Below are 54,010 nucleotides of genomic sequence, written 5' to 3' on the forward strand. Positions count from 1 at the left end.
CGGGCATCGTCCGCCCGAACGCCTCGTAGGCGTAGGCCATCGCCCGCACGACGAGGTGCGAGGCGTCGGTCGGGACGTCGGCGGCGCCCTCACCCGTGACGGTGATCTCCAGGCCCGGCCCCGGCAGTTCCGTGACGATGAGCTCGTCGTAGACGCTGAGCGCGAGACCCAGAGTGTCGAAGCCGGGGCCGAGGTTGGCGCTGGTCGCGGGAACCCGCACCTGAACTGACCGGGTCATGGCGTCGCCTCCGGTACGAGATCGAGCACGGACGCCACCTCGGAGGTGGTCGCGTCGACGACGACCGGCTCGGCCTGACTGCCGTCCGCGTTGCGGAGAGCCCACTGCGGGTCCTTCAGGCCGTGACCGGTGACGGTCAGCACGACCGTCGAGCCGGCCGGGATGACGCCCGCTTCGGCCCGGTCGAGCAGGCCGGCGACGGTGATCGCGGACGCGGGTTCGACGAACACGCCGGCCGTGCTCGCGAGAAGCTTCTGCGCCGCGAGGATGCGCTGGTCGTCGATGGCGCCGAACCAGCCCTGGGTCGCATCGCGTGCCTCGAGGGCGAGATGCCACGACGCGGGGTTGCCGATGCGGATCGCCGTCGCGATGGTGTCGGGGTCCTTCACGACCTCGCCACGGACGAGCGGCGCCGATCCGGCGGCCTGGAAGCCGAACATCCGCGGGACGCGCGTCGCTGCCCCGCGGGCGGCCTCCTCGCGATACCCGCGGGCGTGGGCCGTGTAGTTGCCGGCGTTGCCGACGGGCACGAAGTGGAAGTCCGGCGCGTCACCCAGCTGCGACACGATCTCGTACGCCGCGGTCTTCTGCCCGTCGATGCGATCGGGATTGACCGAGTTGACGAGATGCACGGGGTAGTGGTCGGCCAGTTCACGGGCGATCTCGAGACAGTCGTCGAAGTTGCCGCGGATCTGGATGAGCCTGCCACCGTGGGCGACCGCCTGACTCAGCTTGCCCATCGCGATCTTGCCCTCGGGGACGAGGACGGCAGCCGTGATGCCGGCGTGGGCGGCGTAGGCCGCCGCAGACGCCGACGTGTTGCCGGTCGAGGCGCAGATGACAGCCTTCGCGCCGTGCTCGACGGCACGCGAGAGCGCGACCGTCATGCCGCGGTCCTTGAACGAACCCGTCGGGTTCATCCCCTCGAACTTCACCCAGACGTCGGCGCCGGTGCGGTGCGAGAGCTCGCGAGCGGGGACGAGCGGCGTGCCGCCCTCCCCCAGGGTGACGACTGTCGAGGCGTCGGTGACGTCGAGACGGTCGGCGAACTCGCGCAGGACTCCCTGCCACACGTGCGCCATGTCAGTCCCCCTCCACGCGCAGCACCGAGACGACGCGCTTGACGACGCCGCTCTCGCCGAGCGAGGCGACGGCGTCGCTGAGGTCCTGCTCGCGGGCGGTGTGGGTGCCGATGACCAGGCGGGCGGTCTGGACGTCGCCGTCGGCGACGATCGTCTGCTCGAGCGTCGCCACCGAGACGTTGCCGTCGCTGAGCAGCCCGGCCACCGCGGCGAGGACGCCGGAGCGGTCGTCGACCTCGAGCGTGATCTGGTAGCGCGTCGTGACGTGTCCGATCGGGACGACCGGCAGGTTCGCCCGCGTGGACTCCCCCACGCCCACGCCGCCGGCGATGTGGCGGCGGGCGGCCGAGACGACGTCGCCCAGCACGGCCGACGCGGTCTGCACGCCGCCCGCGCCGGCGCCGTAGAACATGAGGTCGCCGGCGGCCTCCGCCTGTACGAAGACGGCATTGTTGGCTCCGTGGACACTCGCGAGCGGATGCTCGCGCGGGACGAGCGCGGGGTACACACGCACCGAGATCGTCTCGCCGGACGGCGACACCTCGGCGTCGGCGAGACGCTCGCACACGGCGAGGAGCTTGATGACGTAGCCGGCCTTGCGTGCGGCATCCATCATGTCGGCGTCGATCTGGGTGATGCCCTCGCGGTGCACGGCGTTCAGCGGCACGGCGGTGTGGAAAGCGAGCGAGGCCAGGATCGCGGCCTTCTGGGCAGCGTCGTACCCCTCGACGTCGGCCGTCGGGTCGGCCTCGGCGTACCCGAGCGCCTGCGCGTCGGCCAAGACGTCGGCGAAATCCGACCCCTCGCGGTCCATGCGGTCGAGGATGTAGTTCGTCGTGCCGTTGACGATCCCCATGATGCGCTGCACCCGGTCGCCGGCGAGCGAGTCGCGCAGCGGACGGATGATCGGGATGGCGCCGGCCGCGGCCGCTTCGTAGTAGATCGACGCGCCGACCTGGTCGGCCGCTTCGAAGAGCTCGGGACCATGGGTGGCCAGCAGCGCCTTGTTCGCCGTCACGATGTCGGCTCCGGCGCCGATCGCCTGGAGGATGCTCGTGCGCGCGGGCTCGATGCCGCCCATGAGCTCGATGACGATGTCGGAGCCGACCAGGAGCGGCTCCGGGTCGGTCGTCAGCAGCTCGCGGGGCAGGTCGACGTCTCGCGGCGCGTCGATGTCGCGCACCGAGATGCCCACGAGGTCGAGGGCGGCTCCGGCGCGATCGGCCAGTTCGTCTCCGTGCTTGAGCAACAGGGCGGCGACCTGCGAGCCGACGGCGCCGGCTCCGAGCAGGGCCACGCGCAGGCGGCGATAGTCCGTCATTCGGCTCCTTCTGTGGGGATGCCCGCGTCGCGGGCGAGCAGGTCATCGATCGTCTCGCCGCGGACGATCACCCGGGCGACGCCGTCCGAGACGGCGACGACGGGCGGGCGGGGGACGTAGTTGTAATTGCTGGCGAGCGAGTAGCAGTAGGCACCCGTCGCCGGGACGGCCAGCAGATCGCCCGGGGTGACGTCGGCGGGCAGGTATTCGGCATCGACGACGATGTCTCCCGACTCGCAGTGCCGCCCCACGACACGCGAGAGCGCGGCGGGCGCGTCGCTGCGGCGGTTCGCGACCCGCGCCGAGTACGCCGCGCCATAGAGCGCGGGCCGCGCGTTGTCGCTCATGCCGCCGTCGACGCTGACGTAGAGGCGCTCGAGCTCGTCGCTGACGCGGACGGGCTTGGTGGTGCCGACCTCGTACAGGGTCACCCCGGCGCGGCCGACGATGGCGCGACCGGGCTCGAAGGCGAGCGTCGGCAGCGGGATGCCGTGGACCTCGCATTCCCGCGCGACGGCCGCGACGATGCCGTCGGCCAGCTCTTCGATCGGAGTGGGGTCGTCGGCGCTCGTATACGCGATGCCGAAACCGCCGCCGAGGTTCAGCACCGGCACGTCGCCGCCACCGAGAAGGCGGGCATGAACGGCCACGAGCCGCGACGCCGACTCGGCGAAGCCCGCGGTGCCGAAGATCTGCGATCCGATGTGGCAGTGCAGCCCGAGGAACCGGAGCGAGGGGAGCTCGCGGACGCGAGCGACCACGGCCTCGGCATCCGCCAGAGCGAAGCCGAACTTCTGGTCTTCGTGGGCCGTCGCGAGGAAGTCGTGGGTCTCGGCGTGCACGCCGCTGTTGACCCGGACGAGCACCGGCTGCACCGCCCCGCGGGCGGCCGCGATCTCGGCTAGCCGATCGATCTCGATGAGGCTGTCGACGATGACGGAGCCGACCCCCAGCTCGACGGCACGCGCCAGCTCGAGCCGCGACTTGTTGTTGCCGTGCAGCCCGATGCGCGACGGATCCGCTCCGGCCGCCAGCGCGACGGCGAGCTCACCGCCGGTGGCGACGTCGACCGCGAGCCCCTCCGCCGTCACCCAGCGGACGATCTCGGTGCTCAGGAACGCCTTTCCGGCGTAGTACACGCGCGCAGTCGTGCCGTGACGTGCGGCGGCGTCGTCGAACGCCTGACGCACGCGGCGCGCCTGCGCGACGACGGCATCCTGATCGACCACGTAGAGAGGCGTGCCGAATCGCTCGGCCAAGTCGGTCGCCGCGATACCGCCGATCGACAGCGCGCCGCTGTCGTCGCGCCCGGCGCGGGGCGGCCAGACGGCCTCGACCAGTGCGTTGACGTCGGCGGGAGGAAGCAGCCATTCCGGCACGGCAGGGCGGACGTCGGACGCGGACACGGGAACACCAATCGGGAGAGACGCTGACCGTCCGGCAGACGAGGCCGCGACGGTGCCGCCAGTCTAGGACACCGGCCGCGCGGGGCTCGTCCGTGTGACCGCCGACGGCGACGGCTCCCGGACGGCGAGCCCCGTCACGACGACGGAAGGTCGTTCTCCCCCGCGAGCCGCGAGACCGCCCGGCGGATACGCGCCGCCCGCGCAGCATCCGACGGCGCGCTCAGGACAGGATGCAGGACGGAGTACCGCTCGGCGGCGCGGAGCGCTGCGAACCGGCGGGATGCCGCGGGCGAGGCCGCCAGCGCCGCCTCGAGGTCGGCCGGCACCGCGGCCCGGGCCTGGCCGGCGTAAGCGCGTTCCCAGCGCCCGTCGGCCTGCGCACGCTCGACCTCCATCCGGCCGCGGGGACGCATGCGACCCTCCGCGACCAGCCGCTCGATGATCCCCACATTGCGGAGCGACTAGATCGAACGGGCGCGGCGCGGCGTGAAGAGCTGCAGGAAAGTGGCCTCATCGCGGGAGTTGCGCCGCCCGTCGATCCAGCCGCTGCAGAGCGCCTCGTCGAGCGCCTCGGCGTACGTCAGCGACGTCGGGTCCGTCACGTTCTTCTTGGCGAGAACCAGCCGCACGCCGTCGGAGTCGGACTCGTGGACATCGAGCCAGGCACGCCACGCGGCCGCATCCGAGACGACGAGAAGAGGCGGACCGGCGGCATCCGCTGTCATGAGCACTCCACGCTTGTAGCCTGGCGCAGGAGGCGACCATGGGCAATGACACCGATGATGCAGCGGGACTCGATGAGCGCATCGGTGCGCTGAAGGAACGCATCTACGCCACCGTGACCGGACTGGCGATCCTCGCGGGGCTCTTCACCGCCGAGCACGTCACGGTCACCGAGTCGATCTTCGCCCTCGCGGTCGGCATCTTCGCGATCGCCGCCGCCGGCTTCGTCGCCGAGGTCATCGCCCATCAGATCGGGCATCGCCAGTTTCCGAGCGGACCAGAGCTGGCGGTCATGGCGCGGACGGCCGTGGTCGCCCTCGGAACCGCGTCGCTCCCCCTGCTCGCACTGGTGTTCGCTCTGCTCGACCTCATCGACCTCGACACGGCGCTGATCATCGGGATCATCGCCGACGCGGCGGTGCTGGTCGGTGTCGTGCTGCTCGCCAGCGCGCGCACGGGTCTGAGCGCGCTGCAGCGTCTTGTCGCATCCGCGCTGCTGCTCGGGCTGGTCGCCGTGGTCGCCGTCGCGCTGCTCCTCGCCCACGGCCACTGAGCGCGATGAGGCGGCCGGCTCAGGCGCAGGTGCCGTCGGCCTGAAGCGCCGGGTCGCGGATGATCGCTCCGTCCACGTCGACCTCGGCGACCAGAGCGCCGCGTTCGACGCGCACCTCGCGCAGCGTCAGCCCGGCGGGAAGACGATCGCGGATGCAGATCGGGTAGTCGCGCAGCACGCCGTCGGCGGCCGAGCCGAACCGCTGGCGGAGATCGTCGCCGGTCAGCTCAGCGCCGCCGAGCCGCACGGCGGCGGGCGTGAGAACGATGTCACCGTCCACGGCGCTCGGCGTCAGGTCGAGACCGAGCGGAACCGAGAGCGCGAACAGCGGCATCTCGACCTCCACCGTCACGTTCGGCGGATCGAGCTCGCCCCCCGCGCCCGAGACTCCGGAGACCTGCGAGAGCAGCGTTTCGAGCTGGTCCTCCGCGAACACCACGGTCGCCTCCGCCGACCCGATGTCGCCCCCGTCGGCTCGGATCGGAACATCGGTCGCGCGCACCGACACGTCGGCCAGGACGTCACCGAGCGGGATGCCGTCGCTCGAAACGTCGAGGCGATCGAGCCGACCTCCGATGACCTGGGGCAGCACCGGCTCATCGAAACCGACATCGATCTGCTGGTCTTCGGGCAGTGCGAGGCGGGTGATGATCTGCTCGCGCACGGTGTTCGTGAGGATGCTGCGCGTGATGCTCTCGGCGACGAACCACGCGGCGATCGCGAGGCCGACGACCACGACGAGAGCGATGATCCACGGCAGCGCCCGCCGCCGTCGCTTCGGCGGCACGGCGACAGCCTCGGGCAGCGGGAGAGTGGGCTGCGTGGCACCGCTCACGTCGGTCACATCCGTTCGGGGGCGCTGACGCCCAGCAGGTCGAGCCCATTGCGCAGCACCTGTCCGGTGGCGTCGTTGAGCCAGAGGCGGGTGCGGTGGAGGTCGGTGACCTCCTCGTCGCCGAGCGGCGTGACCCGGCAGGTGTCGTACCAGCGGTGGTAGAGGCTCGCGAGCTCCTCGAGGTACCGGGCGACGCGGTGCGGCTCGCGCAATTCGGCGGCGAAGGCCACGATGCGCGGGAACTCCTGGAGCGCGCCGAGGAGGGCCGACTCGGTCTCGTGGTCGAGCAGCTCCGGGGCGAACGCGTCGCGGGTGACGCCGGAGTCGGCGGCGTTGCGCGCGACGTTGTGCGTGCGGGCGTGCGCGTACTGCACGTAGAACACGGGGTTGTCGTTCGTGCGCTTCTGCAGGATCTCGGGATCGAGGGTCAGCGGCGAGTCGGCGGGGTAACGCGCGAGCGAGTAGCGCAGCGCGTCGGTGCCGAGCCAGTCGCGCAGGTCGTCGAGCTCGATGATATTGCCCGCACGCTTGGACAGGCGCGCACCGTTGACCGAGACGAGTTGGCCGATCAGCACCTCGATGTCCTTCTCGGGGTCGTCGCCGGCCGCGCCCGCGAGGGCCTTCAGACGGTGGACGTAGCCGTGGTGATCGGCGCCCAGCAGGTAGATCTTGTGCGCGAAACCGCGGTCGCCCTTGTTGAGGTAGTAGGCGGCGTCGGCGGCGAAGTAGGTGTACTCGCCGTTGGAACGGCGGATGACGCGGTCTTTGTCGTCACCGAAGTCGGTCGTCCGCACCCACACGGCGTCGTCCTGATCGAAGACGTGCCCCTGCGCCCGCAGGCGGTCGACGGCCTGGTCGACGAGACTCGGTCCGCCGTCGGCGGGGGTCGCGTGCAGCAGCCGCTCGCTGAAGAACACGTCGAAGTGCACGTTGAACTTCTCGAGCGAGTCCTTGAGGTCGGCCATCTGGAGCTCGTAGCCGAGGTCGAGCGCGACCTGCTCCTGCTCCTCGGGCGCGAGGGTCAGCAGATCGGGGCGCGCCGACAGCACGCGCTGCGCGAGGTCGTCGATGTAGGCGCCCGGGTAGCCGTCTTCGGGCGTGGGCTCTCCCTTGGCGCTCGCGAGCACCGAACGGCCGAACCGCTGCATCTGCGCGCCCGCGTCGTTGATGTAGAACTCGCGGACGAGCTCGGCCCCACTGGCGAGCAGGAGACGGGCGATCGCGTCGCCGAGCGCTGCCCACCGCGTGTGTCCGATGTGCATGGGCCCCGTCGGGTTCGCGCTGACGAACTCCAGGTTGATCGAGTTGCCGGCCTGGCTGTCATTGCGGCCGAACGCGGCCCCGGCCTCGACGATCTCTCGTGCGAGCGCGCCGGCGGCGGCGGCATCCAGGCGGATGTTGATGAACCCGGGACCGGCGACCTCGACGGATGCCACACCCGGCGTCTCGGCGAGCGCCGCCGCGATCTCGGCAGCGAACTCACGCGGGTTCGTGCCGACGCGCTTGGCCAGCTTCATCGCCGCGTTGGACGCCCAATCGCCGTGGTCGCGGTTCTTGGGACGCTCGAAGACGAAGTCGGCGGCGGTGAGGCCATCGCTCGAGCCGGGGCGTCGCGCCTCGGCGAGCGGGGCGACGACGGACAGGAGGGCTTCGGCGAGAGCATCGGGATTCATAGCCCTCCGATTCTAGGCGGGCGGCCGCGGGCCCGATGCTGAACGTCTCGGCGACGGCATCACGCGAGGGTGATGAACGCCGCGTGATCGTCTCGGGCGGGATCGTCGACGGTCGCGTCTCCCCCGGCGACCTCGGCATCGACGCGCAGATGCGTGAGCGCGACGTTGCCGCCGTAGTAGCTGAGGAACGCGCAGTCGGCGGCATCCCGGCCGGTCGCGATCCGGACGAGACCGCGGCGGTTCGACAGCCGGGTCGCGTCGATGACGTGCCAGGCCCCGTCGACATACGCCTCGGCGACCGCGTGGAAATCCATCGGGCGCAGCCCCGGTGCGTAGCAGGCGGCATAGCGCGCGGGAACGTCCATCGCGCGCAGCAGCGCGATGACGAGGTGGGCGTAGTCGCGGCACACCCCCTGTCCGGTCGCGAGGGTCGTGACCGCGGAGTCGGTGCCGAGGCTGAGGCCGGGGGCGTAGGCCGTGTTCGTGGCCACGAAGTCGCTGATCGCCGAGACCAGTTCGCGCCCCTGCAGGCCGCGGAACTGCCGGCGCGCGTGCGCGAACACCTCGTCGGACTGCGCATAGCGGCTCGGTCGCAGGTACGCGATGGTCTCGAGCTCGCTGGTCGGCGCTGGGGCGGCGGTGCCGTCGACGACCGCCCGGTAGCGGATCGCGATCGTCCCCGCCTCGCCCGCGACCCGGTGGATGCGGGTGCCCGCGGGAGACGCCGGCGGGTCGACGATCTCGGAGACGGAGAGCGAGCGGCCGGCGAGCGTGATGCCCAGTTCTTCGTTGCGGAAAGACGCCGTGCGCGACGCGGCGATCTGCAGGATGACGTCGACGGGACCGGTCAGCTGGAGGTCGAGTTCGGCCGTCAGGATGCGCTGCACCGGGTAATCCTCGCACGCAGCGAAGCGCCGTCGGGCCGCTCCCGGCGGTGATCGGATCGGCCGCGATGAGAGGCTCGGGGTCGGCCATGAAACGAGGAGCCCTCATGTCGAAGACCGTCACCCTCATCCGCGCGTCATCCCTGTCGGATGCCGCTGAGTACGCGTACGCCGCCACCGCCCCCGCGGACGCGCGCCTCATCTTCCTCGCCGGTTCCTGCCCGCTCGCCACCGACGGGTCGACGGTCGGCGTCGGCGACTACGCCGCCCAGGCGGCATCCTGCATCGAGAACATGAGAGGGGCGCTCGCCGCTGCCGGCGCGGGGATCGAGAACGTCATCAGCACCCGCGTGCTCGTCGCCTCGAGCTCGCAGGCCGACCTCGTCACGGCTTGGGAGGTCGTGCGCGACGCCTTCGGCGACCACGACGTGCCCAGTACCTTGATGGGTGTGACGGTGCTCGGCTACGACGACCAGCTGGTCGAGATCGAGGCGGTCGCCGCCGTCCGCGACTGAGGGGTCAGGCCTCGGGCCGCGCGGTCCGCAGGACCATGCTCATCCCCGTGCGCGCCGGGGCGACGTCGGTGAACCCGCGCGACTCGTACAGACGGCGCCCGGGCGGATCAGCGGTGAGCGTGATGTAAGCGCCCTCGTCCGCACGGTCACGGATCTCGGCGAGCAGCTCGTCGAGGATGAGCGACCCGAAGCCGTTGCCCTGGTGCGCCGGAAGGGTGGCCATGTCTGCCACGAGGAAGTACCACCCGCCGTCGCCGACGATGCGCCCCATCGCGACGCTCCGGCCGTCGGCGTCCGCGACGCGTCGGAACGCCCACGTGCCCGCGATCGCAGCCGCAGCCTGCGCCGGCGTCTTGGGCGACAGCCCGCTCTCGGCGCGCAGAGCGACGTAATCCGCCACGCTCGGAGGCGTGGTGTGCAGCGTGTAACCGGGGGGAAGCGGGCGATCGGGAGTCACCCGTCCTTCCTACCCGATCGGATGACGTACCCTCAGCGTGTGCGAACCCGAAACGCCCGTCCCCGCCGCAGAAGCGTGTGGGCCGTCTCGGCGATCTCGGCCGCCGTGGTCGCGCTGGCGCTGACGGCGTTCCTGCGCCCCTGGGCGGCGCCCACGGCGGCGCCGGTGGCAGCCGCCCCCGGCACGGTCGCCAGGATCGAGGCGGCGCCGCTCGCGCTTCCCACGGATGCGCGCGTTCTGATCTTCGGCGACTCGTGGACGTACGGCTCCGCGGCATCCGATCCGACGCTCGGGTACGCGTATGTCGTCGCTCAGCGAACGGGGTGGACGACGATCGTCGACGGCGTTCGCGGCAGCGGCTACCTCAAGCCGGGCATCGACGGGCCCTCGTTCGGTGACCGAATCGCCGCGCTCGACCCCGCGCTCGATCCCGACCTCGTGATCGTTCAGGGGTCGATCAACGACCGCAGGCAAGGTGCGGCCGGGTACCGCGACGCTGTGAACGCGGCGTGGGACGACCTCGCGGCGACCTACCCCGAAGCGCGCATCGTCGTACTCGGTCCGGCGCCGCAGGTGCTTCCCGTGGAGAGCGAGACGGCCCGCATCGACCGGGATCTCGCCGAGCTCGCCGGCGCCCGGGGCTGGTGGTACCTGTCCCCCATCGCCGAGGACTGGATCACCGAGGCCAACTACAGCGACGTCATCGACACGAGCGCCACGGGCCGCGACCACCCCTCGACGGCGGGGCACGCCTATCTCGCCGATCGCCTCGCGGCCGACGTCGCGGCGATCACCGAAGCACCGGTGGTCGCCGCCGAGCCCGCCCCCGAGCCGCTCGTCCCCTGAGCCGCTGGCCTACGAAGGCCCAGCGCTGAGGTGCTCGTGCACCAGGCGCCAGCCCGAGCCGGTGCGGTGGAAGACGTTGGTCGCCCGACCGCGACCGCTTCGGGCTTGTCCGTCGATGTGTCCGCTCCACCGGTACGTGTAGACGGCCACCGCTGCGTCGGCGGCATCCACGACCCACTCGACGTCCTCCGCCCCGTAGACCTCATCGGGAATGAGCGCCCATGTCCGCTCGAAGTAGGTGCGGACCGCCGCGAGGCCGACGCAGGTGGCATCGCCGAAGTAGTACACCGCGCTCGGGTCGAGCACCTGTTCGACCTCGTCGAAGTCGTGGGTGTTGGTTGCGGCGATATAGCGCGCCAGTGTCTCGGATGCGGTCATGGGCGGGTCCTTTCGTTCATCGCAGCGGCAGGGCCGACGACGGCGCTCATGCTCCACACCGGTGGCGCGTCCGACGGTTCGACCCGCGAGACGACCGAGAAGCCGTGTCGTTCGTAGAGCCGGACGTTGCGCTCGTCCGACGTGTCGAGCGCGAATCGGCTGGCGCCCCGTCGTGCGCCCTCCGCGAGCGCGAACCGGATGAGGTCGGATGCGAGACCGCGCCCCTGACGGGCGGGCACGACGCCGACCGTCTCGATCCGCCACGAGTCCGGCTCGCCCGGCTCAGAAGTGGCGTCATCGAGCCGCCCGAGCCGGTCGCCGTGCAACTGCACGATGCGGTCGACGACGCCCGGCGCCGGCTCGGGCGCATCCGGCGGGAGCACGGCGATCACTCCGTCAGCGGGGCCCGTGATCCCGACGAAGCCGTGGGCGTGCGCGTGCCGCAGGTAGACGAGCTGCAGCTCACGGAGCCGCCACGCGTAGTCATCGTCGGGGATGACATGGCGTGTCCACGGGTAGTGCTCGAACGCTGCCGCGAGCGCATCGGCCGCGGCATCCAGTTCGTTCTCGGCGGCGAGACGAGTGCGAGGTGTCATGCGGGTGCGTCCTTGGGGTGCTTGTGGTCGGATGCCGGCGCAGTCGGCGTCTCCGACCCGGATTCCACGATCGCCTGCAGCGTCGCCAGGTGACGGGCGAACGCTTCGCGACCGGCATCCGTGATGCCGACCCACGTCCGCGTCCGCCTGCCCACGGCTTCTTTCCGCACCTCGATGAGCCCCGCGTCGGCCAGCACGGTGAGCGTCTGCGACAGGGTCGAGTCGCTCACCTCGAGCAGGTCGGCGAGGAAGCGGAAGTCGACGTCCTCGAGATTGCGGAGAGCAGCAAGAAGCGAGAACCGGACGGGCGAGTGGATGAGGGCGTCGATGTCCTTGCGCGGATGACTCATCGGCGTGAGCTCGGGAAGAGGCAGGCGAGGATCGGAGAGATCGACACGACTCCCGCGAGAACCCACCACCACGGCGACGAGAGCTGCAGCAGTTGGAGCGCCGGGTCGAGCATCAGCGTGTACAGCGCGAACCACGTCGCGACCGCGATGCCCATGTTCCGCAGTCCGTTACGGGGCACCGACCGCTGATAGCGGAATGCGATGGTCCAGATGCAGAGCGTGGCGAGGAGGAAGGGCGCGAAGGCCTTCCAGTAGCCGACGCCGGCGACGTCGATCGACAGGGTGAACGCGAGCGCGTACGCGGCCTGCGCCACGACGAAGACCCGGAACCAGCGCGTCGCGCGACGCGCATCCTTCTCAGCCTTCGTCCCGACGGCGACCATGCGGGCTGCGTCATCGTATGCGAAGTTGTTTTGCGTCATGCAAAGACTTTAACACTTGTAAAGTGAGCGTCGCCACCTCTCCCACGGTCGTTCCGGTCGCCGCCACGGTGATAGTCTCGATCGGCACGCCTCCGTAGCTCAGGGGATAGAGCGTTGGTTTCCGGTACCAAAGGTCGCAGGTTCGATTCCTGTCGGGGGCACCAGTAAACAGAAGGGCAGTCGAAGACTCGGCTGCCCTTCTGCGTACCCAGAGGTGCGCCCGACGCGTCTTTCGCACGGGCGTTACGCTCGGGGTGTGGGCGGAGGGGTACCGTGCGACTGAAGTTGATTGTCCGTGATCAGCAGGGGGACCGTGACGTCGTCGTCACGTGCGACGCGACGGCGACGGTGGGAGATGTCGCCGCCGCCCTCGCGGGCCAGACGGACGGCCAGCGTCGGTCTCAGCCGCTGACGCTTTGGGCCCATGCACCCGGCGCCCCGGACGCTCAGACGCTGAACCCGCTGTTGTCGCTGCACGATTCGGGGCTGCGTTCGGGAACGAGCGTCGCGCTCGTCGAGCCGCGCACCGCGCCGCCGTCCGAAGCCGACGCGCGGGCCACGCTCGCCGTCACCGACGGGCCAGACGCCGGCCTGACGGTTCGCCTCGGCTCGGGCGTGAGCTTCGTCGGACGTGATCGCGCCGCTCACGTGCGACTGCGCGATCCACTCGTGTCGCGACGGCATGCGAGCGTGACCGTGTCGGGGAGATCCGTCGTCGTCTCGGATCTCAACTCCGCCAACGGTGTGGAAGTCGACGGCGAACGCGTCGACCGTGCCGTCCTGCTGCACCGGTCACAGGTGCGCATCGGTTCGACGAGGTTCCGCGTCGATCCGGTGTCCACGGCGAGCGGAGCCGAAGCGACGCGAGAGTTCTCGCGATCCCCCCGCGTGGTGGAGCCCTGGCGACCACCCGAATTCGAAGCTCCCACGCTGCCCTCGGTCGGCGAGCGTCCCCCGTTGCCGTGGATCGGCATCGCGGCACCGATCATCGCGGGCGCCGCCTTGTTCGCCATCACCCAGAATCCGCTGATGCTGCTGTTCATCGCCCTGTCTCCGATCCTCATGCTCGGCATGTGGGTGGATCAGGTGTTCCGACGCCGGAAGCAGAAGAAGGAACAGCGTGCCCGATTCCGCACCGGCCTCGCGTCGCTCGAAACCGACCTCAGCGGGCAGGCGGCAGCGGAGCATGCCGCACGATTGGCCGAGTCTCCGTCGGTGAGCGACATCGCCGAGGCGGTCTCGACCCGGTCGCCTCTCGTCTGGACGCGCGTCCCCGAGCACGGCGCCTTCCTCTCCGTGCGCTTCGGGCGCGGAACCCTGCCGTCGCGGGTATCGGTCACGATGCCCTCGCGCGATCTCGGCGCGACCGACGAGTGGCACGAGCTCAAGCTGGTCGTCGACCGCTTCGCGAATCTCGAGGGTGTGCCGGTGGCCGAGCGATTCCGGGATGCGGGAGCCATCGGCGTGGCCGGCCCCGACCAGTTCGCCGGCGATGCCGCGCGGGCGCTCCTGCTGCAGATCGCCGGCCTTCACTCCCCCGCGGATGTCGCGGTGTGCGCATTCGCCGCGGGAGACGCCGCCGCGGAATGGTCGTGGGTGAAGTGGCTCCCCCATACCGATGGCCCGCACAATCCGCTTCCCACTCCGCTCGCCGCCGACCTCCCCGCCAGCACGCGACTGCTCTCCGACCTCGAGGAGCTGATCCAGCAGCGCACACTTGCCCGAGGCGGAACCTCGCAGGTGCGCTCGCACATCTCGGCGGAGACCCCGGGCGCACCGGGGTTGTGGGAGCCGGTGGAGCGCGAACCGCTGACACCCGCGGTGGTGGTCTTCATCGCCGGCGACCCGGCGGTCGACCGGGGGCGGCTCGTGCAGGTCGCGCACGACGGACCGGATGTCGGCGTCTATACGGTGTGGCTGGCCGGCGACGTGAGCCATCTGCCGGTGGTGTGCCGCACCTACATCGCTGCGCGCGCCGCTCAGGCCACCGTGTCGTTCGTGCGTCACGGCGCGGAGGTCGCCCTGACGCATATCGAGCTGGTCGATCCCCCACAGGCGGAACGGGTGGCTCGCGCTCTCGCACCGCTCGAGGATGACGGCGCGCCGGTGCTGGACGAATCCGATCTCCCCTCCGCCGTGTCGCTCGTGGAGCTCTTCGACGACGACATCGCGGGCGATCCCCATGCCGTCGCAGGGCGGTGGGACAAGAACGACTCGCTCATGGCTCGCTGGGTTCCTGGCCTCCCGCGCGAGGCCGGCGGGTTGGGAGCGCTCGTCGGCCAGGGCGCGACCGCGCCGCTGCGTATCGACCTGCGTCGCGATGGCCCCCATGCTCTCGTGGGTGGCACGACCGGCTCGGGAAAGTCCGAGTTCTTGCAGACGTGGATCCTGGGGATGGCCGTCGAGCACTCGCCGGATCGCCTGACCTTCCTCCTCGTCGATTACAAGGGGGGTTCGGCATTCGGCGACTGCGTCTCCCTTCCGCATACGGTCGGACTGGTCACCGACCTGACGCCTCACCTGGTCAAACGCGCCTTGATCAGCCTGCGCTCCGAGCTGAAGCGCCGCGAGGAGATCCTCGCGGCCAAGGGCGCGAAAGACCTCGTCACGCTGGAGGAGCGCGGCGACCACGACGCACCTCCATCCCTCGTGATCGTCATCGACGAATTCGCCGCACTGGTGACGGAGGTGCCGGAATTCGTCGACGGGGTGATCGACATCGCACAGCGAGGACGCTCGCTCGGTCTTCACCTCGTGATGGCGACCCAACGGCCGGCCGGCGTCATCAAAGAGTCACTGCGCGCCAACACGAATCTCCGTGTCGCCCTGCGCGTGGCGGACGAAGCCGATTCGCAGGACGTGCTCGGCATCGACCGCGCCGCGCACTTCGACCCCGGCACCCCCGGACGCGCCGCGGCGAAGCTCGGCGCCGGACGGGTCATCGACTTCCAGACCGCGTACGTCGGGGGACGCGCCGACCACCGGGATGCCGCAGAGGTGGAGATCCGTGATCTTCCCTTCGCCCCCGCCGCCGCCTGGCCACGACCGGCGGCAGCCGCGGCACCGACATCCGGGGAACGCGACATCGAGCGGCTCGCGGCATCGATCGGCGCCGCATCCGCCCAGCTCGCGATCGCGGCTCCACGCCGTCCCTGGCTGGACGCGCTTCCCGACGCCGTCGACCTCGCCGACCTCCGCGCGTCGGGCGACGGGCTCGCCATCGGGATGCAGGACGAGCCCGAGCATCAGACCCAGACGCCGTTCGTCGTCGACCTGGATGCCGTCGGCAACCTCGTGGTGTTCGGCACCGGCGGCGTCGGCAAGACGACGTTGCTGCGCACCCTCACCATCGCCGCGAGCGTGGGACGCGCCCCCGCGTGGGTCTACGCGATCGACTCCGTCGGAGACGCACTGTCGAGCCTGTCGGCGCTGCCCAATGTGGGCGCGGTGATCGCACTCTCCGACGCCGAACGCGTCACTCGACTGTTGACCCAGCTCCAGGAGTGGGTGAACGAGCGGTCGCGCCTGTTCGCCGCGGCGAATGCGGCCACCCTCTCGGCGTACAACAGCACCGCGGCGAATCCGCTCCCCCGCATCATCGTGCTCATCGACGGAATGGCCGCATTCCGTTCGGAGTACGAGTTCCGCGACGCCGGGCGGCTGTTCGACGGCTTCACCGGCCTCCTCACGAACGGACGGCAGGTCGGCATCCATTTCGTCCTCACCGCAGACCGCCAAGCGGCCATCCCGCAGTCGATCCTCACCTCGCTGCAGGAGCGCATCGTGCTCCGTCTGGCCGCCGATGTCGAATACGACCTGATGGGGGTGCCCCGCGACGCTCTCACCGACGCCCCGGCGGGGCGCGGATACGCGCGCGGGCGGGAGGTTCAGATCGCCACACCCGGCGGAACGGCCGACCTCGCCGCGCACACGCAGGCGCTGACCGACCTGGCGCGAGAGATCACCACGACAGCCACGCCGGTCCGCCGACTCGATGAGACCATCCCCTGGGCGAGCCTTCCGGCAACGGTGGACGGGAGCCCCACTCTCGGAGTCGCGGATGACACCCTCGAGCCGGTCGGCATCACCGACGGCCTGTTCGTCGTCTCGGGTCCGTTCCAGTCGGGTCGCACCACGGCGATGCGAACCATCATCCATGCCGTCACCGCGACGAGCCCGCCACTGCCCGCCTACCTCCTCAGTGCACGCCCGGGCGACCTCGCACACGCGACCGCATGGACCGCAGCGGGGACGGATGTCGACGACGCCGACGACCTCGCGAACCGACTCGCGATGGATCTGCAATCCGGCGCCCTGCCCGAAGCGCTGATCGTCATCGAGAGCAGCCCCGAGTTCGAGGCGACCGCGGCGGAAGGCTCGATCGCTCGTCTGCTGAAAACGGCGCGCCGCGCGCCCGGCATCCGCGTCGTCGTCGAAACGGATACCGTGACCGCGGGGGCGGCATGGCAGATCTTCACCGAGCTGAAGACCGCTCGAGGCGGCATCGTGCTGCAGCCGGAGGAGACCGACGGCGCGGGTATCTTCCGAGTGCCATTCCCCCGATCCACGCGCGCCGAGTTCCCCGTCGGCCGCGGGTTCCTCGTCACTTCCGGGAGAGTCCGCCGCTTTCACGTCGCGCTTCCTCCTCGGTGACACCAAAAGCGCCAGCATTGACCGTTCTGTCCCCCAAAAGGTGGACACGGGGGTTATTGGCGAACAATGTATGGTGGAAAAGCCTACGTAGAAGGGGATCTCACTATGGCGAACATGAACGTCACATATGGCGAAATGACCTCCCGCGCTGACCAGCTCATCGCCGGTCGCGACGAGATCAACACCACCCTGCAGCGCCTGCAGTCACAGATCAACGCGCTCGTCGCCCAGGGCTTCGTCACCGACCGGTCTTCGGGCGCATACCAAGAGGCCTACAACCGGTTCAACGCCGGAGCGACCAACACCATCGGCGGCCTGAACGACCTCGCCGCGTTCCTCCGCACCACCGCACAGACCCTGCAGGACGTCGACACCCAGATCGCCTCCCGCATCGGCCGCTGAGCAAGACGAACATCGGCATGACCTCGGCTCTGTTCGCTGATTACGGTCGGATCCGAACCGCCGGAGAGCGCCTGGCGAGCGGCCCGAATGGGCTGCGAACATTCTCCGTAGAGGGCGACTCGTCGTGGCTCGGTTCCTCGGCCGTCGGTTCGGCCCTCATGGAATCGACTCGGCTCCGAATGGCTCGGGCGCAAGCGCTGGCCGATCAGCTCTCCGTCACTGCGGCGGGCGTTCAGGACGCCGTCGCGCAGCTGACGTCGGCAGACTCGTCTGCCGCTCAGGCGGTGGGTGGCTGATGGCGCAATGGACGACATCGGATCCGGGGGCGGGAAGCCCGGCCGACATCCGTGCGAGCGCGGGCCGTCGGCAGAGCGAAGCCGCTCGCACCCGTGACGCCCAACATGACGTGTCACTTGCCGGCGCTGTCGCGGGCGACGGGTGGCAGGGCGCCGCGGCCGGGGCGCTGAGCGCGCGGACCGCGGCCCTCGCGGCAAAGATGAACGCGCTCGCGGGCCAAGCCGAATCGGATGCTGGAGCGCTGCGTCGTTACGCGGATGAGGTGGAGACCATCAGGCATCAGCAGAACACCCTCGCAGCTCGGCGCGGACGACTCGAGAGCGAGCTGCGCGCCGCGCAGCACCAGGATCCTGTGCAGCCCGTCCTGCCCGATGATCCCGCCCGCCGGATTCTCGAGCGGCAGATGACCGGGCTGCGCGATCAGATCGCATCGCTCGACGCCCAGTTCGCAGCGCTCGCGCAACAACGTTCGGCCGCCGACGGCGCAGCGATCATGGCACTGACGAGCTCGTCATCACGGGGAGGCTTGACTGCGCACCCCGCAGTGACATCCGGCTCCGCCAGAGGCATCGGGCTATCGGACCTCGCGGGCATGAGCGAACTCGACCTGGCAACGCTGTTTCATCTTCACCCCGAACTCGCGACTCAGGTGCAGCAGAACGCCGGAAGCGCTCACGACGTCGCAGCGTGGTGGGCCGCGCTGTCAGCCGTTCAGAGACAGAACCTTGTTCTGGGTGCACCCGCTCTCATCGGCAACCTCGAAGGCGTGACGTACCGTGCCCGAGACTTCGCAAACCGTATCGTCCTCGACCGACGCATCGCCGAGGAGGAAGCCAGGCAGAAGCAACTCATCGCACCGCCGGGAGGATTCACCCCGACCGCGCCGGACGTGGTGGTCGTATCCGGAGACCTCATAGCGCTCCGCAACATCCGAGACTCGCTGGAGTCGCCTGCCGGGGGCGGGCCACGCTTTCTCGTCTCTCTCACGGCCGATAGCCCGCCGCTCGCGGCGGTATCGATCGGCGACCTGGACTCTGCTGACAATGTCACTTACGCGGTGCCCGGGATGGGGACCTCCACCGCCGGAATGTATGACTGGGCGGAATCCGCACAGAACATCTCTGACGCGCAGACTCGCGCGGATGCGACCCGGGCTCATGCGGTGGTGGCGTGGGTCGGATACAAGGCCCCTGAAACCCCGCCAGCCAGCCTCGACGTTTTCGGGGTGGAGCTCGCACATGCCGGGGCGACGAAATTGGTCACCGCGCTCGAGGGGTTCGCGGCGCTGCGGCCCGATGCGCAACTGAATGTCGTCGCGCACTCCTACGGAAGCACCACCGCGGCCGCGGCGCTGTCCCGACCCGGGGTTCATGTGGATAGGCTTGCCATAGTCGGGTCCGCGGGTCTGCCCGCCACCATCGACTCCGCCTCCGATCTGCATGCCGATCAGGTGTTCGCCGGACAAGCCCAAGATGTCATGAGCATCGACCCTGCCGGCGGCGACCAATGGGCTTGGGTGGGCAGGCTGTCGGAAGAGCACCCCGTGAACCCCATCGACCCCAGTTTCGGAGCGAAGGGATTCAGCGTGGCAGGAACCAACGGCATGAACCCCGTCACCGACCATGCCGTCAGCACGCCCGAGGGCAACGGATACCTCGACCAAGACACGGAATCACTGCTCAACGTGGCATACGCAACGACAGGTCAAAATGAGAAGATCAGCGCTTATGTTGCGCCAGACCGAACACCGTTCGAGCAAGCGCTCATCTCCGGGATCGCGCATCAACACTAAACGACGATCGATGCGAGTGACCGTCGCGGCGGGTCTCGCAGCGGTAGCGCTCGTATCTTCGAGCTGCACCTCGAGCAAGGAAGCCTCAATGACCCCGCACGAAGCACGCGACACCCTCATCTCCACGATCGAGGAGAGCGCTGCCCTGCTGGACGTGTCCGGGTGGAACCGCGACCACGCCGCCAACGTACAGAGTTGCGGTCCCGACGGCACGAGTGCGAAGTACGGCTACGGGTACGGCGCACCCCAACCAGACCCTCCTCGAGACCGCCACGCCGACGCTAAAACGATCGCCGACTACTGGACCTCATTAGGCATGACCGTCCGCACCGTCCTCAACCCCGAAGGCGACCCCGTCGTCTTCTCGACCGGCGGGCCGGTTCAGGGGATGAAATTCGTCACTGCGCCACCCGGCGACTATTACATCGCCGGAACATCACTCTGTGTTCCCGGCAACGTGAGCGAGCTACGTAAAGAGCAAACCCGCGGTTGACGACGACCACTCGCACCACATCGCTTGACGCCCCCACGACCGACGGCAGTGATGCGATGGCAGTTCCGGGAGAGTCCGCCGCGTTCACGTCGCGCTTCCTCGTCGGTGACACCAAAAGCGCCAGCATTGACCGTTCTGTCCCCCAAAAGGTGGACACGGGGGTTATCGGCGAACAATGTATGGTGGAAAAGCCTACGTAGAAGGGGATCTCACAATGGCGAACATGAATGTCACATATGGCGAAATGACCTCCCGCGCCGACCAGCTCATCGCCGGTCGCGACGAGATCAACACCACCCTGCAGCGCCTGCAGTCGCAGATCAACGCGCTCGTCGCCCAGGGCTTCGTCACCGACCGGTCGTCGGGCGCATACCAAGAGGCATACAACCGGTTCAACGCCGGAGCGACCAACACCATCGGCGGCCTGAACGACCTCGCCGCGTTCCTCCGCACCACCGCACAGACCCTGCAGGACGTCGACACCCAGATCGCCTCCCGTATCGGCCGCTGAGCAAGATGCCCGGAACACGACCGAATACTCGCGGTCGCTGCACCAACAAGCGACGGGGACTCCATGTCCGCTGATTTGAGGGTCGACAGCGCAACGGTTGACGCAGCGGCCGCGGGCTTGCGTGCAGCTGGACGAGCGGCTGCCTCAACCCAGTCAGTGACGGAGCCCGACTTCGGGAGCGTGCAGGTCGCTGAGGCGTGGCGCGTTACCGCGGAGATCCGCGCGGCCCGGGTAGCAGCGCTCGAAGCGGCGGCGGCCAGCACGAGCGACGATATTAGAGTCGGCGTGCTGGAGTTGCTGGCGGCGGACTACAACATCGCTCGGGGGCTGTGAATGGCCGGATGGTCGTGGTCGGAATCGAATCCGGGAAGCGGGGTTGTCGCAGAGATCCGCGCCGGGTCCAGCATGCGATCTTCTCATGCCCAGACTGTGCGCGACGGTGTCCATGCGATTGCGGTGGGCGAAACCGGTTGGAGTGGTGAAGCCGGAATTGCCTTCGACACGCGGTCCGCGCTGTATCGCACCGAGATGTTGGCGATCGCGTCGCAGCATGACAGCGACGCGGCCGCGTTGGGAGTGTATGCGAATGCGCTCGAGCAGATCCAAGCGGAGCAGCGCAGTATCGAAGCGGAGCGCGGTGCGGCAGAGGAAGCACTTCGAGCACTGTCGTCGAGGTCGGAATCGTTGGGTGATCGGCTGGAGCGCGCTGTCGCGCAAGGCGACGCAGAGCTCGAACGTGCCACTCGTGGTGAGTTGCAGCGGAATAGCTGGAATCAGAGAACCGAAGCCGGGCACGTGTCGATGGCAACCGCACGCCTCCGACTGCTCGCGGAGCGTCGACGACACGAAGATGCTGCGTGCGTCGCCGCTCTGTCGGGATCGAACTCGCGCGGCGGTCTCACCTCACCCCGATCGGGCTCGCGTGTCATCCGAGCGGCGGGCGACCTCCGCAATCTCAGCGTCGGCGACATTCTCACACTCCTCCACACCGACCCCGCGGCGTTCGACGCACTGCTCGATGAAGACCCCGCCGACGTCGCGCGGTGGTGGAGCGCGTTGAGCCTCGAGCAGCAGTCGACCCTCGTAGTGATGGCGCCTACTCTCATCGGGCAGCTCAACGGAGTTCCCGTGATGGTTCGCGTGGCGGCGAACCGCCTGAACGCGCGCGATCAGATCGCGAAAGACCGGGCGTACCTCGCACAGTGGGAACTGAACCGTGAGAAGGAGCTTGAGCAGCAGGCGCGCACAGGAGCCGGCTATGACGAGCGATTCTGGGTAGGGCAGGACGAGCGGATGCGGGAAGTCCGCAATCGAATCGCGTATCTGAACGGCGCTTTGACGCCTGACGCAAACGGTAGGTACGTCCAGCTAGTGCTTTTGGACGTGGAGAATCACCGGATCGCGGAGATGTTCGGCACCCCGGGTGCAGACACCCGAGCCACTCTCGTGCACGTCCCCGGCACGTTCACTAACCTGAACAGTTTCTACGACGGTGGCGCTCAAGATCTGCCACGTCGAATCGCGGAACGGCAACCCGGGACCGTCACCTTCGCATGGAAGGGGGCACCGTTCCCGGGTGAGTTCCATTCTCCGTCCGATGGAGCAGGGATGGCGCTCGGTCTATCGGAGGCGAACGACCCGACGTACGCCGCAGGAGCGGCCACGCCGCTGGCAGGGTTCTTCGCCGGAATACAGCAATCGCACGACCTCGACCACGCCGCGTCCGACATCAGCGGCCACTCATGGGGCATGGCCGGAATCTCCGCCGGCGAGACCGAAGGCATGCGACCACGCAACGTGTTCTCACTGTCCGGCGCGTACGTCGTCGAGGACTGGCCACGAAACGCGGAGAACTATTACCACGTGTCCTACGAACGCGACATCCTCACAGTCGGGCAGGGCGTGGTCTTCAGCCCGTCACTCGGCGTCTCAGTCGATGAAGACTCGATTCTCGGTGGCCTCGTGGGCGGAGGCCGCGCACCCCAGTACCAGCACGATTTCCAACCGCTCGTCGGCGACGACTTCGTGCTCGAGCACGACACCGGGCTGGGCCCTGGCGAGACTCACGAGCTAGTCGGTTCAGGTAAGCCGGAAAACGACAGGGTGATAGATGAGATGCGTGGAAAGCTGATGCAGTGACCAGGTGGAGGGCCTGCGGGGTCGGGCTGATGATGCTCGTTGGGGTGATCGTCGTGGTGAGTGGGTGTCAGTCCGGGGAGGAGCGGCCGGTGGATGAGTCGTTGACGGTGGAGGATGTGAAGGCGAGGACGCAGGCGATGGAGCTGCGGATCGCCGACGGTGTCCCAAAGGATCTGGTGGACCGGGTCGAGCAGAACGAGTTCGGTGTGCTGGCCGTCTGCGACACGAGTCAGCGCCTCTACGCCTGGACCGGGGTGACCCGTGTACATCTTGTCGGCGAGTTCGATGCCGCAGCCGGCGACGCACTCACCAAGAGAATCGTTAGGGACCTCGGCGCGATAGCTGAGGACGGTTACGTCGTCGGCACTTCCGCAGCAACTTCCCGGCTCGCGATCGAGATACTGAACCAAAACGGTGAGTTCTACAGAGCCAGCACGACCCCGACAGGTTTCGAGATCAGCGGGCAACCCAACTTCCTCATCGCCTCCCGCTCGGAGTGCTTCCGCCTGCCAGAGGGCATCTACCCGGGACAGAGCTTCTGACCTTGCCGTCACCGGACGTTGCAGCGACCAAGTGGAGGGTCCGTTGGGTCGGGCTGACGGTCCTCGTTGTCATGGCCGTCGCGGTGAGTGGGTGTCAGTCCAGCAAGGAGCAGCCGGTGGATGAGTCGTTGACGGTGGAGGATGTGAAGGCGAGGACGCAGGCGATGGAGCTGCGGATCGCCGACGGTGTCCCGACAGAGCTGGTGGACCGGGTCGAGCAGAACGAGTTCGGTGTGCTGGCCGTCTGCGACACGAGTCAGCGCCTTTACGCCTGGACCGGGGTGACCCGTGTACATCTTGTCGGCGAGTTCGATGCCGCCGCCGGCGACGCACTCACCAAGCGGATCGCTGGGGACCTCGGCGCGATAGCTGAGGACGGTTACGTCGTCGGCACTTCCGCAGCAACATCGCGGCTCGCGATCGAGATACTGAATCAAAACGGTGAGTTCTACAGAGCCAGCGTGACCCCGACGGGCGTGAGAGCCAGCGGGCAGGCGGAGTTCTTCATCATGTCCCGCTCGGAGTGCTTCCGCCTGCCAGAGGGCATCTACCCGGGACAGAGCTTCTGATGTTGCCATCGCCAGCAGCGTTGGCGCGGTTCACTGAAGCCACCAGAGCTGAGGGGAAAAAGCCGGATCGCCCGGCGACAGTTTCGGCGGATCCGAGGGCACGTGGGTAAGGAGTCGGCAGGCGAACGCGTGAGACAGATCGTTCAGTCAACATGTCACACGCAACGACGGGTCAAGGAGAGAGCGGCGCCCATGTTCCGCGAGACCGAACACCGTTCGAGCAAGCGCTCATCTCCGGGATCGCGCATCAACGCTAAACGACGATCGATGCGAGTGGCCGTCGCGGCGGGTCTCGCAGCGGTAGCGCTCGTATCTTCGAGCTGCACCTCGAGCAAGGAAGCGTCAATGACCCCGCACGAAGCACGCGACACCCTCATCTCCACGATCGAGGAGAGCGCTGCCCTGCTGGACGTGTCCGGGTGGAACCGCGACCACGCCGCAGGCGTCCAAAGTTGCGGTCCCGACGGCACGAGTGCGAAGTACGGCTACGGGTACGGCGCACCCCAACCAGACCCTCCTCGAGACCGCCACGCCGACGTCAAGAAGATCGCCGACTACTGGACCTCATTAGGCATGACCGTCCGCACCGTGGAGACCAACGGCACGCCAGCCGTCTTCGCAAACGGTGGCGCGATCGCCGCACTGAGCTTCTCCCCCGCCCCCGGCGACTACTACATCTCCGGAACATCACTCTGTGTTCCCGGCAACGTCAGCGAACTACGCAAAGAACAAACCCGCGGCTGACGACGACCACTCGCAGCACACCTTCAAGCTGACCATGTGTTCGCCGGGCAGGCTCAAGACGTCATGAGTGTCGATCCCGCCGACGGCGATCAGTGGGCGTGGGCGGGAAGGCTGTCATGGGAACACCCGGTCAACCCCATCTCTCCCAGCTTCGGAGCACACGGTTTCAGTGTCGCCGGGACGAACGGAATGGCCCCCGTCACCGATCACAGCGTCAGCACACCCCTCGGCACCGGCTATCTTGACCCGCAAACCGAATCACTCATGAACGTGGCTCACGCGACAACAGATCAAGAAGGAAAGATCACCAGCTATGCTCCCCCGGAACAGACGCCACTCCAGCAGGCCCTCATATCCGCGAGCAATTTTGCGCCGTAGCCGACGGTACACGCGAGCGCTTCTCGCTGGAACCGTAATGATGACCAGCGTGGGAGTGACCGGTTGCGGAACGAACCAGAAGGAAATGATGACTCCCCACGAAGCACGGGACACATTGATCTCTACGATTGAGGATAGTGCGGCCTTACTCGGCGTGTCCGGGTGGAATCGCGACCACGCCGCGGGCGTCCAAAGCTGCGGCGCCGACGGCACGAGCGCGAAGTACAGCTACGGGTACGGCGCGCCTCAACCAGAGCCCGAGCGTGATCGACACGCTGACGCGACAAGGATCGCAGACTACTGGACCTCGTTGGGCATGACGGTCAGGACTGTGATTAACCCCGAAGGCGACCCGGCCGTGTTCGCGACAGGCGGACCAGTCGCAGGATTGAGGTTTGCCACGGCAGCCCCCGGCGACTATTACATCGCCGGCTCGTCGTTGTGCGTCCCCGGGAATGTCGACGAACTCTGGAAGGAACAAACCCAAGACTGAGCACGGCAGCTCGCAAGCGCCGACGCCGACGCATACTGCCCTACGCGACGATCTACACCGGCATCACCGCGTCCTTCGCGACCGCGAATCTCATCTCCGACAGCGTGACCCACCATAATTACGTTTTCAGCGCGAATGTGTCCCTAAACGGGCCTGTCCTCGATCATGTCCGCCAGCAGCTGGCCGGCATCGGGGGCGGACAGTGAAGCGAGCGACGAAGACCGTAGCGGCCATCGGGGCCGTTGCATTAGTCGCGCTGTTAGGAGGGTGCGCTGTGAACGACAGTCCAAGCTACGATGAGGTGCGCGTACAGACCGAGCAAGCCATTCGTCAAACAGTCGACCTGCTCCCTGATGGCGCTCAGTACGCGCCTGGTGACGAACAACAGCCGTACAGTTGCGGCGGCGATATCCTCCCACTTCAGGACGGGCCAAAGGGAACCGCCTTCTACACCGGCCGCGGCGAGGCGACGATGCCCGAAGGGTCGGACGCGGACTCTTTCGTCACCGGATTGCCGGCCGCCCTCGGGGAGGACTGGCGCGAGAAAGATCCCGTCGGTAGCGTTCCCTTCACCACGGTGTCCCTGACGCACATCGCTACAGGGGTGAATGTGAGTGTGGATGCAATTGCCGGAAGGCATGTCCGGAGTCGACGAATACTGACGTCGTACGCGGAACCTCGTGGAAGGCTGGTGCAGTGACCAAGCGGATGGTCCGTTGGGTCGGGCTGACGGTCCTCGTTGTCCTGGCCGTCGCGCTGAGCGGGTGTCAGTCCAGCAAGGAGCAGCCGGTGGATGAGTCGTTGACGGTGGAGGATGTGAAGGCGAGGACGCAGGCGATGGAGCTGCGGATCGCCGACGGTGTCCCGACAGAGCTGGTGGACCGGGTCGAGCAAAACGAGTTCGGTGTGCTGGCCGTCTGCGACACGACTGAACGCCTCTACGCCTGGACCGGGGTGACCCGTGTGCATCTTGTCGGCGAGTTCGACGCCGCAGCCGGCGACGCACTCACCAAGCGGATTGCCGGGGACCTCGGCGCGATAGCTGAGGACGGTTACGTCGTCGGAACATCGGCAGCAACGGAATGGCTCGCAATCGAGATACTGAACCAGAACGGTGAGTTCTACAGCGCAAGCACGACCCCGACAGGTTTCGAGATCAGCGGGCAAGCCAACTTCCTCATCGCCTCCCGCTCGCAGTGCTTCCGCCTGCCTGCCGATGTCGACCCCGGAATGCACTTCTGACCTTGCTGTCACCCACCTGCCGCACCGCCCGCATGTGCCTGCGATCGCGGTCAGTCGGCGAGATGGATGCCGAAATCGGTCCGGCCAGGATGGATGTCGCTGCGGAGCGACCGGGTGCCGCGGTAATCACCGTCGCGGAGCGCCCGGTATCGGCGCGGCGTCTCGCTGTTGAGCCCGGCGATGCGGGCACGCAGGCGCTCGGCCTCGCGGTCGACGCCTGCGGCATCCAGCCCGTCGGCGTCGTAGACGACGTGAAGGTCGAGGGTTTCGATCCCGACGTACCAGAGCGCGCCGTGCGTCAGCGGGAACAGGAGCGAGTCGAGGTCGCCGCTGATTCCGCGCTCGCCAATCGAGCGCTCGTCCTCTCCCACTGTCACGACGACGAGCGCACGCCGGCCGGCCAGCCCGCCGTCGCCGTAGCGCCGCGGGACGCCGAGCTCCGGGTCCATGTCGCCATAGGCGAAGCCGTTGGTGAGCACGCGGTCGATCCACCCCTTGAGGATCGCGGGCGGCCCGTACCACCACAGCGGGAACTGCAGCACGAGAAGCTCCGCAGCGGCGAGCTTGCGCTGTTCCTCGAGCACATCGTCCGGGAAGGGGACGCGGCCGTACTCGCCTCCGGCAGGACCCGACGCGCGCCCGATCGTCACGTCGAGCTCGCTGTCGGGGAACACCGGCTCGAACCCCTGGGCGTACAGGTCGGATGTCGCGACACTGCGCGTTCGCGACAGCTCGGCGACCCCGTCACGGAAGAGCCGGGCGTTGAACGAGGTCGATCGCGGATGGGCGAGCACCCAGTGAGCGGCGCCCGGCGTGGGCTCGTGCGAGATGGTCATCATTCCTCCGGTTCGGTGGCTGGTGTCACGAGGGCGTGCAGGACGCGCGTGAGGGTGGAGCGCGCCGCCGCGGGGCTCACGCGTTCGTCGAGCGCCGCTCGCGTGAGGGCATCGCCGGCACCGATGAGGGCCTGCGCGCCGGCGTCATCGAGACGAACGCCGCACGAAGCGAGCGCGTCGTCGCACAGCGCGAGGTAGGCACCCTCCGCCTCGCGACGCACCTCGACGAGGGTCGCGGATCCATCGAGCGCCGAGACGACGTCCGCGAACTCGCGCCCTTCGGCGAGCGAGCAGTCGATGTAGGCTCCCGCGACGGCGCGGCACACGCCAGCGAGCGTGAGCGACGCGTCGGCGAGCGCCGCAATGAGAGCCGCGCGCTGCTGCTCCTCGAACTCTCGGTAGAGCTCGGCCAGGGCGCCCGCGCGATCGCCGAAGTGGCCGTACACGACGGGCTTGGTCACCCCAGCGCGCTCGGCGAGCCGACCCAGCGTGAACTCATCGGTCCCCCGCTCGCGGATCAGCTCGCGAGCGATCGCCAGCAGCTGCGCGCGCCGTTCGTGGCGCGGCATCCGCTGTCGCCGTGCGCCCTCGCTCATCACACCCCCCGCTACGTTACCAACAGTAGCTTAGGGGTAGTCTGCGACGGCGGGCGTCCACCTGGCAGTTCCCGCCGCCACAGCAGGTGGGAAGCGGCGGGAACTGTCAGCTGAGCGAGCTCGAGCTCCGAGTCAGCTCGCCGGCGCCACCAGCTCGGCCTCAGCAGCGCCGGGCAGCACCTCGCGCAGCAGGTCGTCCAGCGTGACGACCCCGAGCAAGCGCTCCCCATCGACGACCGTCGCGAGCTGCACGTGTCCGCGGCGCATGCGCGCGAGGGCGTCGTAGGCCGACGCCTCGGGCGCGAGCACCAGCGCCTCGCGGGCGATCTCGAGCGCCGGAGCCTCCGGCGCGACGGCGAGCGTGTCACGAACGTGCGCGACGCGGCTCGATGCGCCCTCCCCCACGAGGATGCGCAGGTGCGCGGAGGATGCCGCGACCGCCTGCACGTCGGCGGCGGTGGCCGTCGCCGGCACCGCGGTGGGCACCCGGTCGGTGCGGACGATGTCGCCCACCGTCAGCGATCCGAGCGCGATGGCACGCGCGATCGGCTCGGAGTACTGCTCCTCGAGCGTCCCCGCAGCACGCGAATGCGCGACGATCTCGCGAATCGTATCGGCGTCCTGCCCACCCGCGGCGGCCTTCTCGACGGGCTCGACGCCCGAGGCCTTCACGAGCCGGTTCGCGATGTGGTTGATCCACAGGAGGAACGGACGCAGCGGCCAGGTCAGCGCACGGGCGGTGATGCCCGTCGCCTTCGCTGCGACCTCGGGGTGGGCGATCGCCCACGACTTGGGCGCCATCTCGCCGATCACGAGGTGCAGGAACGTCACCACGATGAGCGCCAGCATGAACGCGATGATGTCGGCGAGAACGTAGGGAAGACCCCACTGCTCGAACACCGGCGCGAGCGCGTAGTCGATCGCCGGCTTTGTGATGGCACCGAGCAGGAACGTGCATGCGGTGATGCCGAGCTGCGCGAACGCGAGCATGACGGTCAGCTCGTTGACGCCGCGGAGCGCCGCCCGCGCCGATGCGCTGCGGTCGGCCTCTTCTTCCAGACGGTGACGCCGAGCCGCGAGCAGCGCGAACTCGACGATGACGAAGAACGCGCTCGCAAGGATGAGCGCGATCGTGATGATCGTGACGACCCACCAGCTCATCGGGTGACCTCCTCGGTCGCGCCGGCCGCGACGACGGCATCGCCGCCGCCCGCCGGGCCCGCCTCAGCGGCATCCAGATCCACCTCGTGCAGACGCACGACGAGCTCGGACGGAACGAGCCGGGCGACCTCGACGACCTCGACATCCAGCCAGCGCTGCATCCGCAGCCCCTGAACGGTCTCGGACGCCCGATCGGGCAGATCGATGCGTACGACCGCGCCCTCGGGCAGCAGGTCGCCGTGCTCGCTGATGATGAGTCCGGCGATGGTCTCGGCGTCGTCGCGGGGCAGATCGAAGCCGATGAGACGCTCGACCTCGTCGAGGTGGATGTCGCCGGGCAGACGCCAGTGGTCGTCGCCGACGTTCACGATCTCGTGGACCTCGAGGTCGTGCTCATCGGAGATCTCGCCGATGACCTCTTCGGTCAGATCCTCGATCGTGAGGATGCCGTCGAAGTTGCCGTACTCGTCGACGACGCAGGCGAGCTCGTTGCGCGTCTGCCGCATGCGGTCGAGGGCCACCGGGAGCTGCATCGTCGTCGGCAGCACGACGGCCTCGCGCATCATCGTCGAGACGGGCACGTCGTCGGCGTAGCTGCCCCGCAGCAGGTCGATCAGCTCGACGACACCGACGGGCTCGTCCTCGCCACCGATGACCGGATACCGGGTGTGCCCGGTCGCCATGAGCGCTCGCACCTCGCCTACCGTCGTATCTGGCGAGATCGAGTCGACGCGCGAGCGCGGGACCATCGCGTGCTCGACGTCGCGCTGCGGGAAGTCGAGGATGCGGTCGATGATGATCGACAGATCGTCGGGCAGGTCGCCGCTCGCGCGGGACTCCTCGATGATCGCCTCGAGGTCGCGCGCGGTCGCGCTCTCGTCGACATCCTCGAGCGGCTCGATGCGCAGCAGCCGCAGCAGGGCGTTCGCGGCGACGTCGAAGACCGTGATGAGCCAGCCGAAGAGCATCAGGTAGATGCGGGTGGGCACGGCGAGCGCGCGAGCGAGCGGCTCGGGGCTCGCGATGGCGAGGTTCTTCGGATACAGCTCACCGAAGATCATCGTCACGATGGTGGCCAGCAGCAGCGCGCCCACGGTTCCGATGAGCACCGAGACGGCGGGGTCGATGCCGACGCCGCCCAGCAGCGTCCCGATCGACTCGCCGATGAGGGGCTCGGCGACGTAACCGATCAGCAGACCGGTGACGGTGATGCCGAGCTGCGCACCCGAGAGCATGAACGACGTGCGCTTGGTGATCGCGAGCACGCGCGCGGCCTGCGCATCGCCCTTCTCGGCGCGAGCGGTCATGCGGGAGCGGTCCACGGACATGTACGCGAACTCCTGCGCGACGAAGAAGCCGCAGGCGGCGATGATCGCCAGTGTCAGCAGGATTCCCAACAGCAGCGTCAGGACTGCTTCGATCATTCGGATTCACCCCCTCTCTCAGCGAGGGGGTACGAAGATCGACCCTCCTGGTCGGTGGAGGAATGGCGATTGCTCACGGGTGTTCTTTCTCGATAGGGCACGGGTGGGCACTCACAGGATAGCGGGCCGTCGGCGACCCCGGGCCGAGGCCGGGGCTCGGTAGGAGAGGTACCGGAACCCGCGTCGACGATCCGCACCACGAAGGACCCTGGGCGTACGCGAAGACGCCGCAGCTACAGTGACGGCATGTCCGGGAAAAGGGTCGGTCGTCCACGTGTCGAGGACATCACCGAGGATCTTCTCCGGGAAGGCGAGCGGGTCCTCGCCGAGGAAGGCTTCTCCGCTCTCACTGTCGACGGCCTCGTGAGTCGGGCCGGGTCGACGCGCCCCACCTTCTACCGGCGGTTCCGCAGCGCAGCCCACCTCGCCGTCATCGTGCTGGCTCGCCGATTCGGGCCCGGGCAGGTACCCGATACCGGCTCTCTCTCCGGCGACCTGCGCGCGGTGCAGGAGGAGGGCATCGCAGTGCTTTCAGACCCGGTCGCCCGTAACAGCCTGGTCGACCTCGTGGGGGTCTCGAGGACGGACGAAGACCTCTCGGCGCTGCTCGACGCGGAGTTCATCCAGCCGCGCCGCGCGCGCCTCAAGCGCGTCATACACGCCGCCGTCGCGCGACGAGAGATCGAGCCGCCCGACGTGGATGCCGAGCAGGTCTACGACCTGCTGATGGGGCCTCTCATCACACGGATGTTCCTACCGCCTCACGCCCTACCCGACGACGCGCTCGTCGAGAGCAGCCTTCGTTCCGCGCTGACTCGGCTCGGGGCGGACGGCTCAGCCCACCCGTGAGGAGCGCGGGCCGCAGGTCAGTCGCGGCTGAGCCCGCTGCCGTCAGCCGACATCCGGAAGGACGCGCTCTCGTAGTCGTTCTCGAGTGAGAAGTTGATCTCGACAAGTCCCGACTTCTCGCCGGATGACACCGCTTCGGCGCCGCCCCACGTTCGCCCGACCGTCGCCCCCGCCTCGCCGACCGGGAGCCCGCTCTGTGCGGCGGCATCCTCCATGGCCGGAAGGATGCCTGCAAGATCGACGTCCTCCCACGAGAAGGCCTCGGCGGCCGACTTCGGCTGGATCGACGCCGCGCCGGAATGCTCGACCTGACCGCCGCGGTACATCCACCTGTCGGTATGCGTGGTGTCCGGGGTCACGGGTGCCTCGACGATGACGAAATCCGGGGTGACGTAGATCGAGCTCACGCGATCGTGGCCGATCTCGCGTTCGAGAGCGGCCTGGGCCTGCGCGAGCGGTCCGGGCTGGCGCAGGTCGACGTGCGCTCTGCCGTCGAGCACCGCCTCGACGGTCTGCGCGACGGCCTCGCGGTAGGGCGCGACGACAGCGACGGCCACCGCGGCGGCGACAGCCGCGAACACGAAAAGGCGCAGCGGCCGGCCGCGTCGCCCCACGCCGATCAGGGGCCCCTTGCGGCGCCCGCCGGTGATCCGGGTGTGGCTCGCGATGGGAACGAACCGAACCGACGAACGATCGGGGACCGCGAGGTTGCCGACCTCAGCCGGTGAGAGCTCGCCATCGACGAATGCGACCTCGGGCCCGCCATCGAGGAGGATGGCGACCTGACGCTGGATTCCTGGCTGGAACGCGGGAAGCTCCGTCAGGGCGACGACGGTGCGCAGGGTGGTCGCATACGCCTCCCCCTGAATCGGGCGCACGGTCAGGTCGATCTCGCACAACGGCTGATCGTTGATCTGGGTTCCGGTCTGCCGGATCGCATCGACGCGCGCGAGGCCGAGCCGGCGAGAGTCGAGGGCACGACGGAGGTCGTCCTTCGACACTGCAACTCCCCCGGCCATCGACCGGCCGATGAGGATGAACGTCCCGCTGATGATCGCGACCGGGAGCGCGATACTCATGATCGCCCAGCCGGCATCCGGCGGTCCCACGTACTCGACCACCGCGCCCCCGAGGAGCGCGCCGACAGCTGCGAAGAAGACCAAGCGGAGCACCATCCGACCCTATCGGCGTGGTCTTTCGCGCCGCGAAACGTCCCGGCCACCGAAAGCCGCGAGAGAACGACCCTCGGCAGGATCCCGACATCCTGTTAGGTTCTTCACGTGTCGACGGACGAGAACGAGACCCCGCGAGCGCTCAGCCGCCGCACGGTGCTGCTCGGATCCGTCGCTGCGGGCTCGCTCGTGCTTGCCTCTGCGGCGCCCGCCCGAGCCTTGACCTACACCGTGAAGACGCCTGCCGAGCATGCCGCGCTTCCGATCGTCTGGGGGTATCCCTTCGCCAGCCGCGCGACGCGCGGATCGGGCGTCGACGGCTACCCCGGGCAGACGTACAGCGGTCACATCGGCGCCGACTACTACGTGACCCCCCGCATCGGAACCACGATCCTCGCTGTCGCCGACGGCACCGTGACCGCTGTCGGTGACGACGGCGACGTGAGCCGCGGCGTGTTCGTGGTCGTCCAACATGCTGCAGGTGTGCGTTCGGAGTACCTGCACATGGAACGCGGCAGCCCCATGGTGAGCGTGGGTCAGCGGGTCTTTCGATGGACTCCGCTCGGGCGAACCGGCAACACGGGCGACGTGCGACCGCGCACGGAGGCCAACGCTCACCTCCACCTGGCGATCTTCTCGGGCCCCCACCGCACCGGTACGGTCTGGAACCCCGCGTGGCTCATCGAGGGAGCGCCGCTTCCGGTCACCTCGCCCACAGCGGCGACTCCCGTCTACCGCTTCTGGAGCGCCCGCTACCAGGGACACTTCTACACGGCGAGCTCGGCCGAGCGCGACGGCATCGCAGCGCGCTGGCCCGACATCTGGTCGTACGAAGGAACCGCCTACCGGGCGTTCACGAGTCAGGTCGCCGGCACCGTACCGCTCTTCCGTTTCTGGAGCGCCCAGTACAACGGCCACTTCTATACGACGGATGCCGGTGAGCGCGATGCGGTCATGGCTCGTTGGCCGGATATCTGGTCGTATGAAGGAACGGCCTTCTTCGTGTATCCAGCCGGTTCGTCCGTACCCGATACCGTGACCGTCGCACGGTTCTGGAGTCCGTCCGCGCGGCATCACTTCTACACCGCGAGCGCCGAGGAACGTGACGGTGTGATCGCACGCTGGCCCGACGTCTGGCAGTACGAGGGAGACAGCTTCCGCGTTCCTGCGAGCGTCGAGAACTGAGACCGAGGAGAACCCATGACCGGCATCGACCTTCGGCGTCGCATCGCTGTGCCCGCCGTCCTCGCGTTCTCGCTCCTCGCCGCGGGCTGCGCCACCCCGGGCATCGGAGGTGCGGCAGGATCGACACCCTCGCCGATCGCGAGCGAGACCCCGTCACCGACGACCACGCCGGAACCGTCCGCGACACCGGCTCCGACGACGCCGCCGGCCTCATCGGAGCCGACACCGTCCGTATCGACATCCGATCTGCTCGACGCATGCCTCGTCGCGGTCAGGGACGGCAACGCACCAGCGTCCGAGCAACTCGATCGTTCCACGATCGAGAGCGGGAATGCGCGGTCCGCGCTCCGCCCGGACGGCCTCTGGTACGTCGTCGTCCCCGTCGTCGATCCCACGGTCGATGCACCGCTCGAATACGCGTGCCTGCTGAACGCCGACATGACCGTCGATGCGAGCTGGGGTCGAATCGCCCCGGACGCCGATGACTTCGATCAGTGGTCCACGGCTACGGAGCCTGCTGACGGCCTATGACGCTGTGACGCGCGAAAGGCCCGGAGTACCTGTCTCCGGGCCTTTCGCACACGTCAGGAAGACTTCTCGTCCTCTTCCGGCTCGAAGGTCGACGCGGTCCCGGTGTGCCCGGCGGCGACACCGTCCGGGTTGCTCGGGATGGTGCCGTCCTTGCCGAGCCCGTCCGGCTCCCGCGTGCCCTCGCTATCGGTGTCGGTCGTCGAGACTTCGACATCGGGACCCTCGTAGGCGTTCTCATCGGTCTCACGACGGGTGTCGTCGCTCATGTCGTCCTCCTTCTCTTCGTCGACGGCTTCTGCCGTCCGGTCTCAGATGAACGGGGCGAGCGCTCCCGCTGTCAGAGCGAGCGCGCCGGCCAACGCGCCGGATGCGGTGGCAGCCGTGCGCAGGTTGCGACGCGCGCGGGACTTCCGCGCGCGATTGCCCGGCGCCTCCGTCGTCAGGAGTGAGCGCTGCGCCTCCCTGAGCGTCGTGTAGCGTCCGATCGGAGTGGCCTGACCGTCGAGAGCGATGTAGTGCCCGTCGGGAGAGGTGTCGACCGAACCGACGAACTCGCCGTCGGTCGAGGCGACGTAGAAGCCGGGTGCGACCGTCGACCAGGTGATGGTCCGGGCACTCAGGATGCGGGTCGCTGCAGGGGCGTGCTCGAGAAGGCTCATGCTGCGGTCGCCAGTTCGCCCGGAACGGGTGCGGCGTCGCCGCCTGTCGGCTGAACGGGCGCGACCGGAAGCGCACGAGCGATGTCGAAGTCGGCGAAGTCGACGACGAGGCCGGTCGAAGAGGTCGCCGCGCGTGCCATCTCGGTCAGGAGCGCGGAGTCGAGCTTCTCCATCTCCGCCCCGCTGAAGACGAAGCGGAGCGGGATCGCGGGCTGCAGCCAGATGGTCTGACGTCCCGCGGCGATGTCGGCGCCGTGACGCCAGGTCAGCGTGAAGCTCTCGGAGCGACGGAGCTTCGTCGCGGTCAGCACCTTGAGGTGCGCGAGCAGGCGGTCCGGGATCTCGATCGACTCGGTCGCGTTGCCGTAGAACAGCTGGCCCATTGTTGCTCCTCACAGATGCTGGATGACTTGTTCGGAACGCTACTAGGCGGGCAAGTATCTCGTCAAGTTAGATATCTGGTAAGTTAAAACTCACCAACCATGACCGCGGAGGTGTGCAGATGAGCGGCTTCTTCTACGACGACGACCGTCAGCGCGCGACCAGCGCGCTCGAAGCGCTGCGCCTGTACCAGGCAGCCGAGGCGGCGATGCGACGCCGCACGCGTGAGTCGATGTCGATGGGCGAGAACGAGCTGCTGGTCATCCGGCAGCTCCTGCGTGCGCAGTCGCGCAACGTTCCCGTGAAGCCGGGAGATGTCGCCAAGTACCTCGGCATATCGTCGGCCAGCACCACGAGCCTGCTCGACCGCCTGGAATCAGCGGGATACCTCCGTCGCGTGCCGCATCCGAGCGATCGCCGCAGCGTCTATCTGGAACCGACGGAACGCGCCGACGACGAGGTGCGCTCCACGCTGTCGGCCATGCACGACCGCATGCATCAGGTGGCCGACGAGACCACGCCCGAGGCGACCGCGGCCGTGATCGACTTCCTCTCGCGCATGCAGGACGCGGTCGACTCCGTCGAGCCGGCCCCCAGCCTCCAGCGCCAGCGCGGAGCAGCGTCGACCGGCTGATCCTTCAGCGTCGGCGCGGCTGGCAGGCCAGCTCGATCACCCAGAGGTTTCCCAGACCGGCGATGTTGCGCTGATCGAGCAGGGGGTCTCGAGCCCCGCGATCCGCCCCGCCGGCGCCTAGCCTCGGCTCCGTGAACCGTCAACTGCTCGAAAAACGCTTCGGATGCGATGACGATGTCGTCATGACTGAGATCACTGCACACAAGGGCCTCTTCAACGACATCGAGCTGCATGTCGACGACACCGGCGGATCGGGTCGCCCGGTCGTGCTGATCCACGGCTGGCCGCTGTCGGCGGAGTCGTGGTCCGAGCAGATTCCCGCGCTCACCGCCGCCGGGTACCGCGTCGTCGCCTACGACCGCCGCGGCTTCGGACGCAGCGACAAGCCTCGCTCGGGCTACGACTACAACACGTTCGCTCAGGACCTGGCATCCGTCCTCGACACCCTCGACCTGCGCGACGTGACCCTGGTCGGCTTCTCGATGGGAGGCGGCGAGGTCGCCCGCTACATTGCGAACCACGGTCAGGATCGGTTGCGGAGCGTCGTGTTCGCCGCCGCGGTGCCGCCGTACCTCGCGCAGACGACCGACAACCCCGAGGGTCCGCTGACGCAGGAGGCCGCCGACGAGATGGAGAACGGCCTCCGCGCGGATGAAGCGACCTTCTACGACAGCTTCACGACCGGCTTCTTCTCCGTTGACGGCGAGCTCAAGGTGACGGAGGAGCAGCGCCAGGAGGCCCTCGCGCTCGCACGCCAGGCCGACCACCACGCGGCGCTGAAGTCGATGGAGGCGTGGGCGACGACCGACTTCCGCCGCGATCTGGCCGCGGTGACCGTCCCCGCGCTGATCATCCACGGTGACGGCGACGGCACCGTGCCCTTCGAAGGCTCGGGCAAGCGGACCCACGAGCAGCTTCCGGGCAGCGAGCTGGCGCTCATCGAAGACGCACCTCATGGCCTCAACGTGAGCCACGCCCGCGAGTTCAACGACGCTCTGCTCGCCTTCCTCGCGAAGTAGGGCTGCTACGCACGACGATGGGCCGTCCCGCAGCAGCGGCGACGGCCCATCGTGGCGTAGAGACCCGAAGACTCAGAGGTCCAGCTTCTCGTTGCGGCCCTCGTAGGTCTCACCGGTGATCTTCGACTTGATCAGGCCGATGGCGGTCGCGATGCGTCCGCCGGCACTGCTCCAGTACTCCCCCGAGATCGCGTCGACCCGCAGCAGCGTGATGCGGGGGTCGTCCGGGCCGTCGGGGAACCAGGCCTCGAGAGTGCTCGACCAGTAGTGTTCGAGGCGAGCGCGGTCGTCGACGATGGTCGCCTCACCGGCGAGCGAGACCCACGCGTCGTCCTTGCTGAGGGCGACGCCGACGGCGGGCCGCGAGGCCACGTGCGTCGCGACGGACGATCCGCGGTCGACGACGAACCAGAGGTCCCCGTCGAACTCGGCCTCCTGCACCGTCAGCGGGCGCGCCGTGAGCTTCCCCGATTCGTCGACCGTCGTCACCATGGCGAACCGGAACTCGGGCAGCAGCTCCGCCAGGATCGCGCGGGGGTCTTCGTTGTCACTCATCGTTTCTCCTTCGATCTGGCGTGGTCGTCATCCGTGGGTCCAGGCTCGCACCGGGACCAGCCGTCGGTCGCCGTCTTGACAGCCGACTGGATGCGCGACAGTCGCGCGACCCCTCAACCGCCCGAGGGGTTGTCGAGCGGCTGACCGTCGCCATCGGTGGTCATGTCGACCTCCCCGCCGTCGCCCTCCGGCGCTGGCTCATCGGGCGCCGCACTCGGGGCACCCGGAAAAGCCGATGCCCCGCCGGTAGCGGTGCCGGTCTCGATGTCGTCGCCGGGGATGTCGGGACGCTCTCCGTCGCTCATGTGTTCGTCCTCTCGTCGTTGCGTGACCGCGACGCTACGCACCGAGCCGGCGCGGACCGAGGGTATTGACACGCGGGAGGCACGGATCATCCCGCAGGGGGATGCTTCTCAGCCGATCGACCGACGCGTCGCAGGGCCACCGCTTCGTAGCGTCGAATCGTGACCGCCGCTCCTCTTTCTCCCCTCGACCGCATCCACCTCGCCGCCGGGCGCGGTCGCGCCCTGGTCGGCTCGATCCTGGGCAACATCGCCATCCTTGGCATCATCGCCCTAGCCGCGCTCGTGGTGCCGATCGCCGCCGCTCTCGTCTTCGGTCCCGCGCTCCTCGCTCGCCTGTGACACCCGCGCCGCAGTCGTGGGCGTGGCCGGAACGAGCTTGAGGCCCATGACAGCGACGACGATGCCCGCGATGAAGACCACCTTGCCCGGCGCGAACGACTCAGCGCCCGTCGCGATCGACCAGGTCACCGTCAGCGCCGCACCCACCCCGACCCACACCGCATAGGCCGTACCGATCGGGATTCGCTTCATAGCGCGTCCGAGCCCGAGCATGCTGAGCAGCAGACCGACGGCGAACACGACACTCGGCGCGGGTTGGCGCAGCCCGTCCGATTCGCCCAGGGCCGTGGCCCAGACAGCCTCGCAGACGGCGCTCGCGAGCAGGATGATCCAGGCCCGCGCCACGTCAGCTCACCGCCTTGAGGCCGATGACGCAGGCCACCAGCAGCGCGAGCAGGAGGATGCGCGCGACGGAGGCGCGCTCGCGTCGCGTGATCATGGCCCACGCGACCGTGAGCGTCGCGCCGACGCCCACCCACACGGCGTAGGCGGTGCCGGTCGGCAGCTCTGTCATCGCGAACGCGAGACCCGCCATGCTCCCGGCGAGCGCGAGGGCGAACAGCACAGCTGGTCGTTTCCGCCGGAACCCCTCGGATGCCGCGAGCGCGGCGGCCCACACCGCCTCGAGGACGCCGGATGCGATCAGGATCACCCATGCCATGACAGACCTGTCCGAGTCAGTCTTGTCCGATGCGGGTACTGCTCCCTCGTCCGCGGGCCCGGTCGGGGCCCCGTCTTCCAGCGTAGTCGCAGGTCATGGCGCGGGGACGAGGAACAGGGCGTCCAGAAGCCCCGGATTGTGCGCGTGGACGAGGACGCCGAAGACGACAGCGTCGAAGAGCAGATGCACCGTCACGACGTAGGTGAGTGACCGCGTGCGCAGAAAGATGTAGCCCTGCAGGAGCGCGAAGGGGATCGTCAGCACCGGACCCCAGGCACGGTACCCGAGCTCCCAGAGGAAGGACACGAACACGATCGTCTGCAGGACGTTGGCCGACACGTCTGCGAAGTGCCGCCGCAACAGCGCAAAGCAGGTGCAGATGAAGAACAGCTCGTCCCAGATGCCCACGGCCCCCACGCCGACGAAGAGGCGTGCGATGAGGTCGGGGGTGTCGACGACCGGCCAGTTCGTGTAGACGCCCGAGGTGATGAAGTAGAAGGGCAGGATGAGCCACCCGAGCACGAGCACGGCGGCGAGCCAGACCCACTGGAACGTTGTCCAGCGGCCCCCGCCGCGCCAGGGGAAGCGGATGGCGTGATCGCGGTAGACGAAGCGAGACACGAGGTACGGCAGCAGCACCGCACCGCCCAGCGCGAGGGCGAAACGCAGCATCGCGAGGTTGTCGAGCTCGGCCTTCAGATCGATCAGGCTCACGACGACGAGACCGAGTGCGATGAGCGACAGATCGCGCGCCAGCGAGGGCCGCGTGTCCTCGCCCACCCGCCATCGATCGACGCCGAGGGCAGCGATGAGGCCGAGCGCGAGCAGCGTCCAGCCGAGCCAGGGCTGCAGCAGCACGAAGAACGCCGGCGCGGCGAGGCACACCAGCAGAGCGGGCACGGTGCTCGCCGAGACGATGGGTCGGGCGGCGAGGCCCGGATGCGTCTTCACGGCGTCCGCCCTTCCGTCAGGCCGCGTCGGTGCGGCGGTAGGCGAGGTCGCGGATGTCGCGTCCCTTGGCGATGCCCTTGCGTTCGAAGGCCGTCATCACCCGACCCTCGAACCGCGGCGCCCAATCACCCTCGAAATCGGGCACGAAGCCCGCGGCATCCCCCATCACCTCGCGCATCTGACGCGCGTAGTCCTCCCAGTCGGTCGCCAGACGCAGCACGCCGCCGGGTTTGATCACTCGCGCCGCCAACGGCGTGAAATCGGGCGAGATGAGGCGCCGCTTCGTGTGACGCGTCTTGTGCCAGGGGTCGGAGAAGAAGATCCAGAGCTCGTCGACCGATGCGGCGGGCAGCAGGTGTTCGAGCACCTCCGGGGCGTTGGCCTCGACGAGCCGCAGGTTGCGCACGCCCGCCCGATCGGCGTCGAGCATGGTTCGGGCGAGCCCGGCGCGGAAGACCTCGACGGCGAGAAAGTCCGTCTCCGGCGCGGCTTGCGCCGCCGCGACGATGGCATGTCCCTGCCCGGAGCCGATCTCCACGACGAGCGGCGCGCTGCGGCCGAACAGCGCGGCGGGGTCCACCTCCGAGCCCGGCCGGACGCTCAGAACGGCCTGATCGCGTTCGACGGGGATGTTGTAGAAGTCGCCGAGCTGGTTCCAGGCTCGCTCTTGTCCGTCACTCATCCGCCCGCTGCGACGCGCGAACGACACGGGCCGCTCACGGTAGCGGGGTTCGTCACCGGTGTCGGGCACGTCGGTCTGCGGCATGGGTCCAGGGTATCGAGCGGTCGGAGCGCCGTGAGCCGCGCGTTCGGTCAGGCCGTGACGAAGTCGATGAGCTCCTCGACGCGGCCCAGCAGCGCAGGATCGAGGTCGCGGTACGTGCGAACAGATCCGAGGATCCGCTGCCACGCGTGCGCGATGTCTGCCTGGTCCTCGGCGGGCCAGCCGAGGGCTCGGCAGACGCCGGTCTTCCACTCGATTCCGCGCGGCACCTGCGGCCACGCGCGGATGCCGACGGCCTCGGGACGGACGCACTGCCAGACATCGATGTGAGGGTGCCCGACGATCTTGAGATGAGCGCCGTGCGGACCGCGCAGGATCTGCTCCGCGATGCGGGTCTCCTTCGAGCCCGGGACCAGATGGTCGACGAGCACTCCGTAGCGACGCTCAGCGGACGGCGGCTCGTCTCGGAGAAGGTCCGCCAGCAGGTCGATCCCCTGCAGGTACTCGACCACGACGCCCTCGACGCGGAGGTCGGCACCCCACACCTTCTCGACGAGCTCGGCGTCGTGTCGTCCCTCGACCAGGATGCGCGACGCCCGTGCGACGCGCGCCCGCTGCTGCGGCGCCACGAATGAGCCCGAGGCGGTCCGCAGCCGCCCGGCCGGCTGCGCGGCCTTCGGCGCCACGAGCTTGACCGGATCGCCGTCGACGAGGAAGCCGCCCCCGAGCGGGAACAGTCGCACCTTTCCGAGGCGGTCCTCGAGCTCGACGTTTCCGCCGCGGACGGCCACGACGGCACCGCAGTAGCCGTCCGCCGCGACCTCGACGACGAGATCGGGATCGGCGGGCACCTCGGGCACGACCTTGCGTCCGGCATCGCGCCAGCCCGCCGCGAGAACATCCGTCCCGTACCTGTCGTCCATGCTTCCTCCCGCCTCGGGCCTCACCAGCCGCGGGCCAGCGTAACCGCGGCCGTTCGCGTCGCCGGGTATCCGCGCCGCGATTCCGCTGCCCGCCGATTCACAGTCCCGGCATAGGCTCGGACGCGACGCCCTCAATAGAGTGGAGACGAGGCCGGTCCTCCGACCTCGGAAGGGGAACGGATGCGCGTGCTCCGAGCGGTGACGCTCTCGATCGTGGCGAGCCTGATGTTCGTCGTGGGCGGCTCCGCCGCGGCCTGGGCGACCGACCCGGTCGACCTCAGTTCGGGACGCGTCGTCGATCAGGCCGATGCGCTCTCCTCGGGCGAGGAGCGTGCCGTCACCGAGAGGCTCACCGCGCTGAGCTCCGAAGCCGGCGTCGATCTGTGGGTCGTCTACGTCGACGCGTTCACCAGCCCGTCCGACGCCGAAGGCTGGGCCAACGCGGTCGCCGAACGCGGCGGCCTCGGCGTGAACCAGTACGTGCTGGCGATCGCGACCGAGCAGCGCAACTTCTACCTGTCGGGCGACACCAACGGCCCGGTCGACGGCGACACGCTCGGCACGATCGAGACCCGCGACATCCTTCCGGAGCTCCGTGCAGAGGATTGGGGCGGCGCGGCGTTCGCCGCGGCCGGAGGACTCGCGGCGGCGGTCGGCGGATCCGGCGGCGCGTCGGACGGCTCGGGCATCTCGGGCCTGACGATCGTCCTCGGGATCCTCGCCGTGGGCGCCGTGATCGCCGTCATCGTCGTGTTCGTCCGCCGCCGACGCAGCGGGGCCGGCCCCGCCTCCGTCCGTGGCGCAGCGGCCGAGCCGATCGAGCAGCTCGCCCGGCGCTCCGCCAGCGCGCTCGTGGCAGCCGACGACGCTATCCGGACGAGCGAGCAGGAGCTCGGATTCGCGACTGCGCAGTTCGGCGACGACGCAGCCGCTGCGTTCGCCGAGACGCTGGCTCAGGCGCGACGCGACCTCGATGAGGCGTTCTCGCTGCAGCAGCGCCTGGACGATGACCAGCCCGACACCGAGGCCGACGTCCGCGCCATCCACACCCGGATCCTCGAGCTGTGCGCGCACGCCGACTCCGAGCTGGATGCGCGTGCCGACGAGTTCGACCGTCTGCGCGACCTCGAGCAGAACGCTCCCGAGGCGCTCGTGCGCATCCAGCAGGACCGGGTGTCCGCCGGTGACGGCCTCACCGCGGCGATCACCTCTCTCGAGCGGCTGCGGTCCGCCTATGCCCCCGAAGAGCTCGCGACGATCGGCGACAACCACGATCAGGCGCGCAGCCGACTGGCCTACGCGGATGACCAGCTCGCGGCGGCTCAACGATCGATCGCAGCAGGCGACGGCGCCAGCGCAGCCGTCTCGCTGCGCGCAGCCGAGGGAGCCGTCGCTCAAGCCGCCCAGTTGGAGGCCTCGGTCGAGAAGGTCGCCGCCGACCTGGCGACCGCCGAGCGCGACGCCGCCGCGCTCATCACCGAGCTGGAGCAGGATGTCGCCGCCGCCGTCGGTGTCCCCGATCCCGACGGCGCACTCGCCGCGGTCGCTTCCGCCACCCGTCAGCAGATCGACGCCGCGCGCGCTCAGCTGACCGGCGAGCACCGCCGCCCGCAGGCGGCACAGTCCGCGCTCCTGGGTGCGAACTCCGCCATCGATGCCGCCCTCGCCGGCGCCCGGGATGCCGCTCAGCGCGCCGCCCGCGCACGACAGACGCTCGAACAGCAGCTGCAGCAGGCCCGCGCCCAGGTCTCCGCCGCGGAGGACTACATCGGCACGAGGCGCGGCGCTGTCGGAGCGACAGCGCGGACGCGGATCGCGGAAGCACGGGCGTCGCTCGATCGCGCGGAGGCGACCGCGCAGATCGAACCGGAACGCGCCCTGGCAGATGCCTCACGTGCGACGCAGCTGAGCGGCCTCGCGATCGACGCCGCCCGCACCGATGTCGGCGGGTTCGCGTCGGCCTCCCCCGGCTCGAACTCCAGCGGCATGATGGGTGCCATGATCGGCGGCATGGTGCTGAACTCGCTCCTCGGCGGAGGGTCGTCCGGGCGCCGCTCGTCGGGCTTCGGGGGCAGCGGCTTCGGCGGCGGCCTGGGCGGGTTCGGCGGATCGCGCGGCGGCTTCGGCGGCGGTTCCCGTGGCCGCAGCGGCGGCGGCGGGTTCGGTGGCGGCGGCCGCTCTCGCCGCGGCGGCGGCCGCTTCTGACGACTTTCCCTCTTCCAGACCACCCACGAAAGGAACCCCGATGGCAAAGCAGTCCATCTTCGGTCGCATCTCGACGCTCGTGAAGGCGAACATCAACGCCCTCCTCGACCAGGCCGAGGACCCGCAGAAGATGCTCGACCAGCTCGTGCGGGACTACACCAACTCGATCGCCGACGCCGAGTCTGCGATCGCCGAGACGATCGGCAACCTGCGCCTCCTCGAGCGCGACCACCAGGAAGACGTCCAGGCCGCGGCCGAGTGGGGCAACAAGGCCCTCGCGGCCAGCCGCAAGGCCGACGAGCTGCGCGCCGTGGGTAACACCGCTGACGCCGACAAGTTCGACAACCTGGCGAAGGTCGCGCTGCAGCGGCAGATCAGCGAGGAGAACGAGGCTCGCGCCATCGCGCCGACGATCGCGACCCAGACAGAGGTCGTCGAGAAGCTCAAGGACGGCCTCAACGGCATGAAGGTCAAGCTCGACCAGCTGCGCGCGAAGCGCTCCGAGCTGCTCGCGCGCGCCAAGACCGCCGAGGCGCAGAACCGCGTCCACGACGCCGTCAAGTCGATCGACGTGCTCGACCCCACGAGCGAGCTCGGACGCTTCGAAGACAAGGTGCGCCGCCAGGAGGCGCTCGCCGCCGGCAAGCAGGAGCTCGCCGCCTCGAGCCTCGACGCGCAGTTCGAGAGCCTCGAGGACGTCGGCCAGCTCACCGAGGTCGAGGCGCGGCTCGCCGCGCTGAAGACGGGCGGGGCCGCGGGCGCCATCGAGCGCTGAGCCCCCGGCACCGGCGTCCGGGCCGGCTCTGCCGCCCGGATGCCGGTGCTCGACCCGCCGACAACGCCCGACGAAGGACGAAGGAATGACCCGATTCATCGTGGTCCCGCAATGGCAGGGCTCGCCCTCGACACGGTCGATGACCCTCATCGACGGCGCTGAGGCGATCGCGGGCGATCTCCCCCGCAGCGCGACCGTCCGGGTCGATGTGCCTGTCGAGGCCGGCGAGGCGCTCGGCAGCGGCATCCGGCGCTTCAGCTCGCTCCAGCGCACCCGCGAGCTGATCACGGCCGCCCTCGCGGAGGCCGACGACGTCGTGGCCGGCTCGAGCGGCGCGGGGCAGAGCGGGCACGCGGTGGTCGTCGGCGGCGACTGCGGGGTAGCCGTGCCGGCGATCGCGCACGCGGCCTCGCTGCATCCCGACATGGCCGTCGTCTGGTTCGACGCGCACGCCGACCTCCACACCCCCGAGTCGTCGCCGTCGGGGGCCTTCGGAGGCATGGCCCTGCGCGCGGTGTTCGACGCGACCCCGTTGTCACCGGATGCCGCGGTGCCCGCCGATCGCATCGTGCTGGCGGGTGCCCGCGAGTTCGACGATGCGGAGACCGACGTGGTGCGGGCCGCGGGTCTGACGCATCTCGGCGTCGACGAGCTGGCCGATCCGGCCCGCCTGGCCGAGGCGGTGGCGGCGACAGGCGCGGGATCGGTGTACGTCCACGTCGACCTCGACGTCCTCGACCCCGCGGCGATCACGGGGGTGAGCGCGGCCGTGCCGTTCGGGCTCGACATCCCGACGCTCACGAACGCGATCGGCGTGCTGCGCGGGCGACTCCCGCTCGTCGGCGCATCCGTCTCGGGGTTCGCCCCGCCGCACCCCGAAGCCGTCGTGGACGACATGGGTTCCGTGCTCCGGGTCGTCGGAGCCCTGGCGTGAGCGGCGTCCGCATGCCACCCGCCGGATGGCGGCAGCGAGCCGACGCGGCGGTCGCGCGTGGCGAGGCGCTGGATCGACTCATCCCCCGGATGCTGCTCGACTCCCCTTTCAGCGAGTTCGGCGCCCGCATCGGCACCGCTTTCGGATTCGCCTGGGGAACGCTGTGGTCGACCGGCCGCGTCGAGCGCCGCCACGGACTGTGGGTTTTCCGCGGGATGCCGGGCTGGACATTCGGCCGCGGCGGCGTCTGCGTCGGATCGTGCTTCCTCACCGGCGACCGCGAGCCGAGCGAACGGATCCTCACGCACGAGGCCGTGCACGCGCGGCAGTGGCGGCGTTACGGGCTGCTCATGCCGCTGCTCTACCTGATCGCAGGACGCGATCCCCTGCGCAACCGATTCGAGATCGACGCGGGGCTCGCTGACGGCAACTACATCCCGCGGCGCGCCGAGACCCGCTGACGCGCCTCAGCGGGCGGTCGCGAGGCCGAAGCGTTCGGGCGTGTGGATCGACGCGGCGGACATTCCGCAGCGCGCGGTGAGGTGATCGACGATGTCGACCGTGCCGAGGAACCCACCCAGCAAGTGCACACGAGTCGCCTTCGCGGCATCCGTGCACAGCATCTCGTCGGCCCACGCGGCGACGGCTCGGGAGAGCGCCTCGCCCGACCCGCAGCCGCGGCCCGAACCCGGAGCGCCGGTTCGGCGGGAACGGTCGAGCCAGGTCACGACCATGCGCGCCGGCGCCGACACGGTGCCGATCCACGCGGCGTCGGGCACCTCGATGAAGACCCGCCCGGTCGAGCACAGCGGCAGCGTTGCGAGAAGCGCCTCGAGCTCGGCGAGCGAGTGCTCGTCGGCCGTCACCAGGTGCTGCACCCGGACGTGCTTCGAGGCGCGACAGGCGGCGGCGCTGTGGAGCTGGGTCATGATGACTCCACTATACCCGCGGTGTAGGCATGCCTTACCTATGTAGCCGAAACCGGACGGCTTCCCCGCGATCTCACATCAGGATGATGCGGCGCAGCTCGGCGAGCTCGTCGTCGGCGAGTCCGTGCGACCGGAGGTAGTCGGCCGGGGAACCGAATCGCTCGCGCAGGTCGTTCAGGAGCCCGCGCATCACCGGCGCCGGCGAGCGCGTGGCCAGATCGACCAGCTGCGGAGCATCGGGATGGTGCGCGCGGAGATACGCGAGGATGGGCGCATTCCGCTCGGCCGGCAGCAACGTCTCCGTGCGCGCGTAGTCGTCGACGACGGCATCCTCGTCCACTCCGGCCGCCGCCAGGATCATCGCGATCGTCACACCGGTGCGGTCCTTGCCGATCGTGCAGTGCACGAGCACCGGCTGATCGGCGATGACCCCGCGGACGACCTCGAGCACGCGCGGAGCCGAATCGTCGACGAGCGAGCGATACATCGACTCGAGCGACATGTCGGCGCGGAACAGCGAGGCGACCGACCCCAGGAACAGCGGCACCCGCTGGGTCGCGATGGGGAGATCGCCGAGAACCGTGGGCTCGGAACGCACCTCGTCGTCGTCGCGGAGGTCGATGATGCGACGCAGCCCGAGCTCGCCGAGAGCGCGGCGCCCGGCGTCATCGACGCGGAAGAGGTTGCCCGACCGATAGAGCACGCCCGACCGGGTCGAGGTGCTTCCAGCTCGCAGCCCCCCGGTGTCGCGGAAGTTGAGCGCTCCCGGCACCGACAGCGACGCCGCGCCCGTCATCGGTCGGAACGCGGGAGCGGCGGCACGGGGTACCGACCCGCGATCGTCAGGCGGTTGAACGCGTTGATCGAGATGAACAACCAGCTCAGAGCGACGTACTCCGCCTCCGAGAACACCCCGCCGACGCGGTCGTAGAGCTCATCCGACACACCCTCGTCGGCGATGTGCACGTATGCTTCGGCCAGCTCGAGCGCCGTGCGCTCGCGCTCGTCGAAGACCCCCGACTCGCGCCAGGTCGCGAGCTGGGCGATCTCGTCGGCCGTCACACCGGCGGCCACCGCCCGGCCCACATGCACGCGAACGCAGTACGCGCAGCCGTTGAGCTGCGAGCTGTGGACGAGGGCGAGCTCCTTCAGACGCTCGTCGATGCCGGCATCCTGGGCGATGGTCCCCACCGTGCGGGCGAAGGCGTCGAGCGCGTCGTACGCCGGACGCGCCGCCTTGGCGAGGTGGATGCGCCGCTCGGGGTTCATGCGTCAACCCTACCCACGGCGCTCCTGCTCCGCGCCAGAATGGAGCCCGTCCCCGATGCGAAGGATGACCGTGCACGAAGACACGTTCGACGAGTTCTCGTTCCTGCCCGTCCAGGCTGCCGAAGCCGGTGTGCCGGCGCCCGTGGCGGAGCGGATGTTCACCTTCGCCCCCGACGGGCGCCCGGTCAGCGCGCTGCGACTCGGCGACGGCGACCCCGAGGTCACCCTGTTGCACGGCGCCGGCCTGAATGCCCACACCTGGGACCGCACGGTGCTCGCGCTCGGTCGGCCGGCGCTGGCGTTCGACCTTCCTGGCCACGGCGACTCCGGGTGGCGCGACGACGCGGATTACACGGGCCGGACCCTCGCGGACGACATCGCGCCCGCGATCGCGCAGTGGACGCAGAAGCCGCAGGTCGTCGTCGGTCAGTCGCTCGGAGGTCTGACAGCCGCAGCGCTCGCTGCGACGCATCCCGAGCTGGTCCGCGCCCTCGTGATCGTCGACATCGCGCCGGGCCTCGACCCCGCCGGAGCGGCGTCGCAGATCCGGCGGTTCTTCGCCGGGCCGACCAGCTGGGCTTCCCGCGCCGAGATGGTCGAGCGCGCGCTGTCCTTCGGTCTCGGTGGTGACCGCGCGGCGGCCGAGCGCGGCGTCTACCTCAACTCGCGCGTGCGCGACGACGGACGGGTGGAGTGGAAGCACCATTTCGCCCGCATCGCCAATGCGCTCGCGGCCGACCCGGGCGCCGCGGCCGCGGCATCCGATCGCCAGGATGCGCTTGCTCCGGCCCTCGCAGCATCGGGCTGGGACGACTTCGCCGCCGTGACGGTGCCCGTCACGCTCGTGCGCGGCACGCGGGGATATCTGACCGACGCCGACGTCGACCGGTTCGGCGAGCGCCTCCCCGAGGCGCGCATCGTGACGGTGGACTCCGGCCACAACGTGCAAGAGGAGCTGCCGACCGAGCTCGCCCGCATCATCCGCGACGCCGTCACCACCTGACTCCCCCGCAAGCCGGTTTCCGGCCACCCGCCCTCTCGCCGAGCGCCGTGCCGCCAGCAGGCTGAGCCGCGTGAGCCGTCCACCGTCGTGCTGAACGAGCTGCTCAGCCTGTCGACGGGACACCGCGGAGGCCCGAGCCCCTGCCCGGGCGCCGTGCCGCCGACAGGCTCAACCGACCCGGGGCCGAGTCACGCGCCCCGCAGACCCCGCTCAGCCTGCGCACGGCCCGCTCTCGATGAAATAGCGGGACGCCGTGCGACGCTAGAGGTCGGTGAATGCGTCTCGCGGTCGCGGCGGACCCTAGGCTGTATGCCGCACTGAGTTCGCGGACGCGCATCGGACAGCAACGATGCCACCGCCCTTGCGAAAGGAACCCTCCTCCACATGCTCCGCCGCACCACCGTGACCGCCGCCGCGCTGCTGGCCGCAGGCTCCCTCCTCCTCGCCGGCTGCACCGGGTCGACCGATCCCGGGCCGTCCGCCACCATGGGCGCCCCCGACCCGAACGCGAGCGTGAACATCCGCCTGGTGCTCGAGCCCTCGAACCTCGACATCCGGCAGACCGCGGGCATCTCGCTCGATCAGACACTCATCGACAACGTCTACCAGGGCCTCGTCTCCCGCACCGCGGAGGGCGAGATCGTCGATGCCCTCGCCAGCGCACACGAGGTCTCCGCCGACGGCTTGACCTACACGTTCACGCTGCGCGAGGGGGTCACCTTCCACGACGGCCAGCCCCTCATGCCTCAGGACGTCGTCTCGTCGCTGACCACCCGGCAGGCCACCGCGGAGTGGGCGGACAGCGAACGGCTCGCCAACGTCACATCGATCACCGCCGACGGGCAGAAGATCGTGCTGACGCTGTCGCAGCCCGACTCGTCGCTGCTGTGGAACCTGACGGGGCGCGCGGGCATCATCCTCAAAGAGGGCGACACCGTCGACTACAACACCGCCGCCAACGGCACCGGCCCCTTCCGTCTGGCGAACTGGCGCCAGGGCGCCAGCCTGACGCTCGAGCGGAACGAGGCGTACTGGGGGGATGCGGCTCAGGTAGCCGACGTGACGTTCGACTTCATCCCCGACAACCAGGCGGCCATCAACGCCGCTCTCGCCGGCGAGATCGACGTCGTCGTCGGCTTCGACGCGAACCTCGCCGATCAGGTCGAGGGCGGCGGCGACTTCGTCGTCGAGACGGGCAGCGCGACCGACAAGAGCGTGCTCGCGATGAATTCCACGTCGGGCCCGCTCGCCGACGTCCGGGTGCGCGAGGCGATCCGAACCGCCATCGACCACGACGCGATCGTCGAGGCCGTCGGTGCCGGGCAGACGCTCTATGGTCCGATTCCCGAGGCCGACCCCGGATACGAGGACCTCTCGGATGTCGTCTCCTACGACCCCGAGGCCGCCCGGGCGCTGCTCAGCGAGGCCGGCGTCAGCGACCTCGCACTGACCCTGACGATTCCGTCGGCGTACGGCACGACGCTGCCGCAGATCCTGGTCTCGAACCTCAACGACGTCGGGATCGACCTCAAGGTGAACCCCGTCGACTTCGGCACCTGGCTCAGCGACGTGTACACGAACAAGGACTACGAGCTCAGCGTCGTCAATCACGCCGAGCCGCGCGACTTCGAGAACTGGGCCAACCCCGACTACTACTTCACGTACGACAACGCCGAGGTGCAGGACCTCTACGCGCAGTCGCTGCTCGCCACGGACGAGCAGTCCGCCGACGAGCTCCTGAAGAAGGCCGCGCGGATCGTGTCGGAGGACCACGCCGCCGATTGGCTCTACAACTGGGCTTCGGTGGTCGCGGTCGCCACGAACGTCTCGGGCATGCCCGTCGACAACGTGAACGCCCGCATCAACCTCGCCGAGATCGCCAAGAGCGACGGGTGATCCGCTACGCGCTGACGCGACTGGCCCTGCTGTTGCTGGGCCTGGTCGTCGCCAGCGTGCTGATCTTCGTGACGCTGCGGGTCCTCCCCGGCGACGTCGCGCAGCAGATCGCGGGAACCACCTCGACACCGGAGCAGGTCGCCGCGCTGCGTGAACGACTCGGCCTCGACGTGCCGCTGCCGACGCAGTATCTCGAGTGGATGGCGGGGCTGATCCGCGGCGACCTCGGAACGTCGCTGGTGACCGGCTCGCCCGTCGCGGCAGAGCTCGCCGCCAAGGCCCAGGTCACCGTTCCCCTGGGGCTGATGTCGATGCTCGTGGCTCTGGTCATCGCACTCCCGTTCGGCGTCATCGCGGCGATTCGTCGCGGTCGCGCCGACGGCACCGCGCTCTCGTTCGGCGCTCAGGCGGTCGCGGCTGTTCCGGTGGTCTGGGCGGGCATGATGCTCGTCGTCGTGTTCGCGGTCTGGCTCGGCTGGCTGCCCGCGCAGGGCTTCCCCCGCGACGGCTGGCGCGACCCGGCCCGCGCGCTCGCGGCCCTCGTCCTGCCGGCGGTGACGATCGGCGTCGTCGAGGGCGCGATGCTGATGCGATTCGTCCGGAGCGCGACCCTGTCGGCGATGGGGCAGGACTTCGTCCGCACGGCGGCCGCGAAGGGCCTCACTCGGCGAGCGGCGCTGCTCCGACACGGTCTCCCGACGGTCGGCCTGTCGATCATCAGCGTCCTCGGCCTGCAGGTCGCGGGCATCGTCGTGGGTGCGGTCGTGATCGAGCAGCTGTTCACGCTCCCGGGCATCGGTCGCATGCTCGTGGCGGACGTCGGCCTGCGCGATCTGCCCAAGGTGCAGGGCGAGCTCCTGGCGCTCACGGCCGTCGTGCTCGTCGTGGGGTTCGTCGTCGACCTCGTGCATCGCGGTCTGGATCCGAGACAGCGGGAGGCCTCATGAACGAGCGGATGCCGTGGCTGCGGCGACTGTGGTCGCTGCCGGCCGGACGTTTCGGCCTCATCGTCGTCGTCGGCATCGGGCTCGTGGCCGCGGTCTCGCTGGTGTGGACCCCGTTCGACCCGCAACGGGTGGACATCCCGGCTCGGTGGAGCCCGCCGGGCTGGCCGCATCTGCTGGGTACCGACGCATCGGGTCGCGACATCCTCTCGCTGTTGATCGCGGGGGCGCGCACGACGGTCCTCGTCGCCGCCGGTGCGGGCATCGTCGCCACCCTCATCGGGATCGCGCTCGCCTGCCTGGGGGCGCTGACGGGGCGCTGGACGCGCGAAGTGGTCGCGGTGCTCGTCGACATCCTGATCGCCTTCCCGGTGCTGCTGATCGCGATGATGATCTCGGCGGTGTGGGGCGGCTCGCTGTGGGTCGTCGTGATCTCCGTCGGCATCGGCTTCGGCGTCAACATCGCCCGAGTCACGCGGCCGGAGCTTCGCCGCACGCTGCACAGCGACTTCGTGCTCGCCGCACGCGCGAGCGGGCTGACGCCGTCGCAGATCGCGGTGCGCCATCTGCTCCCCAACGTCGCGCCGGTCTTCATCGTGCAGCTGTCCTGGGGCATGGCCGTCGCTGTGCTGGCCGAGGCGGGCCTGAGCTATCTCGGGTTCGGCGCGCCGCCGACACAGCCGTCGTGGGGGCTGCTGCTGAGCGAGCTGCAGAACTACCTGACGGCGCATCCGCTGAGCGTCGTGTGGCCGGGTCTCGCGATCACGATCACCGTTCTGGGACTCAATCTCCTCGGCGACGGTCTGCGTGAGGCGACCGACCCGACGCTCGCCCGGCGGCGCTCCCCCGCCGCATCTCACACGCCGGCGGTGGTCGCATGAGCCTTGAGGTCGAGGGCCTGTCGATCGTGCTCGATGGCCGCCGCGTGGTCGACGACGTATCGTTCCGCGTGGCCGACGGCGCCCGCGTGGGGCTCATCGGAGAGTCGGGGTCGGGAAAGTCGCTGACCGCTCTCGCCGTCCTCGGGCTGCTTCCCGACGGCGCCGAGGTCGACGGCAGCATCCGATGGAACGGCAGGGAGCTGCTCGGACTTCCCGATCGCGAGCTGGCAGCCCTCCGCGGGGAGGAGATCGGCATCGTCTTCCAGGAGCCCCAGACCGCCCTCAACCCCCTGCGGACGGTCGGGCGGCAGATCGCGGAGCCGCTGCGCATCCACGGCCGGGTCGGTCGCCGCGACGCCCTCTCGCGCGCCCAGGCCGACGCGGATCGGGTACGGCTGCCCGAGGGCGCTCTGCGCCGCTACCCCCATCAGCTCTCGGGCGGTCAGCGTCAGCGGGTCGCGATCGCCATGGCGCTGGCTGCCCGGCCGCGCCTGCTGATCGCGGACGAGCCGACGACGGCCCTCGACGTGACGATCCAGGCCGAGATCCTGGCGCTCCTGGGCGAGCTGGTCGACGACGACGGGATGTCGCTGCTGTTCATCACCCACGACCTGGCCGTGCTGTCGCAGGTCGCGACGGAGGCCGTCGTGCTCGAACGCGGTCGCGTCGTCGAGACGGGCGCGGTCGCCGACCTGCTCACCGCTCCGCGGTCGGAGGTCACCCGCGGCCTGCTGCGCGATGCGACGGCCACGGTGTGGCGGCCGGAGGGAGAGGCATGACCGGTGAGGCGCTGATCTCTGCGCGCGGCCTGAGCAAGCGCTATCGGGTGCGCGCCGCCGGACCGGGCGCGCCACGGCGCGAGACCGTCGCGCTCGACGACGTCGACGTCGACGTCCGCTCGGGCTCCGCTCTCGGGATCATCGGCGAGTCCGGATCCGGCAAGTCGACCCTCGTGCGGCTCCTCCTGGGACTCGACACCCCCTCGTCGGGAACGATCATGATCGACGGGCGTCCCGTCGACGCCCGTGCGTCGGCTCGCAGCCTGCACTGGCTCCGCCGCCGCACCGGCATCGTCTTCCAGGACCCCTACGCTTCGCTCGATCCCCGGATGAGCGTGGGCCGCATCGTCGGCGAGCCGCTCTGGGCGCTCGACATCCCGGGTGACCGTCGCGCGCGCGTCCGCGAGGTGCTGTCGGATGTCGGACTGGATGCCGACGCGGCCGAGCGCTACCCGCACGAGTTCTCGGGCGGCCAGCGCCAGCGCATCGCCCTCGCGCGCGCGATCGCGCACCGCCCCGAGATCCTGGTCGGCGACGAACCGCTCTCGGCTCTCGACGTGACGGTGCGCGCGCAGATCCTCGACGTCCTGCGCCGCTTGCGGGCGGAGCAGGGGATGACGCTGCTGCTGGTGTCGCACGACATCGGCGTGGTTCAGAACCTCTGCGACGACGTCGTCGTGATGACCGAGGGGCGCATCGTCGAGGAGGGGCCGACCGAGAAGGTGCTGCTCCAGCCCCAGGCCGCCTACACGCGGCGCCTGCTCGCCTCGGTGCCCGTGATCGACCCGCATCGCACGCAGGGCTAGAGGTCGCACCGTCGCGCGCCCGATGTCGGCGGCCGCCGCTAGCGTAAGGCCATGCGCGCGATCATCCCCCCGTACCTCCTCGCCCGCGTCGCCTCCGCCCGCGAGCCTCATCTCGCGCGTGCCGCGGTCGCCGCGCGGACGACCCTCGCC

General features: G+C 69.3%; 66 protein-coding genes, 1 tRNA gene and 1 riboswitch (2 of these 68 running past the window's edge). Of the genes, 35 read left to right on the plus strand and 32 right to left on the minus strand.

Annotation, left to right across the window (positions count from 1 at the left end; translation table 11 throughout):
• From thrB to CI089_RS16695, 6 genes are all read right to left on the minus strand, one after another.
• Window positions 1–238 carry the 5' portion of a homoserine kinase gene (gene thrB / locus CI089_RS01965; protein WP_094260024.1) on the minus strand. The gene continues 692 nt to the left of window position 1, outside the view, so 238 of the gene's 930 nt are visible here — the first part of the coding sequence; it begins with the start codon at window positions 236–238; its stop codon lies beyond the left edge, outside the window.
• Window positions 235–1,320, minus strand: a complete 1,086-nt coding sequence (gene thrC / locus CI089_RS01970; RefSeq protein ID WP_094260025.1) for a threonine synthase — start codon at window positions 1,318–1,320, stop codon at window positions 235–237. The genes thrB and thrC overlap by 4 nt, the downstream gene beginning before the upstream one ends.
• A 1-nt stretch (window position 1,321) precedes the next feature.
• Window positions 1,322–2,641 (minus strand): homoserine dehydrogenase, encoded by a 1,320-nt coding sequence (locus CI089_RS01975; protein WP_094260026.1) that lies wholly within the window; start codon window positions 2,639–2,641, stop codon window positions 1,322–1,324.
• Complete coding sequence (lysA, locus tag CI089_RS01980; RefSeq protein WP_094260027.1) at window positions 2,638–4,047, minus strand: diaminopimelate decarboxylase; 1,410 nt, start codon at window positions 4,045–4,047, stop codon at window positions 2,638–2,640. Before lysA ends, CI089_RS01975 begins: the two co-directional genes overlap by 4 nt.
• Before the next feature lie 134 nt (window positions 4,048–4,181).
• Window positions 4,182–4,460 (minus strand): YdeI/OmpD-associated family protein, encoded by a 279-nt coding sequence (locus tag CI089_RS16690; RefSeq protein ID WP_306426956.1) that lies wholly within the window; start codon window positions 4,458–4,460, stop codon window positions 4,182–4,184.
• A gap of 48 nt (window positions 4,461–4,508) precedes the next feature.
• On the minus strand, window positions 4,509–4,772 hold the full coding sequence (locus CI089_RS16695; RefSeq protein WP_306426957.1) for a YdeI/OmpD-associated family protein: 264 nt from the start codon (window positions 4,770–4,772) through the stop codon (window positions 4,509–4,511).
• Window positions 4,773–4,810: 38 nt separating this feature from the next.
• Between CI089_RS16695 and CI089_RS01990 the strand changes: the two genes are divergently transcribed.
• Entirely contained in the window at window positions 4,811–5,323 is a 513-nt protein-coding gene (locus CI089_RS01990; RefSeq protein WP_094260028.1) for a hypothetical protein, read from the plus strand.
• 19 nt (window positions 5,324–5,342) lie between these two features.
• Here the strand turns inward: CI089_RS01990 and CI089_RS01995 are convergent, their stop codons facing one another.
• The 3 genes from CI089_RS01995 to CI089_RS02005 are packed head-to-tail and all read right to left on the minus strand — an operon-like array spanning window position 5,343 to window position 8,718.
• The gene (locus CI089_RS01995) at window positions 5,343–6,158 is read right to left on the minus strand and encodes an LmeA family phospholipid-binding protein (protein ID WP_094261196.1); all 816 of its coding nucleotides are present in this window, start codon (window positions 6,156–6,158) and stop codon (window positions 5,343–5,345) included.
• Between the two features lie 5 nt (window positions 6,159–6,163).
• Window positions 6,164–7,831: an arginine--tRNA ligase gene (locus CI089_RS02000; RefSeq protein WP_094260029.1), complete on the minus strand. Its 1,668-nt coding sequence runs from the start codon at window positions 7,829–7,831 to the stop codon at window positions 6,164–6,166.
• A gap of 59 nt (window positions 7,832–7,890) precedes the next feature.
• Window positions 7,891–8,718, minus strand: a complete 828-nt coding sequence (locus tag CI089_RS02005; RefSeq protein WP_094260030.1) for a transglutaminase-like domain-containing protein — start codon at window positions 8,716–8,718, stop codon at window positions 7,891–7,893.
• A gap of 104 nt (window positions 8,719–8,822) precedes the next feature.
• Between CI089_RS02005 and CI089_RS02010 the strand changes: the two genes are divergently transcribed.
• On the plus strand, window positions 8,823–9,230 hold the full coding sequence (locus CI089_RS02010; RefSeq protein WP_094260031.1) for a RidA family protein: 408 nt from the start codon (window positions 8,823–8,825) through the stop codon (window positions 9,228–9,230).
• A 4-nt stretch (window positions 9,231–9,234) separates the two neighbouring features.
• Here the strand turns inward: CI089_RS02010 and CI089_RS02015 are convergent, their stop codons facing one another.
• The gene (locus CI089_RS02015; RefSeq protein ID WP_094260032.1) at window positions 9,235–9,687 is read right to left on the minus strand and encodes a GNAT family N-acetyltransferase; all 453 of its coding nucleotides are present in this window, start codon (window positions 9,685–9,687) and stop codon (window positions 9,235–9,237) included.
• A 39-nt stretch (window positions 9,688–9,726) separates the two neighbouring features.
• Between CI089_RS02015 and CI089_RS02020 the strand changes: the two genes are divergently transcribed.
• A complete protein-coding gene (locus CI089_RS02020) occupies window positions 9,727–10,533 on the plus strand; it encodes an SGNH/GDSL hydrolase family protein (protein WP_256977374.1) in 807 nt (268 codons plus the stop codon).
• 9 nt (window positions 10,534–10,542) lie between these two features.
• Here CI089_RS02020 and CI089_RS02025 read toward each other — a convergent pair whose 3' ends face one another.
• Genes CI089_RS02025 through CI089_RS02040 form a run of 4 tightly spaced genes read right to left on the minus strand, consistent with a single transcriptional unit; the run spans window position 10,543 to window position 12,279 of the window.
• Window positions 10,543–10,911: a YybH family protein gene (locus tag CI089_RS02025; protein ID WP_094260034.1), complete on the minus strand. Its 369-nt coding sequence runs from the start codon at window positions 10,909–10,911 to the stop codon at window positions 10,543–10,545.
• Complete coding sequence (locus tag CI089_RS02030; protein WP_094260035.1) at window positions 10,908–11,507, minus strand: GNAT family N-acetyltransferase; 600 nt, start codon at window positions 11,505–11,507, stop codon at window positions 10,908–10,910. Before CI089_RS02030 ends, CI089_RS02025 begins: the two co-directional genes overlap by 4 nt.
• Window positions 11,504–11,857 (minus strand): transcriptional regulator, encoded by a 354-nt coding sequence (locus CI089_RS02035; RefSeq protein WP_094260036.1) that lies wholly within the window; start codon window positions 11,855–11,857, stop codon window positions 11,504–11,506. Before CI089_RS02035 ends, CI089_RS02030 begins: the two co-directional genes overlap by 4 nt.
• Window positions 11,854–12,279: a hypothetical protein gene (locus CI089_RS02040; protein ID WP_094260037.1), complete on the minus strand. Its 426-nt coding sequence runs from the start codon at window positions 12,277–12,279 to the stop codon at window positions 11,854–11,856. The genes CI089_RS02035 and CI089_RS02040 overlap by 4 nt, the downstream gene beginning before the upstream one ends.
• An 88-nt stretch (window positions 12,280–12,367) precedes the next feature.
• Between CI089_RS02040 and CI089_RS02045 the strand changes: the two genes are divergently transcribed.
• The 15 genes from CI089_RS02045 (at window position 12,368) to CI089_RS02105 (ending at window position 26,534) form a co-directional block, all read left to right on the plus strand.
• Window positions 12,368–12,443 (plus strand) — tRNA-Arg (locus CI089_RS02045).
• A gap of 121 nt (window positions 12,444–12,564) precedes the next feature.
• The gene (locus CI089_RS02050; protein WP_179223201.1) at window positions 12,565–16,932 is read left to right on the plus strand and encodes an FtsK/SpoIIIE domain-containing protein; all 4,368 of its coding nucleotides are present in this window, start codon (window positions 12,565–12,567) and stop codon (window positions 16,930–16,932) included.
• A 114-nt stretch (window positions 16,933–17,046) separates the two neighbouring features.
• Window positions 17,047–17,334, plus strand: a complete 288-nt coding sequence (locus CI089_RS02055; protein ID WP_256977375.1) for a WXG100 family type VII secretion target — start codon at window positions 17,047–17,049, stop codon at window positions 17,332–17,334.
• 295 nt (window positions 17,335–17,629) lie between these two features.
• Window positions 17,630–19,423 carry an alpha/beta hydrolase gene (locus CI089_RS02065; RefSeq protein ID WP_094260041.1) on the plus strand — a complete coding sequence of 598 codons (1,794 nt, stop codon included), beginning with the start codon at window positions 17,630–17,632 and terminating at the stop codon, window positions 19,421–19,423.
• Window positions 19,424–19,511: 88 nt separating this feature from the next.
• A complete protein-coding gene (locus CI089_RS02070) occupies window positions 19,512–19,916 on the plus strand; it encodes a hypothetical protein (RefSeq protein ID WP_094260042.1) in 405 nt (134 codons plus the stop codon).
• A gap of 223 nt (window positions 19,917–20,139) precedes the next feature.
• Window positions 20,140–20,427: a WXG100 family type VII secretion target gene (locus tag CI089_RS02075; protein WP_256977375.1), complete on the plus strand. Its 288-nt coding sequence runs from the start codon at window positions 20,140–20,142 to the stop codon at window positions 20,425–20,427.
• Between the two features lie 156 nt (window positions 20,428–20,583).
• Window positions 20,584–20,760 carry a hypothetical protein gene (locus tag CI089_RS16340; RefSeq protein ID WP_179223202.1) on the plus strand — a complete coding sequence of 59 codons (177 nt, stop codon included), beginning with the start codon at window positions 20,584–20,586 and terminating at the stop codon, window positions 20,758–20,760.
• Between the two features lie 96 nt (window positions 20,761–20,856).
• Window positions 20,857–22,566 carry a hypothetical protein gene (locus CI089_RS02080; protein WP_179223203.1) on the plus strand — a complete coding sequence of 570 codons (1,710 nt, stop codon included), beginning with the start codon at window positions 20,857–20,859 and terminating at the stop codon, window positions 22,564–22,566.
• A complete protein-coding gene (locus CI089_RS02085; RefSeq protein WP_094260044.1) occupies window positions 22,563–23,108 on the plus strand; it encodes a hypothetical protein in 546 nt (181 codons plus the stop codon). The genes CI089_RS02080 and CI089_RS02085 overlap by 4 nt, the downstream gene beginning before the upstream one ends.
• A 116-nt stretch (window positions 23,109–23,224) precedes the next feature.
• Window positions 23,225–23,677: a hypothetical protein gene (locus CI089_RS02090; protein WP_143738847.1), complete on the plus strand. Its 453-nt coding sequence runs from the start codon at window positions 23,225–23,227 to the stop codon at window positions 23,675–23,677.
• A gap of 345 nt (window positions 23,678–24,022) precedes the next feature.
• On the plus strand, window positions 24,023–24,421 hold the full coding sequence (locus tag CI089_RS02095) for a hypothetical protein (RefSeq protein WP_094260046.1): 399 nt from the start codon (window positions 24,023–24,025) through the stop codon (window positions 24,419–24,421).
• Between the two features lie 63 nt (window positions 24,422–24,484).
• Window positions 24,485–24,799 (plus strand): hypothetical protein, encoded by a 315-nt coding sequence (locus CI089_RS16170; protein ID WP_143738848.1) that lies wholly within the window; start codon window positions 24,485–24,487, stop codon window positions 24,797–24,799.
• Between the two features lie 49 nt (window positions 24,800–24,848).
• Window positions 24,849–25,292: a hypothetical protein gene (locus CI089_RS02100; protein WP_179223204.1), complete on the plus strand. Its 444-nt coding sequence runs from the start codon at window positions 24,849–24,851 to the stop codon at window positions 25,290–25,292.
• A gap of 274 nt (window positions 25,293–25,566) precedes the next feature.
• Entirely contained in the window at window positions 25,567–25,992 is a 426-nt protein-coding gene (locus tag CI089_RS16175; protein WP_143738850.1) for a hypothetical protein, read from the plus strand.
• Entirely contained in the window at window positions 25,989–26,534 is a 546-nt protein-coding gene (locus tag CI089_RS02105; protein WP_094260048.1) for a hypothetical protein, read from the plus strand. Before CI089_RS16175 ends, CI089_RS02105 begins: the two co-directional genes overlap by 4 nt.
• A gap of 50 nt (window positions 26,535–26,584) precedes the next feature.
• On the opposite strand, the gene CI089_RS02110 is transcribed toward CI089_RS02105, so the two are convergent.
• The 4 genes from CI089_RS02110 to CI089_RS02125 all read right to left on the minus strand — a co-directional run bounded on the left by CI089_RS02110 (window position 26,585) and on the right by CI089_RS02125 (window position 30,551).
• Window positions 26,585–27,370, minus strand: coding sequence for an NAD(P)H-dependent oxidoreductase (locus CI089_RS02110; RefSeq protein WP_094260049.1), 786 nt, complete (start codon window positions 27,368–27,370; stop codon window positions 26,585–26,587).
• Complete coding sequence (locus CI089_RS02115) at window positions 27,370–27,966, minus strand: TetR/AcrR family transcriptional regulator (protein ID WP_094260050.1); 597 nt, start codon at window positions 27,964–27,966, stop codon at window positions 27,370–27,372. The genes CI089_RS02110 and CI089_RS02115 overlap by 1 nt, the downstream gene beginning before the upstream one ends.
• A 132-nt stretch (window positions 27,967–28,098) precedes the next feature.
• Entirely contained in the window at window positions 28,099–29,127 is a 1,029-nt protein-coding gene (locus CI089_RS02120) for a CNNM domain-containing protein (protein ID WP_094260051.1), read from the minus strand.
• Entirely contained in the window at window positions 29,124–30,551 is a 1,428-nt protein-coding gene (locus tag CI089_RS02125) for a hemolysin family protein (protein WP_094260052.1), read from the minus strand. Before CI089_RS02125 ends, CI089_RS02120 begins: the two co-directional genes overlap by 4 nt.
• Before the next feature lie 246 nt (window positions 30,552–30,797).
• Between CI089_RS02125 and CI089_RS02130 the strand changes: the two genes are divergently transcribed.
• On the plus strand, window positions 30,798–31,400 hold the full coding sequence (locus CI089_RS02130) for a TetR/AcrR family transcriptional regulator (protein WP_094260053.1): 603 nt from the start codon (window positions 30,798–30,800) through the stop codon (window positions 31,398–31,400).
• A gap of 17 nt (window positions 31,401–31,417) precedes the next feature.
• Here CI089_RS02130 and CI089_RS02135 read toward each other — a convergent pair whose 3' ends face one another.
• Window positions 31,418–32,572: a hypothetical protein gene (locus tag CI089_RS02135; RefSeq protein ID WP_094261197.1), complete on the minus strand. Its 1,155-nt coding sequence runs from the start codon at window positions 32,570–32,572 to the stop codon at window positions 31,418–31,420.
• Window positions 32,573–32,680: 108 nt separating this feature from the next.
• Here CI089_RS02135 and CI089_RS02140 point away from each other — a divergent pair, with 108 nt between their 5' ends.
• Entirely contained in the window at window positions 32,681–33,757 is a 1,077-nt protein-coding gene (locus CI089_RS02140; protein ID WP_094260054.1) for a peptidoglycan DD-metalloendopeptidase family protein, read from the plus strand.
• 15 nt (window positions 33,758–33,772) lie between these two features.
• Complete coding sequence (locus CI089_RS02145) at window positions 33,773–34,288, plus strand: hypothetical protein (protein ID WP_094260055.1); 516 nt, start codon at window positions 33,773–33,775, stop codon at window positions 34,286–34,288.
• Window positions 34,289–34,341: 53 nt separating this feature from the next.
• On the opposite strand, the gene CI089_RS02150 is transcribed toward CI089_RS02145, so the two are convergent.
• From CI089_RS02150 to CI089_RS02160, 3 genes are read right to left on the minus strand one after another with little or no spacing between them, the layout of a single operon-like run.
• Window positions 34,342–34,554, minus strand: a complete 213-nt coding sequence (locus tag CI089_RS02150) for a hypothetical protein (RefSeq protein ID WP_094260056.1) — start codon at window positions 34,552–34,554, stop codon at window positions 34,342–34,344.
• 42 nt (window positions 34,555–34,596) lie between these two features.
• Entirely contained in the window at window positions 34,597–34,947 is a 351-nt protein-coding gene (locus CI089_RS02155; RefSeq protein ID WP_094260057.1) for a hypothetical protein, read from the minus strand.
• Entirely contained in the window at window positions 34,944–35,330 is a 387-nt protein-coding gene (locus tag CI089_RS02160) for a DUF7882 family protein (protein ID WP_256977380.1), read from the minus strand. Before CI089_RS02160 ends, CI089_RS02155 begins: the two co-directional genes overlap by 4 nt.
• A gap of 119 nt (window positions 35,331–35,449) precedes the next feature.
• On the opposite strand from CI089_RS02160, the gene CI089_RS02165 reads away from it, so the two are divergent.
• Window positions 35,450–35,962 (plus strand): MarR family winged helix-turn-helix transcriptional regulator, encoded by a 513-nt coding sequence (locus tag CI089_RS02165; RefSeq protein WP_094260058.1) that lies wholly within the window; start codon window positions 35,450–35,452, stop codon window positions 35,960–35,962.
• A gap of 182 nt (window positions 35,963–36,144) precedes the next feature.
• Window positions 36,145–36,981, plus strand: coding sequence for an alpha/beta fold hydrolase (locus tag CI089_RS02170; RefSeq protein ID WP_094260059.1), 837 nt, complete (start codon window positions 36,145–36,147; stop codon window positions 36,979–36,981).
• A 72-nt stretch (window positions 36,982–37,053) separates the two neighbouring features.
• Here the strand turns inward: CI089_RS02170 and CI089_RS02175 are convergent, their stop codons facing one another.
• Window positions 37,054–37,536, minus strand: coding sequence for a pyridoxamine 5'-phosphate oxidase family protein (locus CI089_RS02175; RefSeq protein ID WP_023955273.1), 483 nt, complete (start codon window positions 37,534–37,536; stop codon window positions 37,054–37,056).
• Window positions 37,537–37,649: 113 nt separating this feature from the next.
• Window positions 37,650–37,841: a hypothetical protein gene (locus CI089_RS02180; RefSeq protein ID WP_094260060.1), complete on the minus strand. Its 192-nt coding sequence runs from the start codon at window positions 37,839–37,841 to the stop codon at window positions 37,650–37,652.
• Window positions 37,842–38,000: 159 nt separating this feature from the next.
• Here CI089_RS02180 and CI089_RS02185 point away from each other — a divergent pair, with 159 nt between their 5' ends.
• Window positions 38,001–38,180, plus strand: coding sequence for a hypothetical protein (locus CI089_RS02185; RefSeq protein WP_023955275.1), 180 nt, complete (start codon window positions 38,001–38,003; stop codon window positions 38,178–38,180).
• Here CI089_RS02185 and CI089_RS02190 read toward each other — a convergent pair.
• The 5 genes from CI089_RS02190 to CI089_RS02210 form a co-directional block, all read right to left on the minus strand.
• Window positions 38,112–38,525: a DMT family transporter gene (locus tag CI089_RS02190; RefSeq protein WP_094260061.1), complete on the minus strand. Its 414-nt coding sequence runs from the start codon at window positions 38,523–38,525 to the stop codon at window positions 38,112–38,114. The genes CI089_RS02185 and CI089_RS02190 overlap by 69 nt on opposite strands.
• Before the next feature lies 1 nt (window position 38,526).
• Window positions 38,527–38,841 (minus strand): DMT family transporter, encoded by a 315-nt coding sequence (locus tag CI089_RS02195; RefSeq protein WP_094260062.1) that lies wholly within the window; start codon window positions 38,839–38,841, stop codon window positions 38,527–38,529.
• Between the two features lie 10 nt (window positions 38,842–38,851).
• A riboswitch (guanidine-III (ykkC-III) riboswitch) is annotated at window positions 38,852–38,916 on the minus strand.
• Window positions 38,917–38,934: 18 nt separating this feature from the next.
• Window positions 38,935–39,792, minus strand: a complete 858-nt coding sequence (locus CI089_RS02200; protein WP_094260063.1) for a CPBP family intramembrane glutamic endopeptidase — start codon at window positions 39,790–39,792, stop codon at window positions 38,935–38,937.
• A 16-nt stretch (window positions 39,793–39,808) separates the two neighbouring features.
• Window positions 39,809–40,558: a tRNA (guanosine(46)-N7)-methyltransferase TrmB gene (gene trmB, locus CI089_RS02205; RefSeq protein WP_179223205.1), complete on the minus strand. Its 750-nt coding sequence runs from the start codon at window positions 40,556–40,558 to the stop codon at window positions 39,809–39,811.
• 47 nt (window positions 40,559–40,605) lie between these two features.
• Complete coding sequence (locus CI089_RS02210) at window positions 40,606–41,439, minus strand: DUF3097 domain-containing protein (protein ID WP_094260064.1); 834 nt, start codon at window positions 41,437–41,439, stop codon at window positions 40,606–40,608.
• Window positions 41,440–41,619: 180 nt separating this feature from the next.
• On the opposite strand from CI089_RS02210, the gene CI089_RS02215 reads away from it, so the two are divergent.
• From CI089_RS02215 to CI089_RS02230, 4 genes are all read left to right on the plus strand, one after another.
• On the plus strand, window positions 41,620–43,644 hold the full coding sequence (locus tag CI089_RS02215) for a TPM domain-containing protein (protein WP_094260065.1): 2,025 nt from the start codon (window positions 41,620–41,622) through the stop codon (window positions 43,642–43,644).
• Between the two features lie 40 nt (window positions 43,645–43,684).
• Entirely contained in the window at window positions 43,685–44,419 is a 735-nt protein-coding gene (locus CI089_RS02220) for a PspA/IM30 family protein (RefSeq protein ID WP_023955282.1), read from the plus strand.
• Between the two features lie 85 nt (window positions 44,420–44,504).
• Entirely contained in the window at window positions 44,505–45,353 is an 849-nt protein-coding gene (locus CI089_RS02225; protein ID WP_094260066.1) for an arginase family protein, read from the plus strand.
• A gap of 11 nt (window positions 45,354–45,364) precedes the next feature.
• Window positions 45,365–45,814 carry a Fe-S oxidoreductase gene (locus CI089_RS02230; protein WP_094261199.1) on the plus strand — a complete coding sequence of 150 codons (450 nt, stop codon included), beginning with the start codon at window positions 45,365–45,367 and terminating at the stop codon, window positions 45,812–45,814.
• A 6-nt stretch (window positions 45,815–45,820) separates the two neighbouring features.
• Here the strand turns inward: CI089_RS02230 and CI089_RS02235 are convergent, their stop codons facing one another.
• From CI089_RS02235 to CI089_RS02245, 3 genes are all read right to left on the minus strand, one after another.
• Entirely contained in the window at window positions 45,821–46,282 is a 462-nt protein-coding gene (locus tag CI089_RS02235; RefSeq protein WP_094260067.1) for an SIP domain-containing protein, read from the minus strand.
• A gap of 73 nt (window positions 46,283–46,355) precedes the next feature.
• Window positions 46,356–47,078: a tyrosine-protein phosphatase gene (locus CI089_RS02240; RefSeq protein WP_094260068.1), complete on the minus strand. Its 723-nt coding sequence runs from the start codon at window positions 47,076–47,078 to the stop codon at window positions 46,356–46,358.
• Window positions 47,075–47,551, minus strand: coding sequence for a carboxymuconolactone decarboxylase family protein (locus tag CI089_RS02245; protein WP_094260069.1), 477 nt, complete (start codon window positions 47,549–47,551; stop codon window positions 47,075–47,077). The genes CI089_RS02240 and CI089_RS02245 overlap by 4 nt, the downstream gene beginning before the upstream one ends.
• A gap of 64 nt (window positions 47,552–47,615) precedes the next feature.
• Here CI089_RS02245 and CI089_RS02250 point away from each other — a divergent pair, with 64 nt between their 5' ends.
• The 7 genes from CI089_RS02250 to CI089_RS02280 form a co-directional block, all read left to right on the plus strand.
• Window positions 47,616–48,554, plus strand: a complete 939-nt coding sequence (locus tag CI089_RS02250) for an alpha/beta fold hydrolase (protein WP_094260070.1) — start codon at window positions 47,616–47,618, stop codon at window positions 48,552–48,554.
• Between the two features lie 384 nt (window positions 48,555–48,938).
• A complete protein-coding gene (locus CI089_RS02255) occupies window positions 48,939–50,450 on the plus strand; it encodes an ABC transporter substrate-binding protein (protein ID WP_094260071.1) in 1,512 nt (503 codons plus the stop codon).
• Window positions 50,447–51,397, plus strand: a complete 951-nt coding sequence (locus CI089_RS02260; protein ID WP_094260072.1) for an ABC transporter permease — start codon at window positions 50,447–50,449, stop codon at window positions 51,395–51,397. The genes CI089_RS02255 and CI089_RS02260 overlap by 4 nt, the downstream gene beginning before the upstream one ends.
• Window positions 51,394–52,275 (plus strand): ABC transporter permease, encoded by an 882-nt coding sequence (locus tag CI089_RS02265; protein WP_094260073.1) that lies wholly within the window; start codon window positions 51,394–51,396, stop codon window positions 52,273–52,275. The genes CI089_RS02260 and CI089_RS02265 overlap by 4 nt, the downstream gene beginning before the upstream one ends.
• The gene (locus tag CI089_RS02270; protein WP_094260074.1) at window positions 52,272–53,054 is read left to right on the plus strand and encodes an ABC transporter ATP-binding protein; all 783 of its coding nucleotides are present in this window, start codon (window positions 52,272–52,274) and stop codon (window positions 53,052–53,054) included. Before CI089_RS02265 ends, CI089_RS02270 begins: the two co-directional genes overlap by 4 nt.
• Window positions 53,051–53,860 (plus strand): ABC transporter ATP-binding protein, encoded by an 810-nt coding sequence (locus CI089_RS02275; RefSeq protein ID WP_094260075.1) that lies wholly within the window; start codon window positions 53,051–53,053, stop codon window positions 53,858–53,860. The genes CI089_RS02270 and CI089_RS02275 overlap by 4 nt, the downstream gene beginning before the upstream one ends.
• A gap of 51 nt (window positions 53,861–53,911) precedes the next feature.
• Window positions 53,912–54,010 carry the start of a M4 family metallopeptidase gene (locus CI089_RS02280; protein WP_094260076.1) on the plus strand. 963 nt of this gene lie beyond the right edge of the window, so 99 of the gene's 1,062 nt are visible here — the first part of the coding sequence; it begins with the start codon at window positions 53,912–53,914; its stop codon lies beyond the right edge, outside the window.

The organism is Microbacterium sp. Yaish 1, assembly GCF_002245215.1.
GTDB lineage: Bacteria > Actinomycetota > Actinomycetes > Actinomycetales > Microbacteriaceae > Microbacterium.

Bases quoted from the DNA above. Each gene is read 5' to 3' on its own strand.
- CI089_RS02150 (WP_094260056.1), bottom strand. From the start codon at position 34,554: ATGAGCGACGACACCCGTCGTGAGACCGATGAGAACGCCTACGAGGGT.
- CI089_RS02215 (WP_094260065.1), top strand. From the start codon at position 41,620: ATGCGCGTGCTCCGAGCGGTGACGCTCTCGATCGTGGCGAGCCTGATG.
- CI089_RS02070 (WP_094260042.1), top strand. From the start codon at position 19,512: ATGACCCCGCACGAAGCACGCGACACCCTCATCTCCACGATCGAGGAG.
- CI089_RS02035 (WP_094260036.1), bottom strand. From the start codon at position 11,857: ATGAGTCATCCGCGCAAGGACATCGACGCCCTCATCCACTCGCCCGTC.
- CI089_RS02065 (WP_094260041.1), top strand. From the start codon at position 17,630: ATGGCGCAATGGACGACATCGGATCCGGGGGCGGGAAGCCCGGCCGAC.
- CI089_RS02240 (WP_094260068.1), bottom strand. From the start codon at position 47,078: ATGACGGGCGCGGCGTCGCTGTCGGTGCCGGGAGCGCTCAACTTCCGC.
- CI089_RS02055 (WP_256977375.1), top strand. From the start codon at position 17,047: ATGAACGTCACATATGGCGAAATGACCTCCCGCGCTGACCAGCTCATC.
- CI089_RS02225 (WP_094260066.1), top strand. From the start codon at position 44,505: ATGACCCGATTCATCGTGGTCCCGCAATGGCAGGGCTCGCCCTCGACA.
- CI089_RS02235 (WP_094260067.1), bottom strand. From the start codon at position 46,282: ATGACCCAGCTCCACAGCGCCGCCGCCTGTCGCGCCTCGAAGCACGTC.
- CI089_RS02180 (WP_094260060.1), bottom strand. From the start codon at position 37,841: ATGAGCGACGGAGAGCGTCCCGACATCCCCGGCGACGACATCGAGACC.
- CI089_RS02130 (WP_094260053.1), top strand. From the start codon at position 30,798: ATGTCCGGGAAAAGGGTCGGTCGTCCACGTGTCGAGGACATCACCGAG.
- CI089_RS02075 (WP_256977375.1), top strand. From the start codon at position 20,140: ATGAATGTCACATATGGCGAAATGACCTCCCGCGCCGACCAGCTCATC.
- CI089_RS02210 (WP_094260064.1), bottom strand. From the start codon at position 41,439: ATGGACGACAGGTACGGGACGGATGTTCTCGCGGCGGGCTGGCGCGAT.
- CI089_RS02245 (WP_094260069.1), bottom strand. From the start codon at position 47,551: ATGAACCCCGAGCGGCGCATCCACCTCGCCAAGGCGGCGCGTCCGGCG.
- CI089_RS02120 (WP_094260051.1), bottom strand. From the start codon at position 29,127: ATGAGCTGGTGGGTCGTCACGATCATCACGATCGCGCTCATCCTTGCG.
- CI089_RS02250 (WP_094260070.1), top strand. From the start codon at position 47,616: ATGACCGTGCACGAAGACACGTTCGACGAGTTCTCGTTCCTGCCCGTC.
- CI089_RS02025 (WP_094260034.1), bottom strand. From the start codon at position 10,911: ATGACCGCATCCGAGACACTGGCGCGCTATATCGCCGCAACCAACACC.
- CI089_RS02010 (WP_094260031.1), top strand. From the start codon at position 8,823: ATGTCGAAGACCGTCACCCTCATCCGCGCGTCATCCCTGTCGGATGCC.
- CI089_RS02155 (WP_094260057.1), bottom strand. From the start codon at position 34,947: ATGAGCCTTCTCGAGCACGCCCCTGCAGCGACCCGCATCCTGAGTGCC.
- CI089_RS01975 (WP_094260026.1), bottom strand. From the start codon at position 2,641: ATGACGGACTATCGCCGCCTGCGCGTGGCCCTGCTCGGAGCCGGCGCC.
- CI089_RS02125 (WP_094260052.1), bottom strand. From the start codon at position 30,551: ATGATCGAAGCAGTCCTGACGCTGCTGTTGGGAATCCTGCTGACACTG.
- CI089_RS02030 (WP_094260035.1), bottom strand. From the start codon at position 11,507: ATGACACCTCGCACTCGTCTCGCCGCCGAGAACGAACTGGATGCCGCG.
- CI089_RS02195 (WP_094260062.1), bottom strand. From the start codon at position 38,841: ATGGCATGGGTGATCCTGATCGCATCCGGCGTCCTCGAGGCGGTGTGG.
- CI089_RS16170 (WP_143738848.1), top strand. From the start codon at position 24,485: ATGAGTGTCGATCCCGCCGACGGCGATCAGTGGGCGTGGGCGGGAAGG.
- CI089_RS02275 (WP_094260075.1), top strand. From the start codon at position 53,051: ATGACCGGTGAGGCGCTGATCTCTGCGCGCGGCCTGAGCAAGCGCTAT.
- thrC (WP_094260025.1), bottom strand. From the start codon at position 1,320: ATGGCGCACGTGTGGCAGGGAGTCCTGCGCGAGTTCGCCGACCGTCTC.
- CI089_RS02270 (WP_094260074.1), top strand. From the start codon at position 52,272: ATGAGCCTTGAGGTCGAGGGCCTGTCGATCGTGCTCGATGGCCGCCGC.
- CI089_RS02115 (WP_094260050.1), bottom strand. From the start codon at position 27,966: ATGAGCGAGGGCGCACGGCGACAGCGGATGCCGCGCCACGAACGGCGC.
- CI089_RS02175 (WP_023955273.1), bottom strand. From the start codon at position 37,536: ATGAGTGACAACGAAGACCCCCGCGCGATCCTGGCGGAGCTGCTGCCC.
- CI089_RS02220 (WP_023955282.1), top strand. From the start codon at position 43,685: ATGGCAAAGCAGTCCATCTTCGGTCGCATCTCGACGCTCGTGAAGGCG.
- CI089_RS02160 (WP_256977380.1), bottom strand. From the start codon at position 35,330: ATGGGCCAGCTGTTCTACGGCAACGCGACCGAGTCGATCGAGATCCCG.
- CI089_RS16690 (WP_306426956.1), bottom strand. From the start codon at position 4,460: ATGCGTCCCCGCGGCCGGATGGAGGTCGAGCGTGCGCAGGCCGACGGG.
- CI089_RS02255 (WP_094260071.1), top strand. From the start codon at position 48,939: ATGCTCCGCCGCACCACCGTGACCGCCGCCGCGCTGCTGGCCGCAGGC.
- CI089_RS02000 (WP_094260029.1), bottom strand. From the start codon at position 7,831: ATGAATCCCGATGCTCTCGCCGAAGCCCTCCTGTCCGTCGTCGCCCCG.
- CI089_RS02095 (WP_094260046.1), top strand. From the start codon at position 24,023: ATGACCCCGCACGAAGCACGCGACACCCTCATCTCCACGATCGAGGAG.
- trmB (WP_179223205.1), bottom strand. From the start codon at position 40,558: ATGCCGCAGACCGACGTGCCCGACACCGGTGACGAACCCCGCTACCGT.
- CI089_RS01990 (WP_094260028.1), top strand. From the start codon at position 4,811: ATGGGCAATGACACCGATGATGCAGCGGGACTCGATGAGCGCATCGGT.
- CI089_RS02110 (WP_094260049.1), bottom strand. From the start codon at position 27,370: ATGACCATCTCGCACGAGCCCACGCCGGGCGCCGCTCACTGGGTGCTC.
- CI089_RS02165 (WP_094260058.1), top strand. From the start codon at position 35,450: ATGAGCGGCTTCTTCTACGACGACGACCGTCAGCGCGCGACCAGCGCG.
- CI089_RS02040 (WP_094260037.1), bottom strand. From the start codon at position 12,279: ATGACGCAAAACAACTTCGCATACGATGACGCAGCCCGCATGGTCGCC.
- CI089_RS02265 (WP_094260073.1), top strand. From the start codon at position 51,394: ATGAACGAGCGGATGCCGTGGCTGCGGCGACTGTGGTCGCTGCCGGCC.
- CI089_RS02145 (WP_094260055.1), top strand. From the start codon at position 33,773: ATGACCGGCATCGACCTTCGGCGTCGCATCGCTGTGCCCGCCGTCCTC.
- CI089_RS16695 (WP_306426957.1), bottom strand. From the start codon at position 4,772: ATGACAGCGGATGCCGCCGGTCCGCCTCTTCTCGTCGTCTCGGATGCG.
- CI089_RS02230 (WP_094261199.1), top strand. From the start codon at position 45,365: ATGCCACCCGCCGGATGGCGGCAGCGAGCCGACGCGGCGGTCGCGCGT.
- CI089_RS02170 (WP_094260059.1), top strand. From the start codon at position 36,145: ATGACTGAGATCACTGCACACAAGGGCCTCTTCAACGACATCGAGCTG.